Origin of the sequence: Halomonas lysinitropha, assembly GCF_902500215.1 — a bacterium.
GTDB classification, from domain to species: Bacteria; Pseudomonadota; Gammaproteobacteria; order Pseudomonadales; family Halomonadaceae; genus Halomonas; species Halomonas lysinitropha.
The window spans coordinates 1-55,600 of record NZ_CABVOU010000039.1 but is presented as its reverse complement, the minus strand read 5'-3'; the positions used below and the strand labels follow the sequence as shown (position 1 = coordinate 55,600).

Below are 55,600 nucleotides of genomic sequence, written 5' to 3'. Positions count from 1 at the left end.
TTGCCCGCCTTCTGCTTCTCGAGCAGCTTCTTCTTGCGGCTGGCGTCGCCACCATAGCACTTGGCGGTGACGTTCTTGCGCAACGCCTTCACGGTAGAGCGCGCCACCACCTGGCCACCAATGGCGGCCTGGATGGCCACATCGAACATCTGCCGCGGGATCAGTTCCTTCATCTTTTCGACCAACAGGCGGCCGCGACTGTGGGCATGATCGCGATGGATGATCACGGCCAGGGCATCGACCCGGTCGCCATTGATGAGCACATCCAGGCGCACCAGCTTGGCCACCTGGAAGCGCTCGAAATTGTACTCGAGCGATGCATACCCCTTGGAGATGGACTTCAGGCGATCGAAGAAGTCCATCACCACCTCGCTCATCGGCAACTCATAGGTCAGCTGGATCTGGCTGCCGAGGAACTGCATGTCGAGTTGAGTGCCGCGGCGCTGCTCACACTCGGTGATGACATTGCCGACGAAGTCCTGGGGCACCAGGATGCTGGCGCGCACGATAGGCTCGCGCATCTCTTCCACATCGGCCATGTCGGGCAGCTTGGAGGGGTTGGCGACGTAGCTGATCTCGTTATTCTTGAGCAACAACTCATATACCACGGTGGGCGCCGTGGTCAGCAGGTCCAGGTCATACTCGCGCTCGAGACGCTCCTGGACGATCTCCATGTGCAGGGTGCCGAGAAAGCCGACACGAAAACCAAAGCCCAGGGCGTCGGAGTTTTCCGGCTCGTAATCCAGCGAGGCATCGTTGAGCGCCAGCTTTTCCAGGGCGTCACGAAAATCTTCGTAGTCGTCGGCACTGACCGGGAACATGCCGGCGTAGACCTGTGGCTTGACCTTCTGGAAGCCGGGCAGGCGCGCGACGTCCGGCGTCTTGGTATGGGTAATGGTATCCCCCACCGGGGCGCCATGGATCTCCTTGATGCCGGCCACGATGAAGCCCACCTCGCCGGCACGCAGGATGCCGGTCTCGTGGCGCAGCGGGGTGAAGATTCCCACCTCGTTAGCCTGCCAGTCACGCCCGGTGGACTTGATGCGGATCTTCTCGCCCTTTTTCAGGGTGCCGTCGAAGATCCGCACCAGCGATACCACGCCAAGATAGTTGTCGAACCAGGAGTCGATGATCAACGCCTGGAGGGGAGCCTTGGGGTCCCCCTTGGGCGGCGGAATATCGCGCACCAGGCGCTCGAGCAATGCGTCAATGCCCAGCCCGCTCTTGGCCGAGACCTGGCAAGCATCGGTGGCGTCCAGGCCAATGATCTCCTCGATCTCGTGGGCGACCTTGTCCGGGTCGGCCTGGGGCAAATCCATCTTGTTGAGGACCGGCAGCACCTCGAGACCTTGCTCGATGGCCGTGTAGCAGTTGGCGACCGACTGGGCCTCGACGCCCTGGCCGGCATCGACCACCAGCAGCGCACCTTCACAGGCATACAGCGAACGCGACACTTCATAGGAGAAGTCCACATGCCCGGGCGTATCGATGAAGTTCAGCTGGTAGATGTTGCCGTCCTGGGCGTGATAATCCAGGGTCACCGACTGTGCCTTGATGGTGATGCCACGCTCGCGCTCGAGGTCCATGGAGTCGAGCACCTGCTCCTTGAGCTCACGCTCGGTCAGCCCACCGCAGGTCTGGATCAGGCGATCGGCCAGGGTCGACTTGCCGTGGTCGATGTGGGCGATGATCGAGAAATTTCGTATCTTACTGATATCTTTGCGGTTTTCGCTATTATCCATGCATTGAAATCCGGTTCATGTACGCACCCATGTACTAAGCTGGGCAGGTACCCGAGCGAGCGCGAAGATCAAGGTGGTGGCATTGTACAGCGAGGAGGCGGGGTTGTCGTCAGACACAGCCAGGCGCAAAGGCAAGGCGCAGCGGATGCCTTTCGCGCGAGACGACGAGCACCACGACAGACGCTATCAAGATGGCCCGCGCTCTTGATGAATTCAACGCGGAGGAGCAAGAGGATGCACGACGCCCTGCAGGCCCTTTCCGACGGCGCGCGCTCCAAGCTCAAACAAGCGTTGCAGCCCGGTTTCGTCGAGCCGATGAAGGCGACGCTGGTACACGAGCCGTTTTCCGACCCCAACTGGATCTACGAGCGCAAGCTCGATGGAGAGCGCTGTCTGCTGCATAAGCAAGGGCGCGCGGCGACGCTCTACTCCCGGAACGAGAAGAAAAAAAACCGCAGCTACCCCGAGATCGCGGAGGCGTTGGCCAGGTGTGACGGGGACTGGATCCTCGATGCTGAGATCGTCACCTTCGACGGGAAGATGACCAGTTTCAAGCGACTGCAGAAGCGCATCCACCAGAGGAATCCCAGCGAGGCCCTTCTCAGGGAGTTCCCAGTCTACGCCTACGCCTTCGACATCCTCTATCTCGACGGCTACGACCTGACCGACCTTCCCCTGCGGGAGCGCAAGAGGGTCCTGCGAAGGGCCCTCGAGGCCGAAGACCCCTTGCGTATTCTGCCGCACCGGAACGAGGAGGGAGAGGCCTACTTGGAGGAAGCGGCGAAGAAGGGTTGGGAAGGCCTGATCGCCAAGGATGCGCGATCAGGCTACGTGCATAAGCGCTCCAGGAAATGGCTGAAGTTCAAGTGCGAGAACCAGCAGGAAATGGTGATCGCTGGCTACACCGAGCCACAAGGCGAGCGTGTCGGCTTCGGCGCTCTGCTGCTCGGTTACTACGAGGATGGCGAGCTTCGCTATGCGGGCCGCGAAGGTACCGGCTTCGACCAGGCATTTCTGGCCTCCTTTCACCGGAAAATGCAGCGCCATGAGCGCAAGACGTCGCCCTATGCCAACTTTGCAGAGAAGGACGAGGCCATCCACTGGATCACGCCAACCTTCGTCGGCGAGGTGGGGTTTACGGAATGGACCCAGGATGGCTGTCTGCGACATCCGCGCTTCCTCGGCCTGCGTGACGACAAGGACCCCAAAGAGGTCAAGAAGGAGAGCGCCTAATGAAACCCAACGAGATCGAGATATCCCATTCCGACAAGGTGCTGTTCCCCGACGCGGGCATCACCAAGGGTGACCTTGCCGGTTACTACCAACGAATTGCAACGCGGTTGTTGCCGTTTGCGGCGGGGCGCCCACTCACTCTGCGCACCTTTCCGGAAGGCATCGACGAGGAGGGATTTTTCAACAAGCATGCGCCCGAGCATTTTCCCGACTTCATCACGCGTATCGAGGTGCCCACCCGCGAATCCGGCAAAAAGGCCGCCCTCATGTCCAGCGCCGACGAGGCGGCCGACCTGGTGTACTTCGCCGGGCAAAACGTGATCGAGATCCATGCGACGCTCTCGACGAAGGCGGACCTCGAGAGGCCGGACCAGCTCATTGTCGACTTCGATCCTTCCGACGACGATTTCGAGAAAGTGCGCAAGGTTGCGCTGGGGTTCTGCGAGTTGCTGGATTCGATGGGACTCAACGCCTTCTGGAAGACGACCGGCTCGAAGGGGTTGCATGCGCATCTGCCGATTCGCCCCGAGCGGGACTTCGCCACGGTCAAGGAGTGGGCGAAGGCGCTCGCCCGCAAGTTGCACGACAAGATGCCCCAGGAAACCACACTGGAGCTTCGCAAGGACAAGCGGGATAACAAGGTCTTCATCGACGTGCTGCGCAATGAGTACGGGCAGACAGCGGTCCTGCCCTATTCGGTGCGCGCCAGGAAAGGCGCCCCGGTCGCGACACCGATCCGTACGGACGAGCTGGAAGACGTCGACCTCCTGCCGGACCGCTATACCATGAAGAATGTCTTTCAGCGCCTTGGCCAGATCGAGGATCCCTGGAGGCACTTCAAGCGCCATCGCATCGCGGTGCAGCGGCTGGCAGAGGCTGTCAGCTGAGGACCATCGCGCGTCCTCCCTATCCAGGCACGCCCGCCCGCAACGTCATCCCGTCGAGAACCTAGAAGGTATGATCGATTCCCAACCAGAGGCGGCGGCTGCCAGATACAGCGACCCGACGGCACCCGCCGTCGGGTCGTGGGATCACTGCCGGTTGCCCGGAGAGGCGAGATCAGCCGCCAGTGAGCCGCAGGGCGACGAACAGCGAGCGGCCATCGCGGTAGAGGCGCACCGGGATCGCCCGATCTTCGGGCAGCTCGGCCACCAGCTCGGCAAGCTGGTCGGGCCCCTCCACCATGTTCTGGTCGATACTGACCAGAATGTCGCCGGCACGAATGCCTGCCTGAACGGCGGCGCCACGCGGGTCCACCTCACGAACCCGAACACCACCCTCGATGCCGAGCTCACGGCGTTCGGCATCCTGCAGGGGCTCAACCGCAACGCCCAACCGCGCCGAGGCCGGCTCTTCGCTCTGGCGACTCGCCGCACTGGCCGGGCCCTCGGGCCAGTCGCCGAGCGTGACGGTCTCCTCGCGACGCTCGCCATCGCGCAACAGTGTCAGTTCCACCTCACTGCCCGGGCTGACTCGCCCGATCAGTCGCGGCAGGGTGCTGGAGCTCTCCACCGCCTCGCCGTTCACCGAGAGGATGACATCACCGGCCCGGAGGCCACCACGGGCTGCCGGCCCCTCGGGGTCGAGATCGGCTATCAGCGCCCCTTCGGTATTGTCCATGCCGAAGGACTCGGCCAGGTCACGGGAGACCGGCTGGATCATCACCCCCAGCCAGCCGCGGCTGACGCGACCGTCGTCGCGCAGTTGATCGGCCACGTTCAGGGCGACGTTGATGGGAATCGCGAAGGAGAGCCCCATGAAGCCGCCGCTGCGGGTAAAGATCTGCGAATTAATGCCGACCACCTCGCCATCCAGGTTGAAGAGCGGACCGCCGGAGTTGCCCGGATTGATCGCCACGTCAGTCTGAATGAAGGGAACGTAGGCATCGCGGGGCAGCGTACGATCGATGGCGCTGACGATGCCGGCCGTCACCGAGTGGTCAAACCCGAAGGGGGAGCCGATCGCGGCAACCCACTCCCCGACCTGGAGATCGTCGGAGTCCCCCAGGTTGAGGGTCGGCAACCCCTCGGCGTCAACCTTCAATACGGCGACATCCGTCTTGGTATCGGCCCCGACCAGCTCGGCCTGGAGTTCGCGACGATCGTTGAGCCGCACCAGGATCTCGTCGGCGCCCTCCACCACATGGGCATTGGTCATGATATAGCCGGCCTCATCGATGATGAAGCCCGACCCGAGCGACTGGCGCTCCTCACTGCGCCCCGGCTCCCCGCCGGGTGGCGCCGGCATACGGTCGCCGAAGAAGTGCCGGAAGATCTCGGGAACCTCCTGGTCGCCGAAGTTATGGAAGGGTGATGCCTGGCGCTCCACCATTCGGGAGGTGGAGATGTTCACTACCCCGGGCGCGGCCTGGTCGACCAGTTCGGTAAAGTCCGGCAGGTCGCGGGCCATGGCCGTTTGCCACGCCAGCAGGGCCGTGGCCAGCAGCATCCAGAGGGAAAGGTGTCGAGTCGTGCGCTTCATGAAAGGCTCCTGCGTCGACAAGGGATGAGAAGAAAGGACGAGTCCTTGAATACCGTCTGCGTGTCAAAAAGTTCAGGGCATGCTGCCCTCGGCACCGTCCCGCCACTCCACCGAATCGGCCACGCGCAGCAGGACACCCGGCGGCAGCTCCCCCATCACGACCACCTGGCGGGTCCGGCCGCCGAGCTCGCGATGTCGGACGGCCGCATGGGAGATGCCGAGGCGGTGCATGCCTGGAATCAGCTGGTCAGATCCTTCGACAGGTTCGACGAACAGGCTGAGGGTGGCGAGGCCATCGCTGTAGACTCGATGGCCGATGTCATCGGCGTGGCGAGAACTGCGGGTCTCCACCGGCTGCGGGATAAAGCCCTCCGGCAGCCAGACGGCGTGCCAGGGGTCTTCCGGAGGGTCACGGCGTCGATCGAGGCCGATCTCTCCCTGGTGCAGCTGGGGCTGGTGTAGCTCGGTGATCTGGAAGGTCTCCACCACGCGCCCCTGCTCGTCGAGCAGGATGTGCTTGAGCGGAAGCGCGGTGGCAGTGTCCAGCCAGAAACGGTGGCCATAGCGCAGATCGTCCAGGGGTTCGATGTCGAGGCGAATCGCAGTGCGGTTGGCAAGACGCTCCTCACCGCTCAATCGGAGGCGATAGAGGCCGTCCAGGTGGTCGGTGATACCCGCTGGCGAGGCCGGCACTGGGGCCTCGCCCTCGGCCCAGCTCAAGCGGCCGATACGCCCGCGCCGTTCGAAGACCACCGGGGGACCATCCAGAAACCGTGCCACCTCACGCTCGGCACCTTCCACCACATCATGGGAGAGGGCCAGGGAACGCACACCGTCGGCACCGATGCGTACCGCCCGAGCCCGGAACTCGTAACAATGGCTGGCCCAGAGGCTCTGCTCCAGCCAGTCCGGGGCCGTTTCGGGAGCGTCATGTTCCGCCAGGTCCCGACAGTCGAAACGCTCGGAATTACCTCGTTCAGCGTCGGGTTGAGCCACGACGCCGAACGAGACGGTCAGCAGGGCCGTAACCAGCAGCCTGGTGAGCCCGCGGGTCGGAAGACCCTGGCGCATCAGCGCTGCCCCAGGGACTCGCTACCGGAGGCGCGCAGCAGCGGCATCCAGGTGTCACCACTGCGATACGCCGCACCCTCGGCATGGCGGTCCAGATACGACTGGAGCAGCTGCGCCTGCTGCTGATCATCCCGTACCGACTGCCGCGGGGAAAGGAACAGCGGTGAATCGAATCCCGCCCCCACCGTCATCGCGCCCCGGGACTCAAGGGAGGGTGTCTGGAAAAGCGGCAGACTCGGCAGTGAAGAACCGCTACCGGTCCCCGAAGCGGTCATCTCGGAGCCTCCCAGGGCGGCGGGGCTCGCCTGTATACCGCCCGCCGACTGAGACTGAGAGGCCACCTCGGCGGGTGCCTGGTTCGAATCGAGGCTACCGTTATAGAACTGCACGCCGCTGATGACCATCAGGGATACCGCAGCGGCAATGCCGGCGCCCCGCGCCAGTGAGATCGGACGCCCGGTCGATTCAGCGGCATCCATCTCGGGCAGCGGCTCGTCTTGCAGACGCGCCATGACGCCGGCGGAGAGGTCGGTGGCGACATCGACATTGGGTTCGCGTCGCATCAGGCTGCGCATCAGATGGTAGCGACGCCAGGTCTCGGCCGAATCGGGAGAGTCGTCAAGTGACTTAAGCACTCGACGCAGCTCCAGCTCATCCCCTTCGTTGTCCATCAGGGCAGAAAGCGATTCCCGTGCGTTCTGACTCATTCTTCACACCCTCACACTCGACAAGGCGACCCGATCCGGGTCCATTGACAGCCTGTTGATTCCGACATCGGCGCGTGTCGCCCTGGCCATGTCGGCATGTTGGTGCCCGCGTATCGCGGGCCGGTCACCGCTTATGACGTCACAGATGCCGGACAGTTCAGCAAATCGTCAAAAAGCTTGCAGATTTTCGCGAATGGCGCCTCATTCAACCACCGACTCCTGGTTGCGTGAAGTGGTGACGAGGGGACGAATGTGCTGGTCCACCGCCTCCCGGGCCCGAAAGATCCGCGACCGGACGGTACCCACCGGACACTGCATGATAGCGGCGATGTCCTCGTAGGAGAGGCCGTCGAGCTCACGCAGCGTGATCGCGGTTCTCAAGTCGTCGGGCAGGTCCTCGATCGCCTCGAAGATGGCCGCCTGGAGCTGGTCGCGGGCCATGGCGGCCTCGGGTGTCTCGGTATCGGCCAGGCGTCCGCTGTGGTCCAGGATCTCGGCATCGACGATGTCCAGATCACTGCCCGGGGGACGACGCCCCTTCGACACCAGGTAATTCTTCGCGGTATTGATGGCGATGCGGTACATCCAGGTATAAAAGGCGCTCTCGGCGCGGAACTTGCCCAGTGCTCGGTAGGCCTTGATGAACGCCTCCTGCGCCACGTCCTGCACCTCGGCGTGGTCGTGCACATAGCGGCCGATCAGGCCGATGATCTTGTGCTGGTACTTCTTCACCAGCAAGTCGAAGGCACGCGTGTCCCCTTGCTGGGCTCGCTCGACAAGCTGCTGGTCGGTTTCCCGAGTGTCCATTCAGGCCCTCCTCGGACAGAGAGGCGCGGGCCGCGACCAGACGGCGGGTCGCGAAAGGTCTGGCGTTGCTAGCATAGTGTCAACCTGGGGCCTTTGAGCCGCTGAATGGTCAGGGTCGTGATCACGAGAAAGGTACAAGTGTTCCTGTTTATCGAGCATCCATCAAGCCGCTTGCCTTGCCTTCGTGCCGGCGATGAGACCGGCCGCGGTCCGGCAGGTTCCCGCGGCGATTGAATTTGGCGCTCCCGCGCGCGATAGTAGACGTCACTGGACAACGCCACCAGCGCAGCCACCACACAGGACAGGAAGCACAATGTCAGAACAGCAGGTCAACAACCTCAACGTTCTCTCCCAGGACGTCCTGATCACGCCCGAGGCCCTGAAACAGGAGATTCCCCTCACCGAAGCCGCGGAGCACACGGTGATCGAGGGGCGTGAGACGATTCAGGCCATCCTCGACGGCCGCGATCCCCGCCTGTTGATGGTAGTAGGACCCTGCTCCATCCACGACGTGGATGCCGCCCTGGACTACGCCCGCCGCCTGCGCCGATTGGCCGACGAGGTCAAGGACAGCCTCTATATCGTGATGCGTGTCTACTTCGAGAAGCCCCGCACCACGGTGGGCTGGAAGGGGCTGATCAACGACCCTCACCTCAACGGCTCCTTCGAGATCGAGGAAGGCCTGCACATCGCTCGCCAGCTGCTCGTCGAGCTTTCCGAGCTGGGCCTGCCACTGGCCACCGAAGCGCTGGACCCGATCTCGCCGCAGTACCTGCAGGACTGCATCAGCTGGTCGGCCATCGGCGCGCGAACCACCGAATCCCAGACCCACCGCGAGATGTCCTCGGGGCTCTCCTGCCCGGTGGGCTTCAAGAACGGCACCGATGGCAGCCTGGATGTCGCAGTCAATGCCCTGCAGTCGGTCTCGCACCCCCACAACTTCCTGGGCATCGACCAGGGCGGCCAGGTGGCGATCATCCGCACGCGCGGTAACGATTACGGCCATGTGGTGCTGCGCGGCGGCAACGGCAAGCCCAACTATGACAGCGTCAGCGTGGCATTGGCCGAGCAGGAGCTGAAGAAGGCCGGGATCAAGCCCAACATCATGATCGATTGCTCCCATGCCAACTCCAACAAGGATGCGGCCCTGCAACCGCTGGTGCTGGAGAACGTCACCAACCAGATACTGGAAGGCAACCGTTCGATCATCGGCCTGATGGTCGAATCCAATATCGGCTGGGGCAACCAGAAGATGACCGATGATCCGGGCGAACTCGCCTATGGTGTGTCCATCACCGACGCCTGCATCGACTGGGATACCACCGTCGAATCCTTCAAGCGCATGAACGAGAAGCTCGCGCCGGTGCTGGCTGAGCGACGTCAAGCCGCCTGACCGCTCTCTGCAACCGCAATGCCACGGGCCCGCCATACGGCGGGCCCGTTTGTGGCGGAAGACACCGCCAGCCGGCTCGGCGCCTTGCCCTTCCGCCTTCATGCCTCGCCTCTGCGCCTCAGAGGTCGCGCACCCCGTCGATCTCGCGCACGAAAGGCGGCAAGGCGTCGAGCAGGGCCCGGCCATAGCGTCGGGTCAGCACCCGGCGATCCAGCAGGGTGATGCGACCGTGATCGGCTTCCTTGCGGATCAGCCGGCCACAGGCCTGCACCAGCTTGATCGAGGCATCGGGCACACTGATGCGCATGAAAGGATTCCCCCCCTGGCTCTCGATCCATTCGGCCAGCGTCGCCCCCACCGGATCGTCCGGCACCGAAAAGGGCAGCCGGGTGATCACCACATGGGTGAGGTAGTCGCCGGGCAGGTCGATCCCTTCGGCGAAACTGGCCAGACCGAAGATGATGCTGCCCTCCCCCGCGTCCACTCGCGCCCGATGGCGGCTGATCAACTCGCGCTTGGGCAGACGATCCTGGGCCAGCACTCGCTCACGCCGGGCCCTGGAAAGCGACTTCTCGACGCCGCGCAGCTGGGCCCGCGACGAGAACAGCATCAGCACCGCCTCCTGGTCACCGAGCGCTTCCACGAAGTCGACGATGGCCCGCTCATGCCCCTCACGGTCGGCGGGATCAACCGCCTCCCGGGGCACGCTGAGCACCGCCTGAGAATAATCGAAGGGGCTCGGGAGGCGCTGATAGCGATAGCGGTTGGCCAGCCCCGCCCGCTCCTGCAGCCGCTCGAAACGTCCCAGAGCCGTCAGCGTCGCTGAGGTTACCACCGCGCCGAAGGTAGTGCCCCAGAGGCTCTTCGCCAGGGTGTGGGCCGCCGAGACAGGGCTCGCCGAGAAGGTCAACTCGGGCTCGCCATGGAAGCGTTCCAGGGTCAGCCAGCGCGCACGGGGCGGCTCGCCTTCGGGGTCCGTCTCGGCGAAAGCCAGCCACAGCGCATGAGCCTCAAGGGCACGCCCGTGAAGCAGCGCCACCAGCGGTAGCCAGGCGTCGGCCTGCTCCCGCGGCAGGCCGGTGTGCTTGTCCGGGTCGAGGCTCTCGCGCAGGATGTCGGCCATGCTCTCCAGGGTGCGGGAGAGTTCCGCGAAGACCACTAGCAGCCCGCCGGCCTGCTCGCGCAGTGCCTCGGGGGCCCGCCCCATCTCGAGGCGGTGATGCCGGCTCTCCTCGCCGTCGGCCAGCCCCTGGGGGCGGCCCGCCAGCTGGTGTCCGAGGGCAAAAGCCTCACCGAGTCGGGGCTCCAGGGCGTTGATCGCCTCCGGAAGCCCTGCCAGCAGCCGCGCCAGGGTCGGCTGGACGGCGAGCGCCTGGTTGAGCTCGTTGAGCGAACTCTTCAGGGTCTTCAGCCAGCGCAGCGCACCGCCCACGGCAAAGCGATACGTGAAGTGCTGAAGGGCCTTGTCGGGCAGGTGATGCCCCTCGTCGAAGACGTGGATACAGTCGCCAGGCGCCGGCAGCACCACACCACCCCCGAGGGCCAGGTCGGCCAGTACCAGGTCATGGTTGGCAACGATGACATCGGCGCTGTCGAGATGGCGGCGAGCACGAAAGAAGGCACAGGCCCCGAAGTGGCCGCAGCGGCGGTTGGTGCACTGGCGGTGGTCCACGGTGAGGCGGCGCCAGTGGCTATCCTCGATGGCCTCGGGCCAGCTGTCGCGGTCGCCCTCCCAGCGGCCGTTGCCGTAAGCCTCACCCAGTTCCTTGACCAGGGCCTGGAAGTCATCGCCGCCGCTGGCCAGGGACTGCTCGAACAGCGACAGGGTGGCGTTCTCCTCCCCGCCGTCCAGCGCCTGGTCGAGACGCGCCACGCAGACATAGCGCCCACGCCCCTTGGCCAGGGCATAGTCGAACTCTAGCCCGCTATGGGCCTTGAGCGAGGGTAGATCCTGATGCAGCACTTGCTCTTGCAGGGCTACGGTGGCAGTGGCGATGACCAGCCGCTTGCCGCGGGCCTTGGCCACCGGCAGCGCGGCCAGTAGATAGGCCAGGGTCTTGCCGGTGCCCGTGCCAGCTTCGAGTACACAGACGTGCTCGTCACTGGTGCGCCGACCCTCGTCATCCGTCTCGATGCCCGCCAGGGTGCGGGCGATCTCGGCGATCATCAGTCGCTGGCCATAGCGCGGCGTGAGTTCTAGGCTCTCGAGCACCCGACGATAGGCGTCCTGGATCTCGGCCTTCAGCGCCTCGTCAAGCATGGGCCGTCAGAGCAGGCCTTCCGGCGGATGCTCGCAGGGCAGCTTGTCGTTGATGTAATTCTCGATCTCGGGCAGCGAGAAGGCGTCTTCCTCGCCCACGAAACTGATCGACACGCCCTTGGCGCCAGCGCGACCGGTGCGCCCGATGCGGTGCACGTAGTCCTCCGGATCTTCTGGCAGGGTGTAGTTGATCACGTGGCTGACATCCTCGATGTGAATGCCGCGTCCCGCAACGTCGGTGGCCACCAGGACCTGGATCTGGCCCTCGCGGAACTTCTCGAGGGTCTCGATACGCTGGTTCTGGGGCACATCGCCTGAGAGCATGGCGGCATTGATACCGGCCTTGCCGAGCAGATCATCGAGCTTGCGCACGAGGTCGCGGCGGTTGCCGAACACCATCACCCGGTCGAAGCTCTCCTGCTTGAGAAGATTGACCAGCAGGCGCTGCTTGTCCTCATCGCCGACCAGGTAGACACGCTGGTCGATGTCGGCCGCATTATCGACAGTGACCTCGATGTCGACGTGGGCCGGCTCATGGGTCCACTGGCTGGCCAGGTTGAGAATGTCCTGGCTGAAGGTGGCCGAGAACAGGAAGGTTTGCCGCTGCTCCTTGTTCGGCGTATGGCGAATGATGCGCTTGACGTCGGGGATGAAGCCCATGGAGAGCATGCGGTCCGCCTCGTCAAGCACCAGGACTTCCACCTGGGTGAGGTCGACGTCGCGCTTCTCGTGGAAGTCCAGCAGTCGTCCCGGCGTGGCCACCAGGATGTCGAGCCTGCCGCCCAGTGCATCACGCTGTTTCTGGTAATCCATGCCACCCACCACGCTGGCGACCTTGAGATCCGTGAAGCGTGCCAGGGCCTTGGCATCCTTCTCGATCTGCAGCGCCAGCTCGCGGGTCGGAGCCACGATCAGCGCTCGCGGAGCGCCCGGCTTCTGGGCGTTGGGTGCCTCCTCCTCGAGGAAATAGGCCAGGATCGAGATCAGAAAGGCAGCGGTCTTGCCGGTGCCGGTCTGGGCCTTGCCCACCACGTCACCGCCCAGCAGGGTCTGGGCCAGGGCCTCGGCCTGGATGGGCGTGCAGTATTCGAAGCCCAGGGCATGAATGGCCCGCATCAATGGCAGCGGCAAGTCGAAGTCATGGAAGCGCCACTTGCCCGCCACGACGGGAACCTGAAACTGGCGCAGATCCCAGTTCGACTGACGACGCCGCGGCTTGCGCCGACGGCGCTTGGGCTTGCGGTTCTGGGCCGGTGCTGTGGTCTGTTCCGACTCGCTCATAGGCTGTGCTGTCTTGTCCGTATCGGTGGATGGGATACATGGCGCAAATCGGCATTGTACCAGTCTCGGGCGACGAGGGCGCGCCCCTGACGCCTGCCAACGGCCAGTCGCTGTCGGCAGGCCCGCCGCGACTGGTAGAATGGTCCTCATTCATGCAAGGAGTGGCATCATGACACGCCAAAAGAAGACTCGTTCGCTGGCCGACAAGGTGCAGATCCGCACCGGCAAGCGCAAGGATTTCAAGAAGTGGCGTCACGAGAATCCCGATCAGGTGACCTCGACGACCCGCTTCTCCCAGAAGAAACGCCAGCAGCGCAAACTGCAGGCGGCCCGCAAACAGGCCCGCCAGGAGTCGGGGCAGCCGATCGCCATTCATTCCGAGACAGCGGATCACGATACCCCGCAACGGCAGGACGACTGACGATGCGCCTGGTCTCCTTCAACATCAACGGTATCCGCGCGCGCCTTCATCAGCTCAGCACCCTGGTCGAGACCCATCGCCCGGCGGTGATCGGCCTGCAGGAAACCAAGGTCCAGGACAGCGAGTTTCCCGTCGCGGCGGTAGAGGCCCTGGGGTATCGCGTCTTCTACCATGGCCAGAAGGGCCACTACGGCGTGGCGCTCATGATCGACACGGACCAGTGTGGCGATCCGGAAGCGACTTATCACGGCTTTCCCGATGATGGCGAGGAGACCCAACGGCGCATGATAGGCGTGCGCCTTCGCCCGAACGGTGGCGATCCCATCACGATATGGAACGGCTACTTCCCCCAGGGCGAGAACGTCGAGCACCCGGTGAAGTTTCCTCACAAGCGCGCCTTCTATGCCCAGCTCCAGCACCTGCTGGAGACGCAGCATCGCCCCGATGAGCGCCTGGCGGTGATGGGCGACTTCAACATCTCGCCCGAGGACAGCGACATCGGCATCGGCGAGGCCAACCGCAAGCGTTGGCTGCGCGAGGGCAAGACCAGCTTCCAGCCGGTGGAGCGCGAATGGCTCGCCGGCATCAAGGGCTGGGGCCTCACCGACAGCTACCGGGTACGCTACCCGAGTACGGTTGACCGCTTCAGCTGGTTCGATTATCGCTCCCGTGGCTTCGAGCGCGACCCGCGACGCGGCCTGCGCATCGACCACATCCTGGTCACCGCCCCACTGGCCGAGAGGGTAGCGGACGCCGGCATCGACTACGACCTGCGTGGCATGGAAAAGCCGTCCGACCACGCGCCAGTGTGGACCGAACTCGACCTCTGAACCGAAACTGCTCAAGAACGACGACAGGGTGACGATCGGCCCGGCCCGGGCGAGCCCCTATAGTGGGTGGCCTGCTCGCCAACCCAGGGATCATCAACATGAAGGCAACGCCCTACCTCGATCGGCTCGGCGCCTTCCGCCTGTCGCCGCTTCCGGACATCCACTTCGGTCGACAGGGAATGCAACACCTGCCGGCGCTGATCGCTCGATACGGCCGTCGCATCCTGCTGGTCACCGGCCGCCGCTCCTTCGTCGACTCCCCTCACTGGCCGGCCCTGCAGTCGGCGCTGGCCGAGCAGGGGGTGAGCTGGGTGCATGTCAGCGTAGCGGGCGAGCCCTCGCCTCGCCTCGTCGATGAGATCGTGGCCTCGCAGCGCGGGGCGGGGGTCGAGGCCGTGGTGGCCATCGGCGGCGGCAGCGCCCTGGATGCCGGCAAGGCCGTGGCCGGCCTGCTGCGCAGCGGCACGTCGGTCATGGATCATCTCGAGGGGGTTGGCCAGGGCCAACCCTACCCTGGCCCCAGCGTGCCACTGCTGGCTGTCCCCACCACCGCGGGTACGGGCAGCGAAGCCACCCGTAACGCGGTTCTCAGCGAACAGGGACCGAACGGCTTCAAGAAGTCGTTCCGGGATGACCAACTGGTGGCCCGGGTCGCCCTGGTCGACCCGGACTTGCTGGCCGGCTGTCCGTCGGACCAGTTGTCGGCCAACGGCATGGATGCCTTCACCCAGCTGCTGGAATCCTATGTCTCCCTCAACGCCAGCCCGCCCACCGATGCTTTGGCCTGGTCCGGCATGGAGGCCTTCTACCGGAGCTTCTGGAAGGCGCTGGAGGGTGGGCCGCGCGCGCCCGTCGAGGGCTATCCGGGACTCGCCTATGCCTCGCTGATGTCCGGCATCACTCTGGCGCAGGCAGGCCTGGGATCGGTACACGGACTGGCATCGCCGCTGGGCGCCCTCTTCCCGATCCCCCACGGCGTGGTGTGCGGCACCCTGCTGGCCGAGGCCACCGCCGTGAACATCGCGGCGCTGCGCGAAGGCGAGGAAGCCTCGGACGCCCTGGCCAAATATGCCCGCGTCGGCCGCCTTATAGGCGAGGCACCCGACCTGAGCGAGGGCGATGCCTGCGACGCCCTGGTGGTGACGCTAAGGGAATGGAACCGCCGACTGGCGATGCCGCGACTGGGCGAATTCGGCATGACCGGCGACGACCTGGCTCGCGTGGTGGACGGCTCGCGGGGTGGCAGCATGAAGACCAACCCGCTGGTGCTCGGCGACGAGGCGCTGACCGCCCTGCTTGCCAGCCGTCTCTGACAGCGCATCACAGCATCACCTCAGCTGGAACTCCAGACGCTGTCGCGCCCGGCGCAGTCGGCCATCCGCCTCGAAGCGCCATTCGGCCACCGCCGCGGTGGCGGCCTTTTCGAAAACCCGGCGCGGCCGGGCCTCCAGCACCCGAATGCTCGAGGGGTCGACGCGACCATCCGGCTGGATCAGGAACTCCAGTTCCACATGGCCCTCCAGGCCTCGTCGCAGGGCGCGCCGCGGATAGCTCGGTGGCACTCGGCTGACCGGGACGGCCTCGCCCACTTCCACGGGCACGTCACGGGCTTCACTCTTCTGGCCGGTCGGCTCGACGGCGGCATCCTGCGCCGACGCATCGCTGGGCTTGTCCTTTGCCTCGGCAACGGCCTCCCCTTCGGAAGACGCCGAGGGTGCCGACTCGGACTGGGAGACCGGGTCTGGAACCGGCTCCGGGGTCGGCTCAGATGTCGGACTTGGTTCGGGTGCCGGGCTTGGTTCAGGTTCCGGCTCGGGGTCGGGCTCCGGTCGAGTGTCGCGCTCGGCTTCCCGATCCGGCTCGGGCCGTGGCTCTTGCTCGGGCAAGGGAATGGCCTCGAGAGGTTCGGGCAAGGTATCTCTTGCAGCGACCGTGGCGGGCGGCGTGTCCTCCTTGGCAGTCGGGGCATCCGTCGCGGCCGGTTCAGCGACCTCCTCCATCGAGGCCAGCTTCAGCGGCACAGAGACGTCCGGCCGCTCGATCGTCTGTTGCGGCGGCGCGACCAGCAACGCCAGCAGCCAGAAGAGTCCCAGCGCCATGGTGCCACCGCCCAGCACCGCGAGCAGGGAACGCATCATGGACCGCTCCGGGTAGCGGCTACCGCCATGTCTTCAATGCCAGCCTCGCGGATTCGATCCATCACCTCGATCAAGAGCCCCGTGGTGGCGGTGCGGTCGGCCTGGATCACCACGCCACCGTCGCCGCTGACCAGAGCGGCGACTTCCTCGCCGACGCGGTGGACATCCACGGGCCGGCCATCCACCCAGACGGTCCCCTCCGGGGCAATGGCCACCATCAGCTGAGCATCGGGCTGGGGGCTGGCAGCGCTGGATTCGGGCCGCTCGATCTCCACCCCGCTCTCCTTGATGAAGCTGGTGGTGACGATGAAGAAGATCAGCATGATGAAGACCACGTCCAGCATCGGGGTCAGATTGACCTCGCCGGCGTCGCCTCCTTCGGTGCCCAGGCTGCGGCGTCTACGCATGAGATTTCTCCACGGCGCGGGCCAGGCGGTCGTGCAGCCGCTGGTCCTCGCGCCGAATGATCTGTTCCAGCCGGCTGGTGAACAGCAGGCCCACCACCGCTACCGCCATCCCGGCCAGGGTCGGCAGCGTGGCGCGCGCCACGCCGTCGGCCATGGCCCGTGCCTGGCCCGTATCGCTCAGCGCCAGGCTGTCGAACACGGCGATCATGCCGGTGACGGTGCCCAGCAGGCCCAGCAGCGGACAGAGACCCACCAGCAGCTTCAGCCAGGGCAGCGGGCGCCGCAGTCTAGCAATGAGCTCACGGGTCCAGGCCTCGCGCAGGGTCAAGGCGCTCCAGCTGAGGTGGTCGGAGCGCGCCGTCCAGCACGCGATCAGGGCGCGGCGGGCATGGCGGTACGTGATGCGGAAGAACAGCACCCGCTCCAGGGCCAAGCTGAAGAGCAACGCCGCCACCCCGGCGATGCCCACCAGGATGATCCCACCGGCATCGACCAGGCGCGCCAGGGGCTCAAGCCAGAGCGGTAGCACGGCGCTCGCTCCCGGAGGCTGTCGGGCTGGACTGGCGATGCTCCAGTTGCCTGGCCAGGGCCGCACTAGCCTGGCCCTCCATCACTCCGGCCAGGTGGCGGCTGCGCCCCGCCAGGGCGGTATGCACGAACAGCAGCGGCACCGCGGTGATCAGGCCCAGCACGGTGGTGACCAAGGCCTGGCTGATGCCGCCGGCCATCAGCTGGGGGTCACCGGTGCCGAACACGGTAATCGCCTGAAACGTGACGATCATGCCGGTAACGGTGCCCAGAAGTCCCAGCAGCGGGGCCACGGCGGCAAGCAGTTTGACCAGCGGCTGGCCGCGTTCCAGTCGCGGTAGCTCGGCGAGCACCGCCTCGTCGAGGCGTGCCTCCAGGGCCTCGGGCACCGGGTCGTCGGCGAGACCCCGAAAGCGCAGCAGCACTCGGCCCAGGGGGTTGTCGTCATGCAGCCGACTGAGGTCGCGCAACTGGCGACGGGTCGCCACGCTCACCTTGAGCAGATAGGCATACTGCAGCAGCGCCACCAGCAGACCGATGGCCCCCAGCCCCACCACCACGTAGCCCACGATGCCGCCCTGGTGGAAACGCTCCATGAGGCTCGGCCGTTGGGCCAGGGCCTCGATGACCTGGCCGCGAGTGGGGTCCAGGGCCAGACGATTGCCCTCCCCGGCCTGGAAGTCGGCGAGCAGTCCGCTCACGTCACTCGGCGTATGCGCCACCGTGGCAAGCATGCCCTCCTCGGCACCGCGCTCCAGCAACTGGCCCTCGCTGAAGGCGGCGAGGTCGCCCAGGCGCACCACCTCGCGGGAGGCGACCTCGCCGTCACTGCCCGCCACGGGCGCGTCGAAGGCGACCACCCGGCCGGTCTCGGCGGTCAGCGCCATCAGCGCATCGCCCAGAACCTCCAGATGCTCGGGCCTGAGCACCTCGGCCGCGTCCAGGCGAGGCGGCAAATCGGCGCCCCCCACCGAGAGCCAGCTCTCGGCCAGCTCGTCGCGCAGTTCACCGCTGTGACGCGCCAGGGTGTCCAGCACCGCCGCCAGGTCCGCGTCCTGCTCGACCTGGCGTTCGTCGAGTTTCTCACGACGCGCCTGCTGGGCCTGCTGCTGTTCCGAAAGAGCCGCGAAGCGTTGCTCGGCCTCATCGTGGGCCTCACGAGCCTCCTCGAGGGCCCCCTGCAGGGCATCGCGATCCTCGACCAGTTCGGCCAGCCGAGCCGACTCTCGGGCTTCGGTCGCCTCGCGTTCCCCCCGCAGGGTGCTCAGGGGGTCGTCCTGGGACTGAGCAGGCAGACCGGCAACCATCAGGCCACCCAGAAACAGGCCGATCAGGACGCGACGCCCGACACCCATTCGCTGCGGATTCATAAGCTCGCCTCCGTGTCGTCGCTGTCTGCCCGCTCGAGGGGCCGGGATATCGGCAGCGTCAGCAGTTCCGGGGCTCGTTGATCCCGGACGATACGCAGGCCGTGACGCACTTCCGCGCGTCCGGCTTCGTCCAGTGCTTCCCAGCGATCGGCCTCGGCGCGCCACACGCTCCCCTCGCGACCATCGGGGGTCAGGTAATAGAGACCCACCCTGCCCAGGCGCAGGAAGTCCACCTGACGGCGAGTGTCACCGTCACCCAGCGTACCGCGCCAGGCGTCCAGCTCGCGCCCGTAGTCAAGCTCCCTTCGCCAGGCGGCGAGAAGGCGATCCAGGCGTTCCGCGGCCGTCGCATCGGGGTCAACCGAACCGGCCTCGAAGCCCGCGGCACGGGCCAGGCGCTCCTCCTTGAGGAATGGCAGATCACGCGTCACCCAGGCCTGCAGGCGAGTAATCAGCGCCCGCTCGATCTCCGGCAACCTCTCGCGGGTCTCGGGCAGGGTATCCAGCGCCGCCTCACGGCGATCCAGGCGCTCACCCCGTCGTTCCAGGCGTGGCGCCAGGGCATCACTGCGCGCGTCCAGACGCCGGGTCTCGGCCTCTATTCGGCGCAGTTCGGCAAGCATCTCGCGGGTCTCGTCGTCGGCCGCATCGAGGCGTAGCTGCCATTCGGTCCGAACGCTCTGGGCCAGGCTGGCCTCCTCGACCACGGGTTCCTGTGCCTGGAGCATGCCGGAGGCCATCAGGCCGAGGGCGATGCTGACTGGCAGTTGAAAGCAAAAGATCCTCACACATGACGCTCCATCTTGGTCCCGGGCAGGGCGCCACCATGCCACTAATACGAACGATTATCAATACTTTCGGGTTGGCCCGCGAGGCCACCACACAGAAAAGCCGCACCCGATGGGTGCGGCTTTTCTGGCGGAACAGGGACCGGGTCTTAAGCCGTGGCGTTGCGATAACGACGCTCGACGTCCTCCCAGTTGATCACGTTGAAGAAGGCCTTCAAGTAGTCCGGACGCTTGTTCTGGTACTTGAGATAATAGGCGTGCTCCCAGACGTCGACACCCAAGATCGGGGTGTGACCGTGGCTGATGGGGCTGTCCTGATTGAGGGTGTTCTCTACGACCAGCTTGCCATCAGGCTTGACGCTGAGCCATGCCCAGCCACTACCGAAACGACCCAGGCCAGCCTTGGTCAGGGCGTCCTGGAAAGCCTCATAACCGCCTAGCTCGCTGTCGATAGCGGAGGCCACCTTGCCCTCGGGAGTGCCGCCTCCGTTGGGAGACATCATCTGCCAGAACATGCTGTGGTTGGAATGCCCACCACCGTTGTTGATCACCGCCTGACGCTTTTCTTCGGGCACACGATCAAGATTCGCGAGCAGCTCATCGACCGGCACATCCTCTAGGCCCGTACCTTCCAGGGCACCGTTGAGGTTATTGACGTAGGTCTGATGATGCTTGGAATGGTGAATTTCCATGGTCAACGCATCGATGTGCGGTTCCAGGGCATCGTAAGCATAGGGAAGATCAGGAAGAGTATGCGCCATGATCAAATCTCCTTGTTGATGTCGTGTAGGCCCCGTGGGCTTAGTTCATCCCTAAGGATGGCAGGTAAAGGCACTTGTCGCTAATGATTCCAGTTATCTCTTGTATAGAAAATGTTAATTGACACCCTGAAAGACGAAGGCCTACCCCTATGGAGCCGGCCACGAACTCTCAGGTGGAAGACTGCCGTTTCCCTACAGTTTGCTTTCCAGTTCCGGCAGCACATCGAACAGGTCGCCGACTAATCCATAATCCGCCACCTGGAAGATCGGTGCCTCCTCGTCCTTGTTGATGGCGACGATCACCTTGGAGTCCTTCATGCCCGCCAGATGCTGGATGGCCCCGGAAATGCCCACGGCAATGTAGAGGTCCGGGGCGACGATCTTGCCGGTCTGGCCCACCTGCATGTCGTTGGGCACGAAGCCGGCGTCCACCGCGGCACGCGAGGCGCCGATGGCCGCGCCGAGCTTGTCGGCGATGCCGTCGAGCAACTTGAAGTTCTCGCCGTTGCCCATGCCGCGCCCACCGGAGACCACCACCTTGGCCGCGGCCAGCTCGGGACGGTCGGACTTGGCCAGCTCCTCCTTGAGGAAGGTGGACTGGGCGTTGTCGGCGACGAAGTCGACCGCCTCGATGGCGGCGCTACCGCCCTCACCGACCGCGTCGAAGCCGGTGGTGCGCACGGTGATCACCTTGAGCGCGTCCTCGCTCTGGACGGTGGCGATGGCGTTGCCGGCGTAGATGGGGCGCGCGAAAGTGTCGGCGGACTCCACGGCGATGATCTCGGAGAGCTGCGCCACGTCCTTGAGGGCGGCGACCCGGGGCATGACGTTCTTGCCGTTGGTGGAGGCCGCGGCCAGCAGGTGGGTGTAGTCGCCGGCCAGTTCACTGATCAGCGCGGCGGTGGGCTCGGCGAGCAGGTGGGCGTAGGCGGCGTTGTCGGCCACCCGCACCTTGTTGACACCATCGAGCTTGGCGGCGGCCTCGGCGATGTCGCCGACGCCTTCGCCGGCGACCAGCACGTCGATAGCGCCACCACTCTCGTTGGCGATCTGTTGCGCTGCCGCCAACACGTGGGCGGTGGCGCCGGCCAGGGTGCCGTCGTGATGTTCGGCAAGGACCAGGATGCTCATGAGATCAGCTCCTTTCAAGGCACTAGTGTTAAAGAACTTTGGCTTCGTTCTTGAGTTTGTCGACCAGCTCGTCCACCGAGCTCACCTTAACGCCGCCCTTGCGATCAGCCGGCGGCTCGACCTTGAGCAGCTTGACCCTGGAGGCGACCTCGACGCCGAGATCCTCGGGGCTCTTGACGTCCATCGGCTTCTTCTTGGCCTTCATGATGTCGGGCAGCTTGGCGTAGCGCGGCTCGTTAAGGCGCAGGTCGGTGGTGACGATGGCGGGGAGCGTGAGCTCGAGGGTCTGCAGGCCGCCGTCGATCTCGCGGGTCACCTTGAGCTTGTCATTCTCGATGGCGACATCCGAGGCGAAGGTGCCCTGGGGCAGGCCGGTCAGCGCGGCGAGCATCTGGCCGGTCTGGTTGTTGTCGGTATCGATGGCCTGCTTGCCCAGGATCACCAGGCCGGGCTGCTCTTCCTCGACCAGCTTGGCCAGCGCCTTGGCGGCACCCAGTGACTCGACGCGCTCGTCGGTCTGCACATGAATGGCACGGTCGGCGCCCAGCGCCAGGGCGGTGCGCAGCTGCTCCTGGGCGGCCTTGGGGCCCACGGTGACGGCGACGATCTCGGTGGCCACGCCCTTTTCCTTCAGGCGCACCGCCTCTTCCACGGCGATCTCGCAGAAGGGGTTCATGGCCATCTTGACGTTGGTGAGGTCGACATCGGAGTTGTCCGGCTTGACCCGGATCTTGACGTTGTAGTCGACGACGCGTTTGACCGCGACGAGTACCTTCATAGTGTCCTCGCTTGGTTCACACTGGGAACCTGATGGTTGGTGAAGCGGCCTTTGCCCCGTGGTGATACCGGAGAAAATCCGCCTACTTCGGAACCGGCTGGCATGCTTTATTACGTTTCATGCAAGCGTTTGATAGGCAGGCACCGTAAAAACACTTCCAATGTGCCACAGCCACAACCTGATCAACAATCCCCGGCAACGCGGGGCCGGGCCGGGCAATGACGCGCCGCATCATCGCAGGGGGTGACCCTTTACGGCTATTATGCCTATCATGGAGTATAGCTAGAAGCAAACGACCGTTTTAAATCCTTCCGACGTTGGTCGCATGCCGTGGCAACGTCTCCCCGGGACAGCAAGGAGAGAGCAGGTGGAAGAACAAGTCGAACGCGATTCCATGGACGTCGATGTGGTCATCGTTGGCGCCGGGCCTGCGGGGCTCTCGGCAGCCTGCCGCCTGATGCAGCAGGCGAACGAGGCCGACCAGGAGCTCACCATGTGCGTGGTGGAGAAAGGCTCCGAGGTGGGTGCGCATATCCTCTCCGGGGCGGTCTTCGAACCCCGGGCCCTGGCCGAGCTGTTTCCCGACTGGGAGGAGCGCGGCGCCCCGCTGACCACGCCCGCGACCCGCGATGAGGTCTACCTTCTCAAGGACGCCGAAAAGGGTCAGAAGCTGCCCAATGCCCTGGTACCGCCGTCCATGCATAACACCGGCGGCGGCAACACGCGCTATGTGATCAGTGCCGGCAACCTCTGCCGCTGGCTGGCCGAGCAGGCCGAGGCGCTGGGCGTGGAGATCTTCCCCGGCTTCGCCGCTCAGGAGACCATCATCGAAGACGGGGTGGTCAAGGGCATCCTGATCGGCGACATGGGCGTGAGCGCCGACGGCCAGCCCAAGGACAGCTACACGCCGGGCATGGAGCTGCGCGCCAAGTACACCCTGTTTGCCGAGGGTTCCCGCGGCCATCTGGGCAAGCGCCTGATCCAGGAGTACCGCCTCGACGCGGGCAAGGACCCGCAGCACTATGGCATCGGCCTCAAGGAGCTTTGGGACATTCCCGCCGACCAGCACGAGCCCGGTCTGGTGCTGCACGGTTCCGGCTGGCCGCTGGACAAGCAGACCCACGGCGGCTGGTTCCTCTACCACGCCGAGGACCAGCAGGTTGTGGTCGGCCTGATCATGGACCTCTCCTACCAGAACCCCTGGCTGTCGCCGTTCGACGAGTTCCAGCGCATGAAGCACCACCCGGTGATCAAGCCGCATCTGGACAATGGCAAGCGCGTCGCCTACGGCGCCCGCGCCATCACCAAGGGGGGCTTGAACTGCCTGCCGAAGATGACCTTCCCGGGTGGCCTGCTGATCGGCTGTGATGCCGGCACCCTGAACTTCGCCAAGATCAAGGGCCTGCACACCGCCATGAAGTCCGGCCTGGTGGCCGCGGAGAGCGTGTTCGAGGCACTGAACGGTGGTGAAGAAGCGGCGGAGGGCGGCAAGGAGCTGACCGGCTTCACCGAGAAGTGGGAGGCCAGCTGGGCCTATGCCGAGCTTGAGGCGAGTGCCAGCTTCGGCCCGGCACTCCACAAGTACGGTACCGTGGGCGGCGGCGCCTACAACTTCGCCAACCAGCTGCTCGGCGGCAAGCTGCCCAATCTCCACGACACCACTCCGGACCATGCGACGCTCAAGCCGGCCAAGGAGTGCGAGAAGATCGACTACCCGAAGCCGGATGGCAAGCTCTCCTTCGACAAGCTCTCCTCAGTGTTCCTGTCGAACACCAACCACGAGGAGGATCAGCCGTGCCACCTGAAGCTGACGGACCCGGACGTACCGATCCGCGACAACCTGCCCGAGTTCGACGAGCCGGCCCAGCGCTACTGTCCGGCCGCGGTCTACGAGGTCGTCGAGGGGGACGACGGCAAGCCGCAGTTCCAGATCAATTTCCAGAACTGTGTGCACTGCAAGACCTGTGATATCAAGGACCCGGCCCAGAACATCACCTGGGTGGCGCCGGAAGGCGGCGGCGGGCCCAATTATCCGAATATGTAAGCTGGAAGCTTCAAGCTCCCGGACGAAGTCCGGGGGTCAGTCGCCGGTGGCCACCGGCCGGTCGGGATCGCGAATCCACTCGCTCCAGGAGCCGGCGTAGAGTCTCGGCAGGGGGCGTCCGGCCACCGCATAGGCGAGGATGGTGTGGCAGGCGGTGACGCCGGAGCCGCAGTAGGCGATCGGCGACTCGCCCTCGGGCAGCTCGTTCGCCAGTTCCTCGGCAGGCTTGAAGTGGTCGTCAGCAGCGAGATTGTCGGCACTGGGACGGCATACGGCATCGGGAATGTGGCCGGCGACCGGGTCGATCGGCTCTGACTCGCCCCGGAAGCGCTCTCTGGATCGGGCATCGATCTTGATCGCGGAGTCCGCCAGCACCTCTTCAACCGGGATATGGCTTCGGTCAGGGTAGGCCGGTTGCCAGTCGGAAGGTGGCGGCAAGGCTTCGGGGTCGCCGTCCTCCTGCAGCTCGCCACCCGCCGCCAGCCAGGCCTTGAGCCCCCCATCCAGGACACGCACCTCGGGATGACCCGCCCAGCAGGCGAGCATCCACCAGGCCCGCGCCGCCGCGAGCTGGCCACCCATGTCGTCATAAACCACCACCGGCTGTTCCGGCGTGATGCCCAGTCGCTGGACCACCGCCGTGAAGGCCGCTTGAGCCGGCAGCGGATGCCGGCCGCCCTGCCCCGGGGGCCCGGCCAGATCGCCGTCCAGGTCGAGATGGTAACTGCCCGGCAGATGGGCCTCCCACCACAGCCGGCGGCCAGCATCAGGCTCACCCAGGCGGGCACGACAATCCAGGACGCGCGGAGGGCGCGGGCCTTCCAGGGCATCGGCCAGCCCGGTAGCCGAGATCAAGGGATAGATCATGAGGTGACATCCTCGAGCAGTTCGATAGGGGCCCGGCGGGCGATCAGGCGGCGGCGCCCGGCCTGGTGGAAGTGCACCTCGATCACCGGGTTGTCCGGGTCGCCCTCCACCACGCTGATCTGGCCTTCGCCAAATACGGCATGTCGCAGGGCCTGACCGACCCGGAAACCCTCGGTGCGAGGCTCGAAGGGTTCGTCCTGAGCGACCGGAAGCCCCACCACCGGTAACGATTGGCCCAGCGCGGCCAGGTATCGCTTCACGAGGTCGGGGTCAGCGACTGCCAGAGGGCTTTCAGCCTCGCACACCTCGCCCGCTTGCGTCCCGTCGAGTCGATGGGCCACCCGTTGGCCATCCTCCCAGGCGGCCTCGGTGATGAAGCGACTGGGCCGATGGTCACCGCTGTCATGAAGCAGCACCAGTCGCTCCCGCGCCCGGGTGATGGCGACGTAGAAGAGCCGCCGTTCCTCTTCCAGACGCTCCGGGGTCAGGGGATTGTCGCGAGTGTAATGCGGAAAGTCCTCCTCGTTGATCCCCGCCAGCAGGACCAAGGGCCACTCCAGGCCCTTGGCACCATGCACCGTGCTGATCAGCACTCCGTCCTCGCAGTTCTCCACCGGCCGGGAGAGCAGTTCGATGAAGGCCGCGGTGTCGTTGCCCAGTTCACTGGCCTGCTCGATCAGCACGTCGAGCAGGCGCACATCTTCCTCGCCCTTGTCACGACGGGCGGCGGCACGCTTGAGCACCTTCTCGGCCTCCACGGCCTCTACCACGTGCTCGAGCAGGCGCGCGGGCGGCCAGGACGACCGCCGGGGCAGTTCGCAAAGCAGTGCCCAACGCTTCTTGAGGGTCCGCTGTTGATGGGGCTTCAAGCCATCGAGCAGCGGGTCGTGACGCTCCGGCCAGCGTTGGGTCTCGGCCAGCCGGTTGGCCAGTGCACGAATTCGCTCCCGGGCCACGAAGGGAGTGGGCTGGGACAGCAGCATCGCCAGGTGCGCCGGATCCTTGAGCCGGTGGGGCTCGACGGCGAGGCGTAGGTACCCGGCGAGGGCCTCGACCAGCGGCAGGCGGAAGACGAAGCGATCCTCTCGAGCCAGGCGAAAGGGGATGCCCTCGCGGAGAAGCGCCAACTGCAGGGGGACCGACAGTGCCCAGCTACGCACCAGCAGACAGGCCTCATCCAGCCCGCGAGACTCGCGACGCCAACTGTCGAGTTCGACCAGCAGCCCCTGGCTGCCCTGCCCCACGGCCAGGCGGGTTGCGGGGTTTCCCGGGGCCGCCAGGCAGAGCTGGTCGGGACGCCGACGATTGGCGGCGATGGCATGGTTGGCGGTGAGGGCCAGTGCGTGGCCATGCCGGAAGGTGGTCGAGAGCGGATAGTCGCGGGCCTCCCCGAAGGTGGCAGTGAAATTCTCCAGCATGGTGTCGGGGTGCGCGCCCCGCCACTCGTAGATGCACTGGTTGGCATCGCCTACCGCCATGACCTCGGCATCGCGTCCGGCGAGCAGTGCCAGCAACCGCTGCTGCGCCGTGTTGATGTCCTGGTATTCGTCGATGACCACGTGGTCGAGGAAGCCCTGGACCCGGCCACGCAGACCGGCATCCGCCTCCAGGGCCAGCAACGGACGATAGAGCAGATCGGCAAAGGTCATCAGCCCCTGGTCGGCCAGCAGCCGTTCGGCATGCTCGAAGGCTGGCACGAAGTGGCCCGTCTCCTCGCCGAAGTCGAGCTGACGGTGGAGCTCGGCCGGCGAAGCCATCTCGGCCTTCACCAGGCCGCAGAAGTGGGCCAGTGCCTCGAGGCGTTCTGCCTCGAGGGCTGACTCGCGCGCCTCGGGTAGCTCGCCCAGGGCGGCCAGCGTGGCCTGACGCAGCAGTCGCTCGAGCTGCCAGTCGGCCGTCAGCAGCTGGCGCGGCGCGAGCACTCCCCAGCGGGTCAGGCTGCCGGTCAGCCGGTGGCCGAGGGAGTGGAAGGTACGCACGTCCGGCAGCGCCTGACCGGCCGGCGCCATCTCGGCCAGGCGGGCCTGGAAGTCTTCCCGGGCCGAACGGTTGAACATCAGCACCAGAATTCGCGCCGGAGCGACGCCCTGTGCAAGCAGGTGCAGCACTCGGGCGACCATGGTCGTCGTCTTGCCGGCACCGGCCACCGCCGCGACTCGCGCGTGCCCCCGTTCGTGAGCGACCACGGCGCGCTGCTCGGGGGTCAGCTGACGGATCAACGACATGGCGTCTCGCCATCTCGCCGTGAGTCCGCATCAAGCCGCCCCAAGGGCTGCCAGATGCCCTCGCTGGTCAGGCCCAGCTCGAGGACGCCTTCTCCAAGCTCACGCGTCTCGGACTGCTCCACCAGGCGGTAGTAGACGTTGCGTCCCAGCCGCGCAGAGAGCCCGAAGCGCACGGGTACCTCCGGTACCGTTTCACCGGCCGGGGTCTCGCTGAGCATCAGCCGATGGGCCTCGCCGAGCGCCAGGCGGTCGCCGACATTGGTGGTCAGCCACCACTGGCCGTCTTCCTCGCGATCAGCATCCACCACCAGGAAGGGGCGATCCTCGACCCGAATACGCTGGCTCTCGACCGGGGTCACCAGCACGTAGTCGCCATCGGGGTTGCGGCGCAGGATGGTCGAGAGCAGGCGCACCAGCCGGGGACGGGCAATGGGCGTGCCCTCATGGATCCAGCGGCCGTCAGCGGTGATCGTGAGATCCATCACCCCCTGTTGTTCGGGATGCCAGCGATCCACGGGCGGGATCTCGCCATCGGGCTCGATCTGGGCCAGCAGTGGGTCGAGTTGCATGGTACGGCCCTCCGAGGGATGCATCCTTCGAGTCTAGACCAGCCCGGCGGAGCGCAGGGCGTCGCGCACGTCCGCCGGCGCTTCGGGTGCAGCGGCGCGGAACAGCCGGTAGAAGTTGGCCGTGGTCTGGGCCGCGACTTCCTCGATACTGATATCCCGCTCAACGGCGATGCACTCGGCCACCTCGACCACCCAGGCCGGCTCATTGGGCTTGCCCCGATGCGGTACCGGCGCCAGGTAGGGGCTGTCGGTCTCGATCAGCAGCCGGTCCAGCGGCAGGCGTCGTGCCAGGTCGCGAAGCGATTCTGCGTTGCGAAAGGTGACGATGCCGGACAGCGAGATAAAGAAACCGTGGCGTACCGCTTCTCGTGCCATGTCCAGGTCCTCGGTGAAGCAGTGCAGTACGCCGCCTACCGCCGGGTCGATGTGCTCGCGAATCAGTGCCAGGGTGTCATCCCGCGCCTCGCGGGTATGGACGATCACCGGCAACCCGAGTTCGCTTGCGGCAACCAGCTGGCGCCTGAACCGCTCTCGCTGCACCTCCCGGGAAGGCACGCTGTCGGGAGCCTTGTCGATATAGTGGTAGTCCAGGCCACATTCACCGATGGCCACGGCGCCGACGCGTTCGGCCGCGTCCTTGACCGCCGCGACGCTGGGCTCCTCGGCCAGGCTGTGCAGCGGATGGACACCGGCTGAGATCACCACGTCGTCGTGGTCACGAGCGATATCGGCCAGGGCCGACGTGTCCTCCAGGGTCACGGCGATGGCCAGGAACTGGCGCACGTCGCGGGCGCGGGCGGCATCGAGGGCAGCGGCCAAGTCGCCGCCGTGGGTGCCGGGGTCGAGACGATCGAGATGGCAGTGGGAATCGACGAACATTCAGACAACAACCGATGTGAAGGGGTGGAGGGGGGGGAGACGCGGGCCATCAGAGCGTATAGGTCGGGGCGCCCTTGTCGAGCTGGCCGGCCAGCAGGGTCTCGATGCGATCCCGCACGGCCTGGTCCTCGGCACTGAAGTGGATGCCGATGCCCGGGACGCGTCGCCCGGCTACGCCCTCGGGCGAAACCCAGATCACTTGCCCGGTGACAGGCACCCGTTCGGTGTCACCCGGTAACATGAGCAGCAGGAAAACCTCCTGGCCCAGCTCGTAGCGCTCGCGGGTGGGCACGAAGATACCGCCACGCTCCAGCACCGGCATGTAGGCCGACAGCAGGGTCGAGACATCCTGAATCGTCAGGGAGAGCGCTTTCTGTGCAGCCATGGGGCCTCCTCAGTCAAGGGCACAACAGGTCAAGAGCGCAGCAGCGTGGACCAGCGGACCAGCCAGGCCTCGAGGACTAACTGGGGATTGGGGTTGCCTCCTTCGGCCAGAAGACGACGCTGCTCACGGGCATAGTCCAGCAGGCGGAACCAGTCGCGTACCCGAGCATTCTTGACTGCCTGTCGATACAGGACCAGCAGGTCGGGGTTGCGCAGCTCACGGGTGTCGCCCGAGAGTCCCAGGCGAATCAGGTCTTCGAGCCAGGCAATACCGTACCACAGGATGGCGTCGATGGACTGGCGCTCCAGGCGGGCCGCCTCGGCCACCGGTTCGGCCCCCCTGACCAGCGCCTCGAAGGTATCGAGGAGCTGCTGGCGCAGGGCCCGGGATTCCGGTTCGGCGAGTTCCAGTGCCCGTAGCGGCAGTCCCCCTGAAGCCCGGAACCAGAAGTGAACCTCCTCCTCGCCGCCCAGGCGCTCCGCCAGCCACGCCCGGCACTCGCTCTCGGCCGGCACCGCCAGACGCCATTGCTGGCAGCGTGAGCGGATAGTGGGCAGCAGACGCGAGGGAATGTCGGCGAGCAGGATGAACAGCGTCCGCCCACCGGGCTCCTCCAGGCTCTTGAGCAGCGCATTGGAGGCCGACACGTTCATGGCCTCGGCGGGGGAGATCACGATCACGCGATATCCCCCCTGCTGGGCGGTCTGGGCGACGAAACCGTTGACCTCGCGGATCGGCCCGATGCGGATCTGTCGCTTGCCCTCCTCCGGGGCCACGCGCAGCAGGTCCGGATGGTAGCCCGAGGCCAGCATGTGGCAGGCATGGCAATGGCCGCAGGCGACCTCGCCCGGAGAGGCGCAGAGAGTCCTTGCCACCAGGGCCTCGGCCAACGACTGCTTGCCGATACCATGAGCCCCCGATATCAACAGCGCATGGGGCAATCTCCCGCTTTCGGCCAGGCGCACCAGTTCCTGCCATCGCGATTGCAGCCAAGGCAGTGGGCGAGGGACCTCGATCTCGCTCATGACCAGGCCACCAGTCGCTCGTTCAGCCGTGCCAGCAGTTCCGCCTGGACCGCGGCCAGGCCGGCACCGGCATCGATCACCACCATACGGTCGGGCGCCGCCTCGGCCCGGACGAGGTAGGCTCGGCGCACCGCCTCGAAGAAGGCGTCGCGCTCCCGCTCGAAGCGGTCGCGTGCGCCGCCCTGGTCCTGGAGACGTCCGTCGAGCCGCTGTTGGGCCGCGGCCATGGGCATGTCCAGCAGTAGCGTCAGGTCGGGCTCGAGCCCCTGCTGGACGAAGGCCTCGAGCTCGGCGATGCGCGCCGCCTCGATACCGCGCCCGCCCCCCTGGTAGGCATAGGTGGCATCGGTGAAGCGGTCGCAGACCACCCAGGCGCCGCGCGCCAGGGCCGGGCGGACAACTCTCGCCAGATGCTGGGCCCGGGCGGCGAAGACCAGCAGCAGTTCGGCATCCGGATCGAGAGGCTCCTCGCCATCGGGATCGAGCAGCAGGCGACGTATCGCCTCGGCACGTGGCGTTCCGCCGGGCTCGCGGGTCGCCACTACCTCGTGGCCGCGGGCCCGCAGGTGGTCGACCACCAGGGCCAGGTTGGTGGACTTGCCCACCCCCTCCCCGCCTTCCAGGGTAATGAAGCGTCCCTTTCCTTGATTGTCACTCCGCTCGTGACTTTCCCGGCGACCGGCCTGCGAGGAGGCGCTGTGAATACCTCCGTGTACGCTACCGACGCCTTCCCTGGCGAAGGACCTCCTCTGCGGCCTGTACCCGGCGTCCCTCGCTGGCCGGTCGGGGTCGTTATTGCACATGCCTGCTCCAGTCAGCGATTGCGGATATACCGGTTCACCGCATTGTTGTGCTCGCGCAGGGTACGCGAGAAGTGGTGGGTGCCGTCGCCCTTGGAAACGAAATAGAGTGTCTCGCCCTCCTCGGGCTGCACTGCCGCTTCCAGCGCGGCCCGCCCGGGGAGAGCGATCGGCGTGGGGGGCAGGCCCTCGATCACGTAGGTGTTGTAGGGTGTGGCCTCGCGCAAATCAGCGTGAGTGATGTTGCCCTCATAGCGCTCGCCCATGCCGTAGATCACGGTGGGATCGGTCTGCAGCCGCATGCCGCGCTCCAGACGCCGCGTGAAGACGCCGGCGATCTCGGGACGCTCTTCGGGTGCGCCGGTCTCGCGCTCGATCAGCGAGGCCATGATCAGCGCCTCGTAGGGGGTCTCGAGGGGCAGGTCGTCGTCACGTTCTGCCCATACCTCGTCGAGGGTGGACTCCATGCGTTCCAGGGCCTGGCGAAGAATCTCCAGGTCGCTGAGTCCCTTGTGATAGCGGTAGGTATCAGGAAAGAACCAGCCCTCGGGGTGCTGTCCCTCACGACCGAGTCGGGCCATCACCTCCTCGTCGGAGAAGCCCTCGGTGAGGTGATCCAGCTTCGGTGCAGCATCCAGCAATTCGCGCATCTGGCGGAAGGTCCAGCCTTCGGGAATGGTCAACGGGTAGCTGACCACGTCGCTGCTGCCCAGCAGAGACAGCAGTTCGCGGCCACTCATGCCAGGCTCCAGACGATATTCGCCGGGACGCAGGCGGGGCAGAGCCTCGGGTTCCAGGCGGGCAAGCAGGCGAAAGGCCCAGGCATCGCCAATGATCCCCTGTTCGCCCAGTTCACTCACCACCCGATGGTAGCCGGCACCAGCGGGCACTTCGTAGAGTGCCGACTCCTCGAGGACGATGGGCGCCTCGAGTCGTGACAGCCAATAGCGATACCCGGCAAATCCCACCAGGGCGGCCAGGATGATCAGGACCAGCAGAATCTTCAGTACACGCCCCATCTGGGTCGTCCTCGTCATTCAATCGTCAAGCCGTGTCGGATAGCCCAGGGGTTCATGCGCCAATGCCTGCAGGCGACGATGATCCGCCCCGATGCTCCAGCGCCGCAGGAGCTCTCCACCGGTCCCGTCCAGCCGGGTTACCGGCCAGACCCCCTGCACCGAGTTACCGAGCCAGACCGCCTCGGCACTGAGCAGCACCTCGGGAAAGGCATCCACCTCGTCGATGGAAAGGCGCTCGAGCAGCTCCGTGCGCAAGGTGCCGGCCACTCCGCAGCGCGTCAGGCGTGGCGTTTCTAGCCGCCCATCGCGCTGCCAGAACACGTTCATGCAGGTGGCCTCCACCAGACGACCCTCACTATCGCAAAGCAGCCCCTCGGCGATCTCGGCATCCGACCACTCGTCCCGCGCCAGCACGTTCTCCAGACGGTTGAGGTGCTTGAGACCCGCCAGTGCCGGCTGGAGTCCCAGCCGTAGGCGACAGTGGCGAACGCGCACGCCCGCCTTCCAGCGGGAGGTATCCGGCGCAAAGGGAGACAGCTGCCAGCGTAGCCGCGGCCTGGGGGATTCCGGCGGCGCATAGCCGCGACCGCCACTGCCGCGTGTCAGCATCAACTTGAGCACCGCCAGGCCCTCCGGGGCGTCAACCAGGGGGGCAGCGAGACGATGCTGTACCGGAATGGGGAAGCCCAGCGCCTGACAGCCACGGGCCAGGCGCGCCAGGTGCGCCTCCCACAGCAGCGGGACGCCGTCACGCACCAGCACGGTCTCGAAGAGGCCGTCGCCATAGGCGACGCCGCGATCATCCAGCGGCCAGGCCTCCGGCGAGGCCTCTGTTCCCACCTGGCGAGCCTCGGGCCTCACACCCGGGTGAAGACCAGAGTACCGTTGGTGCCGCCGAAACCGAAGGAGTTCGACAGGCTGACGTCGATCTTCATCTCGCGAGCGGTATGGGGCACGTAATCGAGATGGCAGCCGTCCTGGGGGTTGTCCAGGTTGATGGTCGGCGGTGCCACCTGGTCGCGGATCGCCAGCACGCTGAAGACCGCCTCGACGGCACCGGCAGCCCCCAGCAGGTGGCCGATCATCGACTTGGTGGAGCTGACGGCCACCGACTTGGCGGCCTCGCCCATCACCTGCTCGACGGCGCGGCTCTCGGCCAGGTCGCCGTGGGCGGTCGAGGTGCCATGGGCATTGATGTAGTCGACGGCCGAGGGATCGATGCCGGCATCGCGGATGGCGTTGCGCATGGAGCGCGCGGCGCCGTGGCCATCTTCCGGCGGTGCGGTCATGTGGTAGGCATCATCGCTCATGCCGAAGCCGGTGAGCTCGGCGTAAATGGTCGCCCCGCGCGCCTTGGCCTGCTCGTACTCCTCGAGCACGATCACGCCAGCGCCATCGGAGAGTACGAAGCCGTCGCGTTCCCGATCCCAGGGTCGACTCGCCGCGGCAGGATCCTCGTTGCGGGTGGAAAGCGCACGCGCCGCCGAGAAGCCGCCCAGGCCCAACGGCGTCGTCGCCATCTCGGCGCCCCCGCAGACCATCACGTCGGCATCACCGTAGGCGATGGTGCGAGCACTGTAGCCGATGTTGTGGGTTCCGGTGGTACAGGCCGTGGTGATGGCGATGTTGGGTCCGCGGAACCCGTGCTGAATCGCCAGGTTGCCGGAGATCATGTTGATGATCGACCCCGGCACGAAGAAAGGCGAGATCCGTCGCGCTCCGCCATTGAGCAGGGCTGTGTGGTTATGTTCGATCATCGGCAGGCCACCGATTCCCGAGCCGATGGCCACGCCGATACGATCGGCATTGCCGTCGTGACACTCGATCCCGGCATCCTCGATCGCCTGGGCACCGGCAGCCATCCCGTACTGGATAAAGAGGTCCATCTTGCGGGCCTCCTTGGGATTGAGGTACGGGCTGATGTCGAAGCCCTTCACCGACCCGCCAAAGCGGGTGTTGAAGGCGCTGACATCGAAGTGTTCGATGGGCGCGATACCGCTCTTGCCGGCCAGGATGCTGGCCCAGCTCTCCTCAACGGCATTCCCCACCGGCGTGACCAGACCCAGCCCGGTCACCACAACCCTTCTACGAGCCATCAGCTTCCCTCCAGACAACCTTGGTGACACGACCCCACAAGGGAGTCGTCATTGCACGCATTATACCCGAGTCTCCCCGACCTGTACGGGCTCGACAAGTTCGCGTCGCGCATAGCATGAGAGCCGTCCTGCCATGGCAGGACGGCTCTCCACGGGGCCAGGACCCCGAACGCCTCAGCAAGCGGTATCGACCGCCACCTTACTGGTGGGCGTTGACGTAGTCGATGGCTTCCTGAACGGTCGTGATCTTCTCGGCTTCCTCATCAGGAATCTCGGTGTCGAACTCCTCTTCGAGCGCCATCACCAGCTCGACGGTATCCAGGGAATCGGCGCCAAGGTCTTCAGTGAAGGAAGAGGAGTTCTGAATGTCTTCTTCCTTGACGTTGAGACGCTCGGCAACAACCTTCTTCACGCGCTCTTCGATGGTGCTCATTATGACGTACTCCAGTCGTTCACATTGGCCGTTCGGAAAACCAGCCGTTAAAGATCCAGATCCGCTAGCCGGAAGCTGCGGAGTAGTTTATAGACGCCCCCGAGTCGGCGCAACCGCCTAGCCCCGGAGGCTTCAACGCATGTTCATGCCACCGTTGACGTGCAAGGTTTCACCCGTAATGTAGCCTGCCATGTCGCTGGTAAGAAAGCCCACAGCCGCGGCAATCTCTTCAGGGTCACCGAGCCGGCCCAGCGGAATCTCGCCGAGCAGCACCTTGCGCTGCTCCTCCGGCAGGGACTGGGTCATGTCGGTGGCAATGAAGCCGGGTGCCACCGCATTGACGGTAATGGCTCGCGAGGCAACCTCGCGCGCCAAGGCCCGGGTGAAGCCCTCCATGCCCGCCTTGGCGGCAGCATAGTTGGTCTGCCCCATATTGCCCATGGTAGCCACCACCGAACTGATCGAGACGATGCGGCCGAAACGGGCCCGGGTCATGCCGCGAAGACAGGACTTGCCGACGCGATAGACCGACTTGAGGTTGGTGTCGATCACCGAGTCCCACTCGTCTTCCTTCATGCGCATCAGGAGATTGTCGCGCGTGATGCCGGCATTGTTGACCAGAATGGTCGGGGCTCCGAACTCCTCGGTGACCGCCTTGACCAGGCCGTCGACGCTGGCCTGATCGGTAACATCCAACTGGCGCCCCGCCCCCTCGATACCCGCCTCGGCGAGATACGCACCGATGCGTTCGGCACCGGCATCGGTGGTAGCCGTACCGATCACGATACGTCCCTGTTGGCCCAGTTCCTGAGCGATAGCGCGGCCGATGCCGCGACTGGCCCCGGTAATCAGGGCGACTCTACGTTCGGTTGTCATGGTCTCTTCCGTCCAGGGGGAGATGGATCAGCCATTGGCCGAAGGTGACTGGCCGACGGCTTGCCTGGCCAGTTCGAGTGCCGCAGAGAGGCTATCCGGGTCGTTGACCGCCAGCCCCTTGCTGCCTCGGGCAATTCGCTTGTTTAGTCCGGTGAGCACCTTGCCCGGTCCACACTCGATGAACACCTCGGTGCCCTGCCCGGTCATCGCCTCGATGCAGGAGGTCCAGCGAACCGGCTGGTAGAGCTGCTCGATCAGGCGAGTCCGCAGGGTCTCCACGTCGGCATGAGCCTGGGCATCGACATTCTGGAATACCGTGTAGCGCGGCGAACGAAGCTCCACCTCATCCATTGCCACAGCCAGACGCTCGGCAGCCGGACGCATCAGATCGCAGTGCGACGGCACCGACACCGGCAGTGGCATCGCGCGCTTGGCGCCGGCTTCCTGACAGGCGACGATAGCCCGCTCCACCGCGGCCTTGCTGCCCGCAATCACCACCTGTCCCGGGGCATTGTAGTTGACGGCAGCGACCACGTCGCCGTCGGCGGCCCGGGCACAGGCCTGCTCCACCGCCGCGTCATCGAGGCCGAGAATTGCCGCCATGGCACCCTCGCCGGCAGGCACGGCCTCTTGCATCGCCTCGCCGCGCAGCTTCACCAGCCGCACACCCTGGGCGAAGGGCAAGGCACCGGCACACACCAGAGCGCTGTACTCGCCCAGGCTATGACCGGCCATGGCGCCGGGACGCGGCCCCTCGAGTTCTTGCCAGACACGCCAGACTGCCACGCTGGCAGTGAGCAGCGCCGGCTGTGTGCAGGCAGTGGCATTGAGGGTCTCGGCCGGCCCCTCCTGCACCACCTGCCAGAGGTCGTAGCCCAGGGCATCGGCCGCTTCCTCGAAAGTTGTGCGCACCACGCTGTAGCGCTCTGCCAGCTCACGCAGCATGCCGATCTGCTGGGAGCCCTGCCCGGGAAAGATGAGGGCAAGGGATTGCGTCATGTCGATCACCTTTGCGCTTGTTGGCTGTCGTCGATGCCGGTCACGTCCGGCATGATTGGCCCGTCGGGCCTGGATCCGCTCTCGATTCGACCGCCGGCGGCCGAATCGACAGGGGAACGGCGATGGTACAATTCAGCGGCCAACCGGCTAGGCAGGTCACGCCTCACCTCATTCACCGCCCGTTGAACCGCATAGCGAAAACCCGTGGCATCGGCGCTGGCGTGGCTCTTGATCACGATCCCGTCCAGCCCCAGCAAGCTGGCGCCATTGTAGCGCACCGGATCGAGCTCACCCTTGAGGCGCCGCAACGCCGGACGGGCGAGCAGCCCCACCAGCCGGCTGCCCCAGTGGGCCTCGAAGGTCGCCTGGACCCGCTCGACGAGCAGCCGCGCCAGACCCTCGCTGGCCTTGAGTACCGCATTGCCGACGAAACCGTCGCAGACCACCACGTCGGCTTCACCGCTGAAGATCCCATCACCCTCTACATAGCCCAGGTAAGCGATGTCGGGATGTCGACGAAGCCAGGCATCGGCATCGCGCACGCTGCGCGTGCCCTTGGTGCCCTCGACACCGACGTTGAGCAGTGCCACCCGCGGCGCGGCGAGGCCGTCCACATGGCGTGCCATTACCTCACCCATCAGGGCAAAGTCGACAAGCCGCTCGGCACTGGCCTCTACGTTGGCGCCCAGGTCGAGCAGGTAGCAGCGGCCCAGGGCTCGGGTAGGAATGGCAGTGCTGATCGCCGGTCGAGGAATCCCTGCTACCGTGCCCAGGGCACGCCGTGCCAGGGCCATCAAGGCGCCGGTGTTGCCGGCGCAGACCCCGGCCGCGGCATCGCCGCCGGCAACGCAGTCGAGCATTCGGGCCATGCTGGTATCGCTACCCTGACGCAGCACCTCACTGGGGCGCTGGGACTGCTGGACGACTGAAGGCGCATCCTCGACGCGCAGACGCGACGCTGCCGCAGCAAGTTGCCGCGGCAAGCGGGCAATCTCATCCTCCAGCCGCCCGGCAGGGCCGAACAGGAGCAGCTCGAGATCAGGATCGTCGCAGACGGCCTCGGCAGAGCCTAGGACGGCAGGGCGGGGACCGAGGTCCCCGCCCATCGCATCGATGGCAATCCGCACGTCAGCGGCCAGCCTCTAGCAACCGAGACGCCGTCTCGTCAGACTTCCACGACCTTGCGACCACGATAGAAGCCGTCCGGGGACACATGGTGGCGCAGATGGGTAGTACCGGTTTCCTTGTCCTGGGACAGGGTCGGGGCGGTGAGGGCATCGTGGCTGCGACGCATGCCGCGCGTGGAACGGGTCTTGCGGTTCTTTTGAACTGCCATGGGTAGTCACTCCAGAGTGAAACGAGGATGTATCAGAGTTTGCCCTTGATCTGCCGCAGCACATCGAAAGGGCTCGCGGGGGGGCTGGCCGACTCGTCGGTCGCTTCTCCGCTGTTCAGCTGGTCGCGCGACACCTTGCACTCGGCCTCGCTGTGGTAAACCACCTGGGGCAAGCTGAGGATGAGTTCATCCTCGACCACCGCCAGCAGGTTCAGCTGTTCGTTTTCCACCAGCACCGGCTCGTGGGTGCTCGGCAGTTCGGCGGCCAGGGCGTCACTGGTAACCATGCCCAGCCGGAAATCGCTTTCGACCTGTTGCGCCATAGGCTCGAGACAGCGCCGGCACGGCAGCTGCAGCTCAGCTTTGAGGTGCCCACGAATCTCCCTTCGCCCCTGGGGGTCGATGGCGAAATCCATCCATACCTGGGCATCGCCTGACTGGGCGCCGACTTCCTCGGCGAGCCTCGCCATTTCGGTGAGCGCTACCAGGCCTTCCAGGTGTTCGGCACGAGCCACGAGCTTATAAGGCTCGACCCTGCCGGGGAGTCTTGAGGTCAACATAGGCGCGCAATGATAGGCACTCCCCCTGCCCCTGTCAAAGCTGCCATCGTCCCGGGTTACCATGGCGATTAACCCCCATGATTGGCGCTGCCGACTCGCTGCTCCACCAACCCGCCCAGGAGAACGCCCATGCCCAACTTGATCCTTGCCTCAGGCTCGCGCTGGCGCCGTCAGTTGCTTGACCGCCTGGAGATTCCCTATGCCTGGGAGAGCCCCGACATCGACGAAACGCCACGCCCGGGCGAGGCACCCGAGGCTCTGGTGCACCGTCTGGCGCTGGGCAAGGCCGAGCGGCTGGCCGAGCGCTTTCCCGCCCACCTGATCATCGGCTCCGACCAGGTGGCGCTGTTCGGCGGCGAGATCCTCGGCAAGCCCGGCGACGCGGCCACCGCCCGCGCCAACCTGAGCCGCTTCTCCGGCCAGCGCGTGCGCTTCCTCACCGGCCTGGCGCTGCTCGACACCGCGCAGGGCCGCCACCGGGTCTGTCACGAGACCTATGACGTGCTGTTCCGACACCTCAGCGAGGGCGAGATCGCCCGCTATGTGGAAAAGGAAAAGCCCCTGGACAGCGCCGGCAGCTTCCGCATGGAGGGGCTGGGCATCGCCCTGTTCGAGAAGCTCGAGGGGGATGACCCCAACACCCTGATCGGCCTGCCGCTGATCCGGCTATGCGTGATGCTGCGCGAGGCCGGGCTGGATCCGCTGGGGCCCGTGACCTGATACCGCGGCTTTTTCGGCGACAGATCTCCGACGCAGCTCATGTCGATGCCCCAAACCTGTTTGGCGCTCTATGGTAGCTGATAACGCACCGGCGACTCACCCCGCGGCACGCCAAGCCACTCCATGGCCACCCGGCCGAACTGGCGGGAAATCCGCTCGAAGGGGTCGAGACGTGGCGTGTAATCGCGCGTTCTCGCCTCGCCAAGCCGCGCGCGGGCCACGCCATCGAGGCTGTCGAGTTCGTCCACCAGTCCCAGCTCGAGGGCCTGCTCGCCACTCCAGATCAACCCGCTGAACAGACGCTCATCGTCGACGAGGCGCTCGCCGCGCCCCTTGCGCACCGCTGCGATGAACTGCTCATGGGTGTTCTCGAGCACCGACTGCCAGAACTCGCGCTGTGCCGGGGCGATGTCGGAAAAAGGGTCGAGGAATGCCTTGTTCTCGCCGGCCGTAAAGACACGGCGCTCGACCCCCAGGCGCCCGATGGCCTCCTCGAAGCCGAAACCGGCGTGGACGACGCCGATAGAGCCTACCAGACTGGCCGGTGCGGCGATGATCTCGTCAGCCGCCGCAGCCACATAGTAGGCGCCACTGGCGCCGATATCCTCGACCACTGCCAGAACTGGCTTGTCACCAGACTCGCGCAACCGCATGACCGCCTCGAAGATACGTTGTGACTGAACGGGGCTGCCACCGGGGCTGTTGATATGCAGCACCACCGCCTCGACCTCTTCAACGTTCCAGGCTCGCTCCAGCCCCTCGATGATGCGCTCGGCGCTGGCCGGAGAGTCACTATCGATGACCCCCTTGAGTTCGACGACGCCGAGATGCGGTCGGTCAGGCGGCCCGCTGCCCGGGGCGCCGAAGAGCCCGTAAAGCGTCGTCGAGAGCGAGGCCAGGATCAGCAGCGCAAAGAAGAAGCGGAAGAACAGCTTCCAGCGCCGGGAACGGCGCTGTTCCGCCAGTACCCCGCCAACCCAGCGGTCCATCATCTCCAACTGGGCAAGGCGCTGACGTTCACGCAGGGTCTCGGCATCCTCACCGGGGGGTGGCGGTTGATCGGTGTGCTGCCCCTCTCGCTCCCGGCGGGCCTGCTCCGGGGTCAACTCCGGCCCACTCGTCCAGCGATCGCCGTGCTTGTCGTCGTCACTCATGGTCATTCTGTTCCTTGGTCAGCTAGCCGTAGAGCCAGTCGAAGAGTTCACTCGCCGCTTCGGCCGTGAACACCGGTCGGCTGGCGGAGAGACGCGCCGGGTCATGCACGCCCCAGGTCACCGCGATCCGGTCCATGCCCATCGCTCGCGCCATCTCGAGGTCATATTCGGTATCGCCGACCATCACCGCCTCGCCGACATCGACATCGAGTTCTACAAGGAGCTCCTCGAGCATTCGGGGGTGTGGCTTGGAGAGCGTCTCGTCGGCGGTACGGCTGGCATGGAACCAGCCCCCGCTGCCGCTCTCGTAGAAGATGCGATCCAGGCCGCGGCGACTCTTGCCGGTGGCCACGGCCAGACGCTGGTTTGCCCTGCCCCGCAGACGCTGGAGGCCGGCCTCGACCCCGGGATAGAAACGCAGAGAGCCTGTGTCGCCCTCGACGAAATGGTAGGCATAGCGCGCCCTCAGCAGCTCGCCACGCTCAGCATCGATACCCGGGCAGAGGGTGGCGATGGCTTCAGGCAGCCCGAGGCCGATGATGTTGCGAACCGCCTCCGTCTCAAGCTCGCCCCAGCCCGCTTCGCGAGACGCCAACTGCATGCTGGAGACGATTCGCTCGATAGAGTCCATCAGGGTGCCATCCCAGTCGAAGATGGCCAATCGATAGCGCATGAAACCTCCGTGTCAGAGGCCCTTGCGGGCCCTGTCCAGCACCGCATCGAGCTCATCGGGCAGCGGCGCCTTGATCCTCACCGGCCGACCGCTGCTGGGTTCGGGAAAGGACAGGGCCGACGCATGCAGAAACAGACGCGATAGCCCCAGAGTGGCCGCTAGCCGCTGACTCTCGCGGCCGCCATACTTGTCATCGCCAAGCAACGGATGGCCCGCGTGAGCCGCGTGCACACGTATTTGATGGGTACGTCCGGTGACCGGCTCGGCCTCGATCAGGGTGACCTTCTCGAAGGCCTCACGTACCGCGAATCGCGTGCGAGCCACTTTGCCGTCCGCCTCGACCCGCACGCGGCGCTCACCGTTGGCAAGCTCGTAGCGGTCGAGCCGGGCGCTGACAAAGTCACGTCGTGCCGGCCAGCGCCCCGCCACCAGTGCCAGGTACTGCTTGTCCATCTGGCGCTCCTTGAGCGAAGCGTTGAGCGCCAACAGCGCAGGACGCGACTTCGCCAGCAGCAGGCAACCCGAGGTATCACGATCCAGGCGATGGACAAGCTCCAGAAAATCCAGATCCTCACGCACCTGGCGCAGCGCCTCGATCAGGCCGATCTTCACGCCACTGCCGCCGTGCACGGCGAGACCCGATGGCTTGTTGAGCACCATCCAATCGCGCCCCTCGAGCAGCACGCTGCCGGCGAGCAGGTTGCGCAGGTTGTCGCTGACCTCGCGAACAGCTTCACGGGGCGAGAGGCGCAACGGCGGAATCCGCACCAAGTCCCCCAGAGCAAGGCGAGTATCGGCCTTGACCCGCTTCTTGTTCACCCGCACCTCGCCCTTGCGCACGATGCGGTAGACGAGCGCCCTGGGCGCTCCTTTCATGCGCGTCAACAGGAAGTTGTCGACCCGCTGACCCACCTGGCCCTCGGTCACTTCCACCCACTGCACGTCGCGCCCTTCGGCCATGCCGCCACTCCACTGGATACCTGCTTGGAAGGCGCATTCTACCGCAGTGCCGACCATCCTGCGTCAATTGCTGGTAACCCCCTTTACTGGTATATTGTCATCTCGCTTCAGCGGGTTGTCATGATCCGCGAGAGCGCCTGCACGACAGACACGCAGGCCGGAGCGAAAAGATCAGGCCGCGACGATCCTCGCCAATCCGAGGTCCCGCCGCCGAAAAGCAAGCGATACAACGCCACGCCCGGCTTCGGCTTCGCTCCCTGCAGCGTGGCCGAACGCCACGGGATACGACCAACAACGTGCCGGTGGCCGGCGTTGGCGAATCGATGAATGCCAGGTGTTGGCGGTGACCGCAGGGCCGGATGGGCGACGTCCCACCGAGACATGTCCTGCCTCCGCCCCGTACTCAACATGACCATGCCGTGTCGGACGCATCGTGCAAGGATGTCCCGAAACGGTTGGGCGCATCACCGCATCCGCGACATGCGCTGAGCACAAGCACGCAGCAACCAGCGGTTCGCCTTCGTCGTTGACCGCCATCCGGCCGTCCCTGATTGCGAGACGACATGAAACGGATGCTCATCAATGCGACCCAGCCCGAAGAGCTGCGGGTCGCGCTGGTCGATGGACAACGCCTGTACGACCTGGACATCGAGTCCGGCGCTCGGGAACAGAAGAAAGCCAACATCTACCGTGGCAAGATCACCCGCGTAGAGCCCTCCCTCGAAGCCGCCTTCGTCGACTTCGGTGCCGATCGTCACGGCTTCTTGCCGCTCAAGGAGATTTCCCGCGACTATTTCCTGAAAGAATCCTCGGGCCGTCCCAGTATCAAGGAAGTGCTCAAGGAGGGACAGGAAGTGATCGTCCAGGTGGATAAGGAGGAGCGCGGCAACAAGGGCGCCGCTCTGACCACCTTCATCAGCCTCGCCGGTCGCTTCCTGGTGCTGATGCCCAACAATCCCCGTGCCGGCGGCATCTCGCGGCGGATCGAGGGCGAGGAGCGCAGTCAGCTGAAGGAGGCCATGAGCCAGCTGACCGTGCCCGACAAGATGGGACTGATCGTGCGCACGGCCGGCATCGGCCGCTCTCCCGAGGAACTGCAGTGGGACCTGGACTATCTCGTCCAGGTGTGGGAGTCGATCACCGAAGAGGCCGGCAAGCGCCCGGCGCCCTTCCTGATCTACCGTGAATCCAACGTCATCATCCGCGCCATGCGCGACTATCTGCGCCAGGACATCGGCGAGGTGCTGATCGACAGCGAGCAGGTCCATCAGGAAGCCCTGACCTTCATCCGCCAGGTGATGCCCTCCTACCAGCAGAAGATCAAGCTCTACGTCGACGAAGTGCCACTCTTCTCGCGCTTCCAGATCGAGTCGCAGATCGAGACCGCCTACGAGCGAGAGGTCAAGCTGCCCTCCGGCGGTTCCATCGTCATCGACCATACCGAGGCACTGGTCTCCATCGATATCAACTCGGCGCGGGCCACCCGCGGTAGCGATATCGAGGAGACCGCGCTGCAGACCAACCAGGAGGCAGCCGACGAGATCGCCCGACAGCTGCGTCTGCGCGATATCGGCGGCCTGGTGGTGATCGATTTCATCGACATGAGCCCGGCCCGCAATCAGCGCGAGGTCGAGAACCGCATGCGCGATGCGCTCAAGCTTGATCGCGCCCGGGTACAGATCGGCCGTATCTCGCGCTTCGGGCTGATGGAGATGTCTCGCCAGCGGCTGCGCCCGTCGCTTGGCGAGACCAGCGGCGTGGTCTGCCCGCGCTGCGACGGCCAGGGCACCATCCGCGATGTGCGCTCCATCTCGCTCTCCATCATGCGCCTCATCGAAGAAGAGGCGATGAAGGAGCGCAGCGCCCAGATCCGCGCCATCCTGCCGGTGCCGGTGGCCACCTACCTGCTCAACGAGAAGCGCGCCGTGCTGGCCGAGATCGAACGGCGGCAGGGCGTGCGCGTCTTGATGCTGCCCAATCCGGACATGGATACCCCCCACTATGATGTCCAGCGCCTGCGCGAGGACCACGTGGATGAAGAAGGTACCACGACCCTGTCCAGCTTCGAGCTCTCCACCGATTCCGAGGTCGGCAAGGAGCCGGAGGCCGCCTTCGGTAAACCGGTCCAGCGCGCCGAGGCCGCAGTAAAGACGGTGATCCACCACGAGCCGGCACCCGCCTCCCTGCAGCAGCAGGAAGTGCCTGAAGCCCCGTCGACGCCCAAGGTGGCAAGCAAGGCACCGGCCGCCCCGCCCGTCCCCGAACCCCAGACCGGCGTACTAGGGCGCCTGGTCAAGGGTCTGTCCAAGCTGCTCGGCGGCGAAGAAGCGCCTACCGATACCGCAAAGAAACCCTCCGTCCGCTCAGGCGAGTCACCCGCTGACCAGGACGCAAGCAAGCCGGCCCAGCGCGATGAGCAACGAGGAGGTCGCAACGACCGCCAGCGTCGCCCACGCAATGATGAACGACGCAGCTCGCCCCGCCAGGAGAACGAACGTGGCGAGGGCAAGGCGGAAGGCACCGACAATCGCGGCAACCGTGGTGGCCGCGGCCGTGGCGGTCGCTCCGACGAGAACCGCCCGGCACGCCAGTCGGAGGCGCCAAAATCTCGTGATGAAAAGACTGGTGACGGCAAGCCTCGCGATGACAGGGCCCGGGACCAGAAGCCCAGCGAACAGACGCCCCGTGGCGAGAAGCCCAGTGACGACACACGTCGCCAGAAAGGCGGCGGCAAGCCTGCCGAGAAGCCGAGCGAGAAGCGTGACGATAAGCCGGCAGCCGCCGAAGCCCCGGTGGATGACGGCAAGCCCAAGCGTACTCGCAACAACCCCCGTCAGCGCACGCGCAAGCATGCCATCAACCCCAAGGCCGAGGCCGAACAGCAGCGCCTGCTTGCCGAAGCCACCGAGGGAGAACCCCAGCCTACCGAGGTGAAAGCCAACGCCCAGCCGGCCGAAACGCCCGACGAGGCGAAGGCCGAGTCGGAAGCGGCCAAGCAGCCAAGCGGCCAGGCAGCCAAGGCCGAACCCACGTCGGATGCGACCAAGGCGGAGCAGAAGCCCGCTGAGGCCAAGGCCGAAGCGCCGAAAACCGAGCAGCAGCCCGCTGAGCCCAAGGCCGAAGCCCAGCCGGATGCGCCGAAGGCAGAGCAGAAACTTGCTGAGCCCAAGTCCGAGGCACACAAGGCCGATCAAAAGCCGGCAGAGAAGGAGGCCGAGGCCAAGGGCGAGTCTGACGCGGCCAAGCAGTCAGGCGATCAGGCCGCCAAGGCCGAACCCAAGGCGGAGCAGGAGCCCAGCGACGCCAAGGCCGAGCAACCAAAGAGAAAGCCAGCCGACACGAAAGCCGGGCCCAAGCCGGATGCCTCTGAGGCCGAAAAGAAATCGGCCGACAAGCCTCTTGAAGCCAAGGCCGAGGTAACGAAGGCCGAGCAGAAGTCGTCCGAAGAGGCCGAGCGGAAGCCGTCTGAAGCCAAGGCCGAGCAGAAGCCGGCTGAGAAAGCTGCCGAAGCGAAGACCCACACCGAGGCTGCCAAGCAGTCGAGCGGCCAGGCCACCAAGACCGAAGCCTCGGTCGAGCAGCCTGCCAAGTCCGAGGCCGTGGCCGTGGCCCAGCCGAATGCGCCGAAGGCGGAGCAGAAAGCGGCCGAGAAGCCTGCCGAGGCTAAGGCTGAGTTCAAGGCGGCGACACCCAAGGCAGAGCCCGCGGACGAAGTCCCGAAGTCGGACCAGAAGTCCGCCGAAGCGAAGGCTGAGGCCCAGGCGGCGACACCCAAGGCAGAGCCCGCGGACGAAGTCCCGAAATCGGACCAGAAGTCCGCCGAAGCGAAGGCTGAGTCCCAGGCGGCGACACCCAAGGCAGAGCCCGCGGACGAAGTCCCGAAGTCAGACCAGAAGTCCGCCGAGGCGAAAGCCGAAGCCAAGCCGGAAGCGAAGGACGAGGAGCAGGCAACGGAGAGCCGTGCCAGCCGCCGTCGCCGTCGTCGCGCTCACAACGACCCGCGGGAGATCCGCCGTCGTGAGCAGGAGACCAAGGCCCAGGAGGGCAAGCAGGGCTGAGGCCCCGCTTCACTCCGGCACGACAGACAGCGCCCGCAGCCTTGGCTGCGGGCGCTGTCATGTCAGGATCGGAAAAGGCTCCGGCAGGATCAATCTGACTCGGCGAGTCGCGGCTCACGCTCCAGCATCACACCGAAACGATCCGCCACGGCATCGGCCACCCGCCCGGCGAAGTCAAGCAGCTCATCTGCCGTCCCATCGCCGAAGTGCACCAGTACCAGCGCCTGGCGCTTATGCACGCCGAAATGGCCCCGTCGCCAGCCCTTGAGACCGCACTGGTCGATCAGCCAGCCAGCCGCCAGCTTGACCCGGCCATCGGGCTGGGGGAAGTTCGGCATCATCGGGTAATCATCCATCAGCCGAGCGGCCTGGTCGGCTGCCACCACGGGATTCTTGAAGAAACTGCCGGCATTGCCCACCACGGCCGGGTCGGGCAGCTTCTCGCGGCGGATCGCGCCGACTGCCTCGGCCACCTCCAGCGCACTCGGCGAGGCGCCCACCCGGCTGGCCAGGTCACCGTAGTCGAGTCGGGGGCGCGGCGTGCGGTTAAGGCGAAGTACCAGCCGGGTGATCACCACGCGTCCTTTCAGGAAACCCTTGAAGACACTGTCCCGATAGCCGAAGACACACTCCTCCGGCGAGAGTATCGCCTCGCGACCATCGTCGAGATGAACCAGATGCACCGCCTCGATGACATCACTGAGTTCCACGCCATAGGCACCGATGTTCTGGATCGGTGCGGCGCCACAGTGTCCGGGAATCAGTGCCAGGTTCTCGGTGCCCCATAGGCCCCTGGCGGCCAGCATCATGACCAGCTCGTGCCAGACCACCGCGGCCTCGGCATGCACGAGGACCGTGTCATCCTGCCCCTCCTCCAGCCACCAGCGGCACATGGCCGGTCTAACAACCAGGCCCGGGAGCCATGCCGGCAGGATCAGATTGCTGCCGCCCCCCAGCAGGGTCAGTGGCCAGCCCTCGTGCCGGGCCAGGTCCAGGGCCTCGCGCAGATCGCCGACGTTGCTTGGCGCGACGAAGCGCTCCGCCCGACACGGCAACCCCAGGGTATTGGCCCGGGTGAGGTCGTGATGGGCGCAGAGCGCCAGGCTCAAGACTCGGACTCCAGGCGCGTTTCGACCTCCTCCAGCAGGCCCAGGGAGGCCGCCTCGACCAGATCCAGCACCTTGTCGAAGCCCCGATCACCGCCGTAGTAGGGATCGGGCACGGCGCGGTCAGGATAGCCGGCATACTCCAGGAACAGCCGTGCCGGCACCTGACTCTGGGGCGGACGCCGCGCCTCGATGGCCGCGAGGTTGTCATGGTCCATGGCCAGCAGCAGATCGAAGCAGTCGAAGTCGTCAACGTCGAGTTGCCGGGCGCGAAGTGCGGAGAGGTCGATGCCACGGCGAGCGGCGGCCTCGCGAGCTCGCGGGTCTGCCGCCTTGCCCACGTGCCAGGGCCCGATGCCACAGGAATCTACCCCTACCCGATGGGCCAGCCCGCGTTCGTCGAGCAGGCGGCGGAACACGCCCTCCGCGGTAGGGGAACGGCAGATATTGCCCAGACAGACGAAGAGCACGCGCATCAGAGACCTCCCGGGTGCGACATCAACTCACGGACCCGTGCCAGGTCCTCCTCGGTGTCCACGCCTGCCGGATGCGGAACCCGCGACAGGGCCACCTGAATGGCATGGCCATGGTGCAGGGCGCGCAGCTGTTCGAGCTGCTCAAGGCGCTCCAGCGGCGAGGGGGGCCAGTCGCGGTACTCTGCCAGAAAGCCCGCCCGGTAGGCATAGAGGCCGATGTGTCGCAGCCAGGCATCGGTCTCCAGCAGCTCGGGACGACGCGCGAAGGCGTCCCTGTCCCAGGCCTCTCTATCCCAAGGAACAGGGGCCCGCGAAAAATAGAGGGCGCGACCGGAGCGCGAACGCACGACCTTGACCGCATTGGGATTGAAGAGCGTCTCGACGTCGCTGATCGGCTCGGCCAGAGTGGCGATGGAGGCGTCGGGATCATCGAAGAGCCGGGCCGCCACCTGATCGATCAGCAGCGGCGGGATCAACGGCTCGTCGCCCTGGACATTGACCAGCACGGCGTCATCGGCCAGCCCCAGCCGCTCGGCCACCTCGGCCAGGCGGTCGGTTCCCGAGGGGTGGTCGGTGGCCGTCAGCAGCACTTCGGCGTCAAAGGGCGACAATGCCTCGGCGACACGCCAGTCATCGGTGGCCACTACCACCCGGGCGGCAGCGCTCTCCCGTGCCCGCCGCCAGACGTGGGCCACCATGGGCTGGCCGGCGATCTCGGCCAGCGGCTTGCCGGGCAGCCGCGAGGAGGCGAAGCGCGCCGGGATGACGGCGATGAATTCCTGCATGGGCACCCCTCAGGACTCGCCGGTGCGACCGGGTGAGTCGTGCAGCTTCTCGTCAACGTCCATCGCCCGGGCCTCCTCGGGCAGCATCACCGGGATGCCGTCGCGAATCGGGTAGGCGAGGCCATCGAACTGACACGCCAGTTCGGCGGCTTCGCGGTGGTACTTCAGCTTGCCCTTGCAAAGCGGGCAGACCAGCATCGCCAGCAGTTCCTTGTCCATGACTCCCCCTCGGATGGGTTTCATTGGGTTGACAGTGAGACCAGCCGCGCCTGCAGCCAGTCGATGAAGGTAGCGTCGGGCCGGGCTTCCACCTCGAGGACCCAGCTGTCGACGGGTGCCAGCTCGCGACACTTGACCGCGTCCTTGGCCGTCATCACCAGCGGCCGATCGTCGGCGAAGGCCAGGTCGGCCGCCGTGAAGCGATGGTGGTCGGCGAAGGCGTGGGTGACCGATTCCACGCCCAGTTCATCCAGGGTAGCGAAGAAACGCGCCGGGTGACCGATCCCGGCCAGCGCATGTACCGGGCCGGTAAAGGGAGGTGGGGTGGGCGGCGCTCGCCGACCGTCACCCAGCCGACGCCAGGCCGACGGTAACAGGGTCATCCCATACGCCCCGGCCGGCGGGTCGAAGGCCGGGGCGCCATTGATCACCACCGCATCTACATCGTCGAGCCGCGTCAACGGCTCACGGAGCGGCCCCGCCGGCAGGCAACGCCCGTTGCCGAAGCCACGCCGGCCATCCACGACCACGAGCTCCAGGTCACGCCCCAGCGCCAGGTGCTGCAGACCATCATCACCGATCAGGATATCGCACCCCGCCGCCAGCAGTCGCCTCCCGCCGCGGACGCGATCGGGGTCGACCACCACCGGCACTCCGGTCTGGTCCGCCAGCATGCGAGGCTCGTCGCCACAGGCCGTGACCGGCGTGTCGGCGTCCAGCAGCAGCGGGTAGCGGTCGCTGCGCCCGCCATAGCCCCGCGAGAGGATGCCGGGCGACCAGCCCCGCTCGGCGAGATAGCGCGCCAGCCAGGCCACCAGCGGCGACTTGCCGGTGCCGCCCAGGGTGATGTTGCCGACCACGATCACTGGCACCGGCGCCTGCCAGACGACCCGCCTTCCCGCCTCGAAGGCCGCGGCGCGACGCCGCATTACCAGGCGATAGAGGGTTTCCAATGGCCGCAGGGCCTTCAGCCAGGCATCGCCCCGGTAGGCTGCTGCCAACCAGCGTTCGCCGAGCCGACTCGCCATGGCTCAGGCCGGCTCCTGGAACTGCAGTCGATGCAGGGCCGCATAGGTGCCGTCCCGGGCGAGCAGCTCGGCGTGACTGCCCTGCTCCACGACCTCGCCCTGTTCGAGTACCAGGATGCGGTCGGCGCGCTCGATGGTCGAGAGGCGATGAGCGATGACGAAGGTGGTGCGCCCGCGGCAGACCTCTTCCAGGGCCGCCTGGATATGGCGCTCCGACTCGGTATCCAGGGCCGACGTCGCCTCGTCGAGCACCAGCAGCGGTGCATCCTTGAAGATCGCCCGGGCGATGGCCAGGCGCTGGCGCTGGCCACCGGAAAGCATCACGCCATTCTCGCCAACCAGGGCGTCGTAGCTCCCGGGCATGCGCTCGATGAACTCGTGGGCGTGGGCGGCCCGGGCCGCGGCCTCGATCGCCGCCGAATCGGGGTCGTCGACCCCATAGGCGATGTTGTCGGCAATGCTGGCGTTAAAGAGGGTGACCTGCTGGGAGACCAGGGCGATCTGGCGGCGCAGCGGTTGGAGGCGGAACTCGTCCAGGGGCACCTCATCGATCAGGATGCGCCCCGCCGTCGGGCGATAGAAGCGCGGCAGCAGGCCCACCAGGGTCGACTTGCCGCTACCGGAGCGGCCAACGATGGCAACCATCTCGCCGGGCGCCACCTCGAGGTCGATGCCCTTGAGTACCTCGGGTTGGTCCTCGCCATAGGCGAAGTGCACCTCCTCGAAACGCACCTGGCCGGCGAGCCGACCTGGGTCACGCCTGCCTTCGTCCTCCTCGGGGGGTTCCTCAAGAAGGCCGAAGAGCTCGCCGGCGGCGGCGATGCCCTTCTGGATCTCGCTGTTGATCTCGGTGAGCTGTCTCACCGGCTTGGCCATCAGTGCGGCGGCGGTAACGAAGGCCACGAACTCGCCGGGCGTCATCGCGTCCAGCAGGGTCGGCGACATGGCCAGCCACACCAGCACCGCCAGCGAGAGCGCCACCAGCAGCTGGATCACCGGGGTGCTGGTGGCCTTGGTCAATGCCTCCTTCATGCTCTGGCGACGGTTGACTTCGCTGGCTTCGGCGAAGCGCGCCTTCTCGTAGGCCTCGGCCCCGTGGGTCCGCACCACCCGGTAGCCGGAGAGCGCCTCGGAGGCGACATGGGTCACATCACCCATGGAGCGCTGGATGCGCCGTGAAATGCGGCGAAAGCGCTTGCTGGCATAGCTGACCACGCCGCCGATCAGCGGTGTCACGGCCAGGAACAGCAGGGTCAGCATCCAGTTGGTCCACAGCAGGTAGATCACCAGGCCGATCACGAAGAAACCCTCGCGCAGCAGAATGGTGACCGCCTTGGTGGCGGCCCCGGTGACCTGCTCGACATGGTAGGTGACACGCGAGATCAGGTGACCCGTGGAGTGGTCGTCGAAGAAACGACCCGGCAGATGCAGCATGTGGTTGAAGACATCACAGCGCAGGACGTGAACCAGATTGCGCGCCACACTGCTCATGAAGTAGGTGCCCAGGAAGGTACCAAGCCCGCGGGCAGCGAACATGCCCACCACGAACATTGGCAGGAAGAGCCGGAAGGCGGCATCGGGGTCCTGGATGCCGTCGATGAGCCGCTTCATCATCTCTGCCAGGGCGGTACTCGAGGCGGCATAGAGGGCATAGCCGAAGATCGCCAGGGCAAAGGCCCGCCAGTAGGGCTTCACATAGCCCAACAGGCGCTTGTAGAGGATCCAGCCGGAGTGTTCGATCACGGTGTCTCCGCTTGAGGGGTTGATGCCGCCGTGGTGGCGATGCGCACGTGACGGATCTCCAGGCCAGCAGCACGGTCCAGGACGCGCACCACGTCGGCGTGGGCGGCACGACCATCGGCCTCCACCACCAGGCCATGCTCGCGTGCCTGCTCGGCCTGGGCGGACAGGGCCTCGCCCAACATGCCGGCGCTGTGAATCTGCTCGCCCAGCCGATATTCACCCTCGGCGGTGACCACCAGGGTCACCGGCGATGCCTCCATGTCCTGGCCGCTCTCGCTCTCGGGGAGCTCGAGCTCCAGCGCCTGACGGGTCTCGAAGGTGGTAGAGACCATGAAGAAGATCAGCAGCAGGAAGACCACGTCGATCAGCGGGGTCAGGTTGACCTCCACTGGTTCGCGCCGCCGCCGGGGAAACCTCACGGTTGCTTCACCCTTGGCGCGATACGCCCATCGGCCTCAAGCTGCTCCTCGCTACGCGGGCCAGGCGGCGACTCGCCGCCGTCTCGCTCGCCCAACACCAGTTCGCCAGGGTAATGGGCAAGGTACTCGACCACCTGACCGGCCTGCTCCTCCATGCGCACCGTGATGTCCTCGACCCGGCGCTGGAAATAGCGATGGAACATCAGCGACGGGATCGCCACGGTGAGGCCTGCCGCGGTGGTGACCAGGGCGCGGGAAATACCACCGGCCAGGTCGGCCGTGCGGCTGGCCCCGTCGCCAGAGACGATCACCGCGAAGACCTCGATCATCCCCACCACGGTTCCCAGCAGGCCGATCAATGGCGCAATGGCGGCAATGGTGCCCAGGGGGCTCAGGAAGCGTTCCAGGTCGTGGATCACGGCAGTGGCCGCCTCATGGAGACGCGCACGCACCTGCTCGTGGCCAAGCCGAGCATTGCGCAGCCCGGCTGCCAGTACGCCACCCAGGGGGGAGTGGCCCTCCAGCCAGTAGAGGTTGACCTGCCCTCGAGCCACCAACTGACAGACCTCCTGCCCCAGTCCGTAGGGTGCAATGCGGCTGGCTCTCAGTGTCCACAGGCGTTCGATGATGATCACCGTGGCCACCAGCGAACAGCCCAGTAGTGGCACCATCAGCCAGCCGCCGGCGATCAGGGCATCCATCATGTCCATGCCGTTCCCCCTCGAGATGGACGGCCCGGAGGCCAGAAGTCAGTGAAGCGATTCTAACGCAAGGCAGCCAGCTCCGACACCGCCATGCCGCCAGGCGAGGGGCCGCTCGGCGGCAACATCTCGCTCACGACCCTCGCCGAGCCACAGGGTCACGGCACCATCACGAGCGGTACTCCACAGACAACTCCCGACGCCACGGAAGCGGCGCACGACAGGGCCTGCCGGGTGGCCGAAGGGATTGTCGCGCGCCGCGCTGAAGACCACATGGCGCGGTGCCAGGCGCCGCACCAGCGGCAGGCCAGAACTGGTACCACTACCATGGTGTCCCGCCACCAGCAGCGTCATCGTCGAGGGCAGCTCACCCAGCAAGCGGCGCTCGACATCACGCCCTACATCCCCGGTGATCAGCAGATGATGCGATCCGACACTCGCCAGCAGCACACAGGAACGATCATTGGACGAGAAATCACGGGTCTGGTCCGGTGGCCAGAGAATGCGGAAATTGACGCCATCGCGTCGCCACGAACGACCGGCCACGCAGGCCTCGGCCGGCACGTCGAGCGCCTCGCCGGATGGCGCCAGGAAACGCGTCACTCGATGCTGCTCGAGCAGGGCCGGCACCCCCCCGGCATGGTCCTGGTCGCCATGGCTGATGATGACGTCGTCGAAACGCTGTCCCGGGGGCCACAGCGAGCCGAGTGGCATGAAGCCGGACGCGAAGCGCGGTCCGGTGTCATAGAGTGCACGATAGCCGGCCGTGCGCAGCTCGACCAGCTGGCCCTGCCCTACATCGTGGACCCGGACCCGCAGCAGTCCCTCGGCGGGCACCGGAGACGAGGAGGAGACACTCAACGGCACCACCAGCAACAGCACCGAGCCGGCCCATCGCAGGCGCGTGACGAGGCCAGGCAGCGCCCATAGCAGGGCAGCCAGGCCCAACGCCAGCCCCAGCGGCACCACCTGAGGCGGAGCCGGCAGCCAGAGGGGCACCCAGGTAGCGGCGAGCTCCAGCAGCCATGCCAAGCCGTCGACCAGTATCCCGAACAGGGCCCAACAAAACGCCGAAAGCGGCGGCAGCCAGGCGGTGAGCCAGCCGAGCAGCCCAAGCGGCACCAGCAGGCTGCTCACCAGGGGCACAGCGACCAGGTTGACCAGCGGAGCCGCCGGGGCCAGGCGGTCGAAGGCCAGCAGCACCGCCGCCGCCATCAGTGGCGCCAACAGCAGCTGGGAACGGACCAGGGCCCAGAGCCAGCCAGTTATTCCCTGAGGGCGCGCCCTGCCCTGCCAGATCAGGATCAGCAGCGCCACGGCGGCGAAGGACAGCCAGAGGCCGGGCCGCCAGGCCGACAGGGGGTCGGCCAGCAGCACCAGCGCCAGGGCCAGCCACCACGCCTGCCAGGGGCCGGGCGAATGACGCCCGCTGGCCACCCAGAGCCCCACCAGGGTCATGATCATGGCGCGCAGCGCAGGAGGCTCCAGGCCGGCCAGGCCGGCATATCCCACCGCCGAGACTCCCGCCAACCACCAGGGCCAGACCGCCAGACGCCAGGCCCCGGGGGTGATCAGACGCGCCAGCCCACGAGCCAGCCATAACGAGAAGGCCGCCACCAGCCCCACATGCAACCCCGAGATCACCATCAGGTGAGTGGTTCCGGTGGCATTGAGCAGATCCCAGTCGCGTCGCTCCAGCCGCTCGCTGGCTCCCAGGGTCAGGGCCGCCAGCCAGCGACGATGGTCTTCTGCCAACTTCTGCTCATCGAGATGCCCCAGTGCCAGCCGGCGCAGCGAGAAGGGGGCAGGGGCAAGGCGGCGAGGGGGTGGGTCGCGGCGCACATAGCCGCTGGCCTGAATGCCTTCCCGCCACAGCCAGCCACGATAATCGAAGGTGCCGGGGTTGGCGAAGCCTGCCGGCGGACGCAGGCGAGCGGTCAGCCGCCAGCGCTCGCCGGGCACCATGGCAGGAGCTGCGAAGAAGGAGAGCCGGACCCGCTCGATGTCATGACAGTCGGGCAGTGAGTCTGCCAAGGGGCGACAAGCGGTGACCTCCAATATCAACCTCGACAGCCGTTCATCGCTGGCCACCGAGACAAGTCGCCCCTCCAGTCGCAGGTCCTGACGGGTCAGCCCGGGGGCGAGCTCGCCGCCGCGCACCATCAGCAGCTGGAACGCTACCAGTACCGCCACCGCAAGCCCCAACGCGAGAAGCGGACGACGCCCGGCCAGCACGACCAGCAGACCGAGCGCAAGCGCCTCGATGGCCCCCGGCATGGCGAGATGGCCCCCCAGCACGCCGGCCAGCACGGCGAGTGCCAGAGGGATGGCGAGGCCCAGCTGCATGGCATCGTCCCTGAACGGCAAGCATGGCAGCCCGCCAGCCCCATGGCACCATCACGTTGAGGGGCATCATGGCGAGGCAAGCGACTTCTATGGATAATAGCTCGGGTTTCGAAGCCGCGAGCCCATCGTCAATGCCGCGCCGACTGCTCCAGCGCTATCTGCCCCGCCCCGAGGTCCTCAGGCGCCGGCGCTCCCTGCGTTTCGTCAGCCACCTGATCGGCAACCCCTCGCTATGGGTGCTGACGCGTCGCAGCGTGGCCAATGCCTTTTCCGTGGGGCTGTTCAGCGCCCTGCTGCCGATTCCCTTCCAGATGCTGGTGGCCGCTTTCGGGGCATGGCTGGTCCGCTGCAACCTGCCGCTCTCCATCGGCCTGGTGTGGATCACCAATCCCCTGACGATGCCACTGATCTTCTATGGCAACTACCGCCTGGGAGCCTGGCTGCTGGACGTGCCGGTCAGGCAAGCACCGGACCGAATCTCCACTCGCTGGATCGCCGAACAGCTGGTGGACATCCTGCCGACCCTGGCCCTGGGATCCCTGGCCGCGGCCGTAGGAATCGCCGCGCTGGCCAACCTGGTGATTCGTCTGGTGTGGCGCTGGCAAGTCTCTCGCAGCTGGAAGGCACGGGCGCGTCGACGCCGGCGAAAACGGCCGGCTGCAAGGAAGGAGTGAGGTCGCCCTCTCGGCGACCGAGGTCATGGCGCCGGCAGCGTCACCCCTAGGAGCCTGTCGGGTTTGACCGATCGTAGCGAGAGAGACGGATTTCGAGACAAATTTATCGATCTGATGAGGCGAATAGCCCGCTATTTAACGAATCAGATCGAATTAAGTTGGCCGAAAGACCGGCTCTCGCAGTAGATCAGCGTTAAGTCCGACAGGCTCCTAGTGTTCTGTCCCAGAAATAAGCAAGCAAATCCGTTTGACTTTTGCAAGGATGGATTCGGCGGTGGCGGTCCAGATAAACGGTGCA

At 66.0% G+C, this 55,600-nt stretch carries 53 protein-coding genes (1 of these 53 cut by a window edge); 10 read left to right on the top strand and 43 right to left on the bottom strand.

Going from position 1 to position 55,600, the window contains the following annotated elements:
* A protein-coding gene (gene lepA / locus HALO32_RS11860) for a translation elongation factor 4 (RefSeq protein WP_151444085.1) crosses the window boundary here: on the bottom strand, nt 1-1,742 show its 5' portion. Its footprint begins 76 nt before the window's first position; the window shows 1,742 of its 1,818 coding nt (coding positions 1-1,742); it begins with the start codon at nt 1,740-1,742; its stop codon lies beyond the left edge, outside the window.
* A 234-nt stretch (nt 1,743-1,976) separates the two neighbouring features.
* Between lepA and ligD (HALO32_RS11855) the strand changes: the two genes are divergently transcribed.
* Together ligD (HALO32_RS11855) and ligD (HALO32_RS11850) are read left to right on the top strand one after the other, a co-directional pair.
* Complete coding sequence (gene ligD, locus HALO32_RS11855) at nt 1,977-2,975, top strand: non-homologous end-joining DNA ligase (protein WP_151444084.1); 999 nt, start codon at nt 1,977-1,979, stop codon at nt 2,973-2,975.
* Nucleotides 2,975-3,862, top strand: a complete 888-nt coding sequence (gene ligD / locus HALO32_RS11850; RefSeq protein WP_151444083.1) for a non-homologous end-joining DNA ligase — start codon at nt 2,975-2,977, stop codon at nt 3,860-3,862. The genes ligD (HALO32_RS11855) and ligD (HALO32_RS11850) overlap by 1 nt, the downstream gene beginning before the upstream one ends.
* 172 nt (nt 3,863-4,034) lie before the next feature.
* On the opposite strand, the gene HALO32_RS11845 is transcribed toward ligD (HALO32_RS11850), so the two are convergent.
* The 4 genes from HALO32_RS11845 to rpoE all read right to left on the bottom strand — a co-directional run bounded on the left by HALO32_RS11845 (nt 4,035) and on the right by rpoE (nt 8,041).
* A complete protein-coding gene (locus tag HALO32_RS11845) occupies nt 4,035-5,456 on the bottom strand; it encodes a DegQ family serine endoprotease (RefSeq protein ID WP_151444082.1) in 1,422 nt (473 codons plus the stop codon).
* Between the two features lie 72 nt (nt 5,457-5,528).
* Complete coding sequence (locus HALO32_RS11840) at nt 5,529-6,527, bottom strand: MucB/RseB C-terminal domain-containing protein (protein ID WP_151444081.1); 999 nt, start codon at nt 6,525-6,527, stop codon at nt 5,529-5,531.
* On the bottom strand, nt 6,527-7,234 hold the full coding sequence (locus HALO32_RS11835; RefSeq protein WP_151444080.1) for a sigma-E factor negative regulatory protein: 708 nt from the start codon (nt 7,232-7,234) through the stop codon (nt 6,527-6,529). Before HALO32_RS11835 ends, HALO32_RS11840 begins: the two co-directional genes overlap by 1 nt.
* Nucleotides 7,235-7,435: 201 nt before the next feature.
* The gene (gene rpoE / locus HALO32_RS11830) at nt 7,436-8,041 is read right to left on the bottom strand and encodes an RNA polymerase sigma factor RpoE (RefSeq protein WP_151444079.1); all 606 of its coding nucleotides are present in this window, start codon (nt 8,039-8,041) and stop codon (nt 7,436-7,438) included.
* A 313-nt stretch (nt 8,042-8,354) separates the two neighbouring features.
* Here rpoE and HALO32_RS11825 point away from each other — a divergent pair, with 313 nt between their 5' ends.
* Nucleotides 8,355-9,434 carry a 3-deoxy-7-phosphoheptulonate synthase gene (locus HALO32_RS11825; protein WP_151444078.1) on the top strand — a complete coding sequence of 360 codons (1,080 nt, stop codon included), beginning with the start codon at nt 8,355-8,357 and terminating at the stop codon, nt 9,432-9,434.
* 118 nt (nt 9,435-9,552) lie between these two features.
* Here the strand turns inward: HALO32_RS11825 and dinG are convergent, their stop codons facing one another.
* Nucleotides 9,553-11,694 carry an ATP-dependent DNA helicase DinG gene (gene dinG, locus HALO32_RS11820; RefSeq protein WP_151444077.1) on the bottom strand — a complete coding sequence of 714 codons (2,142 nt, stop codon included), beginning with the start codon at nt 11,692-11,694 and terminating at the stop codon, nt 9,553-9,555.
* 6 nt (nt 11,695-11,700) lie between these two features.
* Nucleotides 11,701-12,975 (bottom strand): ATP-dependent RNA helicase RhlB, encoded by a 1,275-nt coding sequence (gene rhlB / locus HALO32_RS11815; protein WP_151444076.1) that lies wholly within the window; start codon nt 12,973-12,975, stop codon nt 11,701-11,703.
* Nucleotides 12,976-13,144: 169 nt separating this feature from the next.
* Here rhlB and HALO32_RS11810 point away from each other — a divergent pair, with 169 nt between their 5' ends.
* The 3 genes from HALO32_RS11810 to HALO32_RS11800 all read left to right on the top strand — a co-directional run bounded on the left by HALO32_RS11810 (nt 13,145) and on the right by HALO32_RS11800 (nt 15,539).
* Entirely contained in the window at nt 13,145-13,396 is a 252-nt protein-coding gene (locus HALO32_RS11810; protein WP_151444075.1) for a hypothetical protein, read from the top strand.
* Between the two features lie 2 nt (nt 13,397-13,398).
* On the top strand, nt 13,399-14,226 hold the full coding sequence (xthA, locus tag HALO32_RS11805) for an exodeoxyribonuclease III (RefSeq protein WP_151444074.1): 828 nt from the start codon (nt 13,399-13,401) through the stop codon (nt 14,224-14,226).
* Between the two features lie 98 nt (nt 14,227-14,324).
* Entirely contained in the window at nt 14,325-15,539 is a 1,215-nt protein-coding gene (locus tag HALO32_RS11800; RefSeq protein WP_151444073.1) for an iron-containing alcohol dehydrogenase, read from the top strand.
* A 15-nt stretch (nt 15,540-15,554) separates the two neighbouring features.
* Here HALO32_RS11800 and HALO32_RS11795 read toward each other — a convergent pair whose 3' ends face one another.
* The 8 genes from HALO32_RS11795 to HALO32_RS11760 all read right to left on the bottom strand — a co-directional run bounded on the left by HALO32_RS11795 (nt 15,555) and on the right by HALO32_RS11760 (nt 22,127).
* Entirely contained in the window at nt 15,555-16,364 is an 810-nt protein-coding gene (locus tag HALO32_RS11795) for an energy transducer TonB (protein ID WP_151444072.1), read from the bottom strand.
* Nucleotides 16,361-16,771, bottom strand: coding sequence for an ExbD/TolR family protein (locus HALO32_RS11790; protein ID WP_151444071.1), 411 nt, complete (start codon nt 16,769-16,771; stop codon nt 16,361-16,363). The genes HALO32_RS11795 and HALO32_RS11790 overlap by 4 nt, the downstream gene beginning before the upstream one ends.
* On the bottom strand, nt 16,764-17,300 hold the full coding sequence (locus tag HALO32_RS11785; protein ID WP_151444070.1) for a MotA/TolQ/ExbB proton channel family protein: 537 nt from the start codon (nt 17,298-17,300) through the stop codon (nt 16,764-16,766). The genes HALO32_RS11790 and HALO32_RS11785 overlap by 8 nt, the downstream gene beginning before the upstream one ends.
* On the bottom strand, nt 17,281-18,669 hold the full coding sequence (locus HALO32_RS11780; RefSeq protein WP_225809970.1) for a MotA/TolQ/ExbB proton channel family protein: 1,389 nt from the start codon (nt 18,667-18,669) through the stop codon (nt 17,281-17,283). The genes HALO32_RS11785 and HALO32_RS11780 overlap by 20 nt, the downstream gene beginning before the upstream one ends.
* Complete coding sequence (locus tag HALO32_RS11775; RefSeq protein ID WP_225809968.1) at nt 18,666-19,457, bottom strand: DUF3450 domain-containing protein; 792 nt, start codon at nt 19,455-19,457, stop codon at nt 18,666-18,668. Before HALO32_RS11775 ends, HALO32_RS11780 begins: the two co-directional genes overlap by 4 nt.
* 149 nt (nt 19,458-19,606) lie before the next feature.
* On the bottom strand, nt 19,607-20,218 hold the full coding sequence (locus tag HALO32_RS11770; RefSeq protein WP_151444069.1) for a superoxide dismutase: 612 nt from the start codon (nt 20,216-20,218) through the stop codon (nt 19,607-19,609).
* A 192-nt stretch (nt 20,219-20,410) separates the two neighbouring features.
* A complete protein-coding gene (locus tag HALO32_RS11765; protein WP_151444068.1) occupies nt 20,411-21,349 on the bottom strand; it encodes an electron transfer flavoprotein subunit alpha/FixB family protein in 939 nt (312 codons plus the stop codon).
* A gap of 28 nt (nt 21,350-21,377) precedes the next feature.
* Nucleotides 21,378-22,127 (bottom strand): electron transfer flavoprotein subunit beta/FixA family protein, encoded by a 750-nt coding sequence (locus HALO32_RS11760; protein ID WP_151444067.1) that lies wholly within the window; start codon nt 22,125-22,127, stop codon nt 21,378-21,380.
* Between the two features lie 394 nt (nt 22,128-22,521).
* Between HALO32_RS11760 and HALO32_RS11755 the strand changes: the two genes are divergently transcribed.
* Nucleotides 22,522-24,171: an electron transfer flavoprotein-ubiquinone oxidoreductase gene (locus HALO32_RS11755; RefSeq protein WP_225810023.1), complete on the top strand. Its 1,650-nt coding sequence runs from the start codon at nt 22,522-22,524 to the stop codon at nt 24,169-24,171.
* A gap of 36 nt (nt 24,172-24,207) precedes the next feature.
* Here the strand turns inward: HALO32_RS11755 and HALO32_RS11750 are convergent, their stop codons facing one another.
* From HALO32_RS11750 to HALO32_RS11675, 16 genes are all read right to left on the bottom strand, one after another.
* On the bottom strand, nt 24,208-25,038 hold the full coding sequence (locus HALO32_RS11750) for a sulfurtransferase (RefSeq protein WP_151444065.1): 831 nt from the start codon (nt 25,036-25,038) through the stop codon (nt 24,208-24,210).
* Nucleotides 25,035-27,263, bottom strand: coding sequence for an ATP-dependent helicase (locus tag HALO32_RS11745; RefSeq protein WP_151444064.1), 2,229 nt, complete (start codon nt 27,261-27,263; stop codon nt 25,035-25,037). The genes HALO32_RS11750 and HALO32_RS11745 overlap by 4 nt, the downstream gene beginning before the upstream one ends.
* Nucleotides 27,254-27,832 (bottom strand): DUF1285 domain-containing protein, encoded by a 579-nt coding sequence (locus HALO32_RS11740; protein ID WP_151444063.1) that lies wholly within the window; start codon nt 27,830-27,832, stop codon nt 27,254-27,256. The genes HALO32_RS11745 and HALO32_RS11740 overlap by 10 nt, the downstream gene beginning before the upstream one ends.
* Nucleotides 27,833-27,865: 33 nt before the next feature.
* A complete protein-coding gene (locus HALO32_RS11735) occupies nt 27,866-28,711 on the bottom strand; it encodes a TatD family hydrolase (RefSeq protein ID WP_151444062.1) in 846 nt (281 codons plus the stop codon).
* Nucleotides 28,712-28,760: 49 nt separating this feature from the next.
* Nucleotides 28,761-29,096, bottom strand: coding sequence for a PilZ domain-containing protein (locus HALO32_RS11730; RefSeq protein WP_151444061.1), 336 nt, complete (start codon nt 29,094-29,096; stop codon nt 28,761-28,763).
* 29 nt (nt 29,097-29,125) lie between these two features.
* On the bottom strand, nt 29,126-30,121 hold the full coding sequence (locus HALO32_RS11725; RefSeq protein WP_151444060.1) for a DNA polymerase III subunit delta': 996 nt from the start codon (nt 30,119-30,121) through the stop codon (nt 29,126-29,128).
* On the bottom strand, nt 30,118-30,750 hold the full coding sequence (tmk, locus tag HALO32_RS11720; RefSeq protein ID WP_225810021.1) for a dTMP kinase: 633 nt from the start codon (nt 30,748-30,750) through the stop codon (nt 30,118-30,120). Before tmk ends, HALO32_RS11725 begins: the two co-directional genes overlap by 4 nt.
* Nucleotides 30,751-30,935: 185 nt before the next feature.
* On the bottom strand, nt 30,936-31,940 hold the full coding sequence (mltG, locus tag HALO32_RS11715) for an endolytic transglycosylase MltG (protein WP_151444058.1): 1,005 nt from the start codon (nt 31,938-31,940) through the stop codon (nt 30,936-30,938).
* An 18-nt stretch (nt 31,941-31,958) separates the two neighbouring features.
* On the bottom strand, nt 31,959-32,780 hold the full coding sequence (pabC, locus tag HALO32_RS11710) for an aminodeoxychorismate lyase (protein WP_151444057.1): 822 nt from the start codon (nt 32,778-32,780) through the stop codon (nt 31,959-31,961).
* A 17-nt stretch (nt 32,781-32,797) separates the two neighbouring features.
* Nucleotides 32,798-34,036 carry a beta-ketoacyl-ACP synthase II gene (gene fabF, locus HALO32_RS11705; protein ID WP_151444056.1) on the bottom strand — a complete coding sequence of 413 codons (1,239 nt, stop codon included), beginning with the start codon at nt 34,034-34,036 and terminating at the stop codon, nt 32,798-32,800.
* A gap of 199 nt (nt 34,037-34,235) precedes the next feature.
* On the bottom strand, nt 34,236-34,469 hold the full coding sequence (acpP, locus tag HALO32_RS11700; RefSeq protein ID WP_008956801.1) for an acyl carrier protein: 234 nt from the start codon (nt 34,467-34,469) through the stop codon (nt 34,236-34,238).
* A 132-nt stretch (nt 34,470-34,601) separates the two neighbouring features.
* Nucleotides 34,602-35,345 (bottom strand): 3-oxoacyl-ACP reductase FabG, encoded by a 744-nt coding sequence (gene fabG, locus HALO32_RS11695; protein ID WP_151444055.1) that lies wholly within the window; start codon nt 35,343-35,345, stop codon nt 34,602-34,604.
* Nucleotides 35,346-35,372: 27 nt separating this feature from the next.
* Entirely contained in the window at nt 35,373-36,344 is a 972-nt protein-coding gene (gene fabD / locus HALO32_RS11690) for an ACP S-malonyltransferase (RefSeq protein ID WP_151444054.1), read from the bottom strand.
* A gap of 5 nt (nt 36,345-36,349) precedes the next feature.
* Complete coding sequence (gene plsX / locus HALO32_RS11685; RefSeq protein WP_151444053.1) at nt 36,350-37,471, bottom strand: phosphate acyltransferase PlsX; 1,122 nt, start codon at nt 37,469-37,471, stop codon at nt 36,350-36,352.
* A 38-nt stretch (nt 37,472-37,509) separates the two neighbouring features.
* Nucleotides 37,510-37,680 (bottom strand): 50S ribosomal protein L32, encoded by a 171-nt coding sequence (rpmF, locus tag HALO32_RS11680; protein WP_151444052.1) that lies wholly within the window; start codon nt 37,678-37,680, stop codon nt 37,510-37,512.
* A gap of 32 nt (nt 37,681-37,712) precedes the next feature.
* A complete protein-coding gene (locus HALO32_RS11675; protein WP_151444051.1) occupies nt 37,713-38,240 on the bottom strand; it encodes a YceD family protein in 528 nt (175 codons plus the stop codon).
* A gap of 129 nt (nt 38,241-38,369) precedes the next feature.
* Here HALO32_RS11675 and HALO32_RS11670 point away from each other — a divergent pair, with 129 nt between their 5' ends.
* Nucleotides 38,370-38,960 carry a Maf family protein gene (locus HALO32_RS11670; RefSeq protein ID WP_151444050.1) on the top strand — a complete coding sequence of 197 codons (591 nt, stop codon included), beginning with the start codon at nt 38,370-38,372 and terminating at the stop codon, nt 38,958-38,960.
* Nucleotides 38,961-39,028: 68 nt separating this feature from the next.
* Here HALO32_RS11670 and sppA read toward each other — a convergent pair whose 3' ends face one another.
* From sppA to HALO32_RS11655, 3 genes are read right to left on the bottom strand one after another with little or no spacing between them, the layout of a single operon-like run.
* Nucleotides 39,029-40,114 carry a signal peptide peptidase SppA gene (gene sppA / locus HALO32_RS11665; RefSeq protein WP_151444049.1) on the bottom strand — a complete coding sequence of 362 codons (1,086 nt, stop codon included), beginning with the start codon at nt 40,112-40,114 and terminating at the stop codon, nt 39,029-39,031.
* Between the two features lie 22 nt (nt 40,115-40,136).
* Entirely contained in the window at nt 40,137-40,787 is a 651-nt protein-coding gene (locus tag HALO32_RS11660; protein WP_151444048.1) for an HAD-IA family hydrolase, read from the bottom strand.
* Nucleotides 40,788-40,799: 12 nt separating this feature from the next.
* Nucleotides 40,800-41,747 carry an RluA family pseudouridine synthase gene (locus HALO32_RS11655; protein WP_151444047.1) on the bottom strand — a complete coding sequence of 316 codons (948 nt, stop codon included), beginning with the start codon at nt 41,745-41,747 and terminating at the stop codon, nt 40,800-40,802.
* A 563-nt stretch (nt 41,748-42,310) separates the two neighbouring features.
* Here HALO32_RS11655 and rne point away from each other — a divergent pair.
* The gene (gene rne, locus HALO32_RS11650) at nt 42,311-45,805 is read left to right on the top strand and encodes a ribonuclease E (RefSeq protein WP_151444046.1); all 3,495 of its coding nucleotides are present in this window, start codon (nt 42,311-42,313) and stop codon (nt 45,803-45,805) included.
* An 89-nt stretch (nt 45,806-45,894) separates the two neighbouring features.
* On the opposite strand, the gene murB is transcribed toward rne, so the two are convergent.
* Genes murB through HALO32_RS11605 form a run of 9 tightly spaced genes read right to left on the bottom strand, consistent with a single transcriptional unit; the run spans nt 45,895 to nt 54,628 of the window.
* Nucleotides 45,895-46,914, bottom strand: coding sequence for a UDP-N-acetylmuramate dehydrogenase (gene murB / locus HALO32_RS11645; RefSeq protein ID WP_151444045.1), 1,020 nt, complete (start codon nt 46,912-46,914; stop codon nt 45,895-45,897).
* Nucleotides 46,911-47,387: a low molecular weight protein-tyrosine-phosphatase gene (locus HALO32_RS11640; protein WP_151444044.1), complete on the bottom strand. Its 477-nt coding sequence runs from the start codon at nt 47,385-47,387 to the stop codon at nt 46,911-46,913. Before HALO32_RS11640 ends, murB begins: the two co-directional genes overlap by 4 nt.
* On the bottom strand, nt 47,387-48,172 hold the full coding sequence (gene kdsB / locus HALO32_RS11635) for a 3-deoxy-manno-octulosonate cytidylyltransferase (RefSeq protein WP_151444043.1): 786 nt from the start codon (nt 48,170-48,172) through the stop codon (nt 47,387-47,389). Before kdsB ends, HALO32_RS11640 begins: the two co-directional genes overlap by 1 nt.
* 9 nt (nt 48,173-48,181) lie before the next feature.
* Nucleotides 48,182-48,391: a Trm112 family protein gene (locus tag HALO32_RS11630; protein ID WP_151444042.1), complete on the bottom strand. Its 210-nt coding sequence runs from the start codon at nt 48,389-48,391 to the stop codon at nt 48,182-48,184.
* Nucleotides 48,392-48,411: 20 nt separating this feature from the next.
* Nucleotides 48,412-49,419 (bottom strand): tetraacyldisaccharide 4'-kinase, encoded by a 1,008-nt coding sequence (gene lpxK, locus HALO32_RS11625; protein WP_151444041.1) that lies wholly within the window; start codon nt 49,417-49,419, stop codon nt 48,412-48,414.
* A gap of 3 nt (nt 49,420-49,422) precedes the next feature.
* On the bottom strand, nt 49,423-51,159 hold the full coding sequence (gene msbA, locus HALO32_RS11620; RefSeq protein ID WP_151444545.1) for a lipid A export permease/ATP-binding protein MsbA: 1,737 nt from the start codon (nt 51,157-51,159) through the stop codon (nt 49,423-49,425).
* Complete coding sequence (locus HALO32_RS11615) at nt 51,159-51,581, bottom strand: ExbD/TolR family protein (RefSeq protein ID WP_151444040.1); 423 nt, start codon at nt 51,579-51,581, stop codon at nt 51,159-51,161. Before HALO32_RS11615 ends, msbA begins: the two co-directional genes overlap by 1 nt.
* Nucleotides 51,578-52,291 (bottom strand): MotA/TolQ/ExbB proton channel family protein, encoded by a 714-nt coding sequence (locus tag HALO32_RS11610; protein ID WP_192576492.1) that lies wholly within the window; start codon nt 52,289-52,291, stop codon nt 51,578-51,580. The genes HALO32_RS11615 and HALO32_RS11610 overlap by 4 nt, the downstream gene beginning before the upstream one ends.
* Nucleotides 52,292-52,330: 39 nt before the next feature.
* On the bottom strand, nt 52,331-54,628 hold the full coding sequence (locus HALO32_RS11605) for a DNA internalization-related competence protein ComEC/Rec2 (protein ID WP_151444039.1): 2,298 nt from the start codon (nt 54,626-54,628) through the stop codon (nt 52,331-52,333).
* A 131-nt stretch (nt 54,629-54,759) separates the two neighbouring features.
* Between HALO32_RS11605 and HALO32_RS11600 the strand changes: the two genes are divergently transcribed.
* Nucleotides 54,760-55,302, top strand: a complete 543-nt coding sequence (locus HALO32_RS11600; protein ID WP_151444038.1) for a DUF2062 domain-containing protein — start codon at nt 54,760-54,762, stop codon at nt 55,300-55,302.
* Nucleotides 55,303-55,600: the final 298 nt, after the last annotated feature.

What these genes read in the sequence shown, in the direction of transcription:
- ligD (WP_151444084.1), top strand. Translation starts at nt 1,977, where the DNA reads ATGCACGACGCCCTGCAGGCCCTTTCCGACGGCGCGCGCTCCAAGCTC.
- ligD (WP_151444083.1), top strand. Translation starts at nt 2,975, where the DNA reads ATGAAACCCAACGAGATCGAGATATCCCATTCCGACAAGGTGCTGTTC.
- HALO32_RS11845 (WP_151444082.1), bottom strand. Translation starts at nt 5,456, where the DNA reads ATGAAGCGCACGACTCGACACCTTTCCCTCTGGATGCTGCTGGCCACG.
- HALO32_RS11840 (WP_151444081.1), bottom strand. Translation starts at nt 6,527, where the DNA reads ATGCGCCAGGGTCTTCCGACCCGCGGGCTCACCAGGCTGCTGGTTACG.
- HALO32_RS11835 (WP_151444080.1), bottom strand. Translation starts at nt 7,234, where the DNA reads ATGAGTCAGAACGCACGGGAATCGCTTTCTGCCCTGATGGACAACGAA.
- rpoE (WP_151444079.1), bottom strand. Translation starts at nt 8,041, where the DNA reads ATGGACACTCGGGAAACCGACCAGCAGCTTGTCGAGCGAGCCCAGCAA.
- HALO32_RS11825 (WP_151444078.1), top strand. Translation starts at nt 8,355, where the DNA reads ATGTCAGAACAGCAGGTCAACAACCTCAACGTTCTCTCCCAGGACGTC.
- dinG (WP_151444077.1), bottom strand. Translation starts at nt 11,694, where the DNA reads ATGCTTGACGAGGCGCTGAAGGCCGAGATCCAGGACGCCTATCGTCGG.
- rhlB (WP_151444076.1), bottom strand. Translation starts at nt 12,975, where the DNA reads ATGAGCGAGTCGGAACAGACCACAGCACCGGCCCAGAACCGCAAGCCC.
- HALO32_RS11810 (WP_151444075.1), top strand. Translation starts at nt 13,145, where the DNA reads ATGACACGCCAAAAGAAGACTCGTTCGCTGGCCGACAAGGTGCAGATC.
- xthA (WP_151444074.1), top strand. Translation starts at nt 13,399, where the DNA reads ATGCGCCTGGTCTCCTTCAACATCAACGGTATCCGCGCGCGCCTTCAT.
- HALO32_RS11800 (WP_151444073.1), top strand. Translation starts at nt 14,325, where the DNA reads ATGAAGGCAACGCCCTACCTCGATCGGCTCGGCGCCTTCCGCCTGTCG.
- HALO32_RS11795 (WP_151444072.1), bottom strand. Translation starts at nt 16,364, where the DNA reads ATGATGCGTTCCCTGCTCGCGGTGCTGGGCGGTGGCACCATGGCGCTG.
- HALO32_RS11790 (WP_151444071.1), bottom strand. Translation starts at nt 16,771, where the DNA reads ATGCGTAGACGCCGCAGCCTGGGCACCGAAGGAGGCGACGCCGGCGAG.
- HALO32_RS11780 (WP_225809970.1), bottom strand. Translation starts at nt 18,669, where the DNA reads ATGAATCCGCAGCGAATGGGTGTCGGGCGTCGCGTCCTGATCGGCCTG.
- HALO32_RS11770 (WP_151444069.1), bottom strand. Translation starts at nt 20,218, where the DNA reads ATGGCGCATACTCTTCCTGATCTTCCCTATGCTTACGATGCCCTGGAA.
- HALO32_RS11765 (WP_151444068.1), bottom strand. Translation starts at nt 21,349, where the DNA reads ATGAGCATCCTGGTCCTTGCCGAACATCACGACGGCACCCTGGCCGGC.
- HALO32_RS11760 (WP_151444067.1), bottom strand. Translation starts at nt 22,127, where the DNA reads ATGAAGGTACTCGTCGCGGTCAAACGCGTCGTCGACTACAACGTCAAG.
- HALO32_RS11755 (WP_225810023.1), top strand. Translation starts at nt 22,522, where the DNA reads ATGGACGTCGATGTGGTCATCGTTGGCGCCGGGCCTGCGGGGCTCTCG.
- HALO32_RS11750 (WP_151444065.1), bottom strand. Translation starts at nt 25,038, where the DNA reads ATGATCTATCCCTTGATCTCGGCTACCGGGCTGGCCGATGCCCTGGAA.
- HALO32_RS11745 (WP_151444064.1), bottom strand. Translation starts at nt 27,263, where the DNA reads ATGTCGTTGATCCGTCAGCTGACCCCCGAGCAGCGCGCCGTGGTCGCT.
- HALO32_RS11740 (WP_151444063.1), bottom strand. Translation starts at nt 27,832, where the DNA reads ATGCAACTCGACCCACTGCTGGCCCAGATCGAGCCCGATGGCGAGATC.
- HALO32_RS11735 (WP_151444062.1), bottom strand. Translation starts at nt 28,711, where the DNA reads ATGTTCGTCGATTCCCACTGCCATCTCGATCGTCTCGACCCCGGCACC.
- HALO32_RS11730 (WP_151444061.1), bottom strand. Translation starts at nt 29,096, where the DNA reads ATGGCTGCACAGAAAGCGCTCTCCCTGACGATTCAGGATGTCTCGACC.
- HALO32_RS11725 (WP_151444060.1), bottom strand. Translation starts at nt 30,121, where the DNA reads ATGAGCGAGATCGAGGTCCCTCGCCCACTGCCTTGGCTGCAATCGCGA.
- mltG (WP_151444058.1), bottom strand. Translation starts at nt 31,940, where the DNA reads ATGGGGCGTGTACTGAAGATTCTGCTGGTCCTGATCATCCTGGCCGCC.
- fabF (WP_151444056.1), bottom strand. Translation starts at nt 34,036, where the DNA reads ATGGCTCGTAGAAGGGTTGTGGTGACCGGGCTGGGTCTGGTCACGCCG.
- acpP (WP_008956801.1), bottom strand. Translation starts at nt 34,469, where the DNA reads ATGAGCACCATCGAAGAGCGCGTGAAGAAGGTTGTTGCCGAGCGTCTC.
- fabG (WP_151444055.1), bottom strand. Translation starts at nt 35,345, where the DNA reads ATGACAACCGAACGTAGAGTCGCCCTGATTACCGGGGCCAGTCGCGGC.
- fabD (WP_151444054.1), bottom strand. Translation starts at nt 36,344, where the DNA reads ATGACGCAATCCCTTGCCCTCATCTTTCCCGGGCAGGGCTCCCAGCAG.
- rpmF (WP_151444052.1), bottom strand. Translation starts at nt 37,680, where the DNA reads ATGGCAGTTCAAAAGAACCGCAAGACCCGTTCCACGCGCGGCATGCGT.
- HALO32_RS11675 (WP_151444051.1), bottom strand. Translation starts at nt 38,240, where the DNA reads ATGTTGACCTCAAGACTCCCCGGCAGGGTCGAGCCTTATAAGCTCGTG.
- HALO32_RS11670 (WP_151444050.1), top strand. Translation starts at nt 38,370, where the DNA reads ATGCCCAACTTGATCCTTGCCTCAGGCTCGCGCTGGCGCCGTCAGTTG.
- sppA (WP_151444049.1), bottom strand. Translation starts at nt 40,114, where the DNA reads ATGAGTGACGACGACAAGCACGGCGATCGCTGGACGAGTGGGCCGGAG.
- HALO32_RS11660 (WP_151444048.1), bottom strand. Translation starts at nt 40,787, where the DNA reads ATGCGCTATCGATTGGCCATCTTCGACTGGGATGGCACCCTGATGGAC.
- HALO32_RS11655 (WP_151444047.1), bottom strand. Translation starts at nt 41,747, where the DNA reads ATGGCCGAAGGGCGCGACGTGCAGTGGGTGGAAGTGACCGAGGGCCAG.
- rne (WP_151444046.1), top strand. Translation starts at nt 42,311, where the DNA reads ATGAAACGGATGCTCATCAATGCGACCCAGCCCGAAGAGCTGCGGGTC.
- HALO32_RS11640 (WP_151444044.1), bottom strand. Translation starts at nt 47,387, where the DNA reads ATGCGCGTGCTCTTCGTCTGTCTGGGCAATATCTGCCGTTCCCCTACC.
- kdsB (WP_151444043.1), bottom strand. Translation starts at nt 48,172, where the DNA reads ATGCAGGAATTCATCGCCGTCATCCCGGCGCGCTTCGCCTCCTCGCGG.
- HALO32_RS11630 (WP_151444042.1), bottom strand. Translation starts at nt 48,391, where the DNA reads ATGGACAAGGAACTGCTGGCGATGCTGGTCTGCCCGCTTTGCAAGGGC.
- lpxK (WP_151444041.1), bottom strand. Translation starts at nt 49,419, where the DNA reads ATGGCGAGTCGGCTCGGCGAACGCTGGTTGGCAGCAGCCTACCGGGGC.
- HALO32_RS11610 (WP_192576492.1), bottom strand. Translation starts at nt 52,291, where the DNA reads ATGGACATGATGGATGCCCTGATCGCCGGCGGCTGGCTGATGGTGCCA.
- HALO32_RS11605 (WP_151444039.1), bottom strand. Translation starts at nt 54,628, where the DNA reads ATGCAGCTGGGCCTCGCCATCCCTCTGGCACTCGCCGTGCTGGCCGGC.
- HALO32_RS11600 (WP_151444038.1), top strand. Translation starts at nt 54,760, where the DNA reads ATGCCGCGCCGACTGCTCCAGCGCTATCTGCCCCGCCCCGAGGTCCTC.